A 57060-nucleotide genomic window follows, 5' to 3' on the forward strand; every position below is an offset into this window, starting at 1 on the left:
CGCTCGATCGCGCCATAGGTGCCGCCATCATAGACGCCGAACAATGTCGTGCGGTTCATGATGCGGACATCGGGGAGTGCTGCGAGTTCGGTCAGCGTGCGGGAAATCCATTCGGCTGACGGCATGCCGTCGATGGTGCCGCCATCCGACAGCAGCCGGCCGCCGGCCACAAAATCCTCCTCGCACAGGATGACACGGGCGCCGCTGCGCCCGGCCGCCAATGCCGCCGCAAGCCCGGCCGGGCCGGAGCCGGCGATCAGCACGTCGCAATGCGCCCACGCCTTGTCGTAATGGTCGGGATCGGCGACGCCGGCGGCGCGGCCGAGACCGGCGGCTCGGCGGATCGCCGGCTCGTAGACCGCTTCCCAGAATTTCGCCGGCCACATGAAGGTCTTGTAGTAGAAGCCGGCGACGAAGATCGGCGCAAACAGCTGGTTGACCGCCATCAAATCGTGGCGCAGCGACGGCCAGCGGTTCTGGCTGGCGGCTTCGAGCCCGTCATAAAGCTCGGCCGTGGTCGCCTTGGTGTTGGGCTCGCGCCGCGCCCCCGTGCGCAGTTCGACCAGCGCATTGGGTTCCTCCGAACCAGCGGTCAGGATGCCGCGCGGCCGATGGTATTTGAACGAGCGACCGACCAGCTTGACGCCATTGGCGATCAGCGCCGAGGCCAGCGTGTCGCCCTGGAAGCCGGCAAAGCTCTTGCCGTCGAAGCGGAAGCTCAGCGGCGCGGCGCGATCGATGATACCGCCGCTCTCCAGCCGGTGTGTCTGCGCGGAGCCAACCATCAGGCGCCAACCTTGGCAGCACCAACTCCGGCAGCCGGCTCGACCGAGGAAATCTCATGCGTCAGCGTGTTGCGGTCGACCTTCAGCCAGGCCCGGCAGCCGCCGCCATGATACCAGTATTCGCTCATCGGGCCGGGGACATTGTCGCGCAGATAGACATAGTCGAAGACCTCGCCCTCCGAGGCGTCCGCCGCCGGGCGCACCGGCTTGGCGTCGCCGAGATAGGTGAACTCGCCGAGTTCGCGTTCGCCGCAGAAGGGACAGACTATACGCATGCTGTTCAGCCAGCCTTCAATGCAGGTTCGGTTGGGCGCCCTGGCCCTTTTCGTCGATCATCGCGCCCACCCGGAAGCGGTCGAGGCGGAAGCGTGCCGCCTCCTTGTGCTGCTCGTCGCGCGCCAGGAGATGGGCAAAGACCAGGCCGGAGCCGGGCGTCGCCTTGAAGCCGCCATAGCACCAGCCGGCGTTGAGATAGAGCCCGTCCACCGGCGTCTTGTCGATGATCGGCGAGCCATCCATCGACATGTCCATGATGCCGCCCCACTGGCGCAACAGCCGCACGCGGCCGATCATCGGCATCAGCGCCATGCCGCCCTCGCAAACGTCCTCCATCACAGGCAGATTGCCGCGTTGGGCATAGGAATTGTAGCCGTCTATATCGCCGCCGAACACCAGCCCGCCCTTGTCGGACTGGCTGACGTAGAAATGCCCGGCGCCGAAGGTCATGACATTGGGGATCAGCGGCTTGATCGCCTCCGAGACGAAAGCCTGCAGCACATGACTTTCAATCGGCAGCCGCATGCCGGCCATCGCCGCGACGCGCGAAGAACTGCCGGCGACGGCCATGCCGACCTTGGCGGCACCGATCTTGCCGCGCGATGTCTCGACCCCGGTCACCTTGCCGTTGGCGTCGCGGACAAAGCCGGTCACCTCGCAGTTCTGGATGATGTCGACGCCGAGCGCACTCGCCGCATGCGCATAGCCCCAGACCACAGCATCGTGCCGCGCCGTGCCGCCGCGCCGCTGCAGCAGGCCACCCTGTACGGGAAAACGTGCATTGTCGAAGTTCAGGAACGGCATCATCTTCCTGACGGCGGCGAGGTCGAGCAGCTCGGCGTCGATGCCGTTGATGCGCATCGTGTTGCCGCGCCGCGCATAGGCGTCGCGCTGCGCGTCCGAATGGTAGAGGTTGATGACGCCGCGCTGGCTGACCATGGTGTTGTAGTTGAGGTCCTGCTCCATCCGCTCCCACAGCTTCATCGACAGCTCGTAGAAGCCGGTATTGCCGGGCAGCCCGTAATTGGAGCGGATGATGGTGGTGTTGCGGCCGGCATTGCCGGAGCCGATCCAGCCCTTTTCCAGCACGGCGACATTCCTGATGCCGTATTCGCTGGCGAGGAACCATGCCGTCGCCAGGCCATGGCCGCCGCCGCCGATGATCACCACGTCGTAGTGGCTCTTCGGGCTGGCGTCGCGCCAGGTGCGCTGCCAGTTCTTGTGGCCGGAAAATGCCGCCCGGGCGAGGGAGAAGATCGAGTATTTCATGAACCTGTTTCGCGCCGGGCGTGCAACAATTCCGGATCAGATGTCGAGCGTGTGGTCGCGCTCCCACTGGGTGAAGTGGGAAGCATAGGAATTCCATTCCTGGTGCTTGAGCTTTAGATAAGCCGACGAGAATTCCTCACCCAGCGCCGTCTTGAGCGATTTGTCGTTGTCGAACTCGCGCAACGCATCGAGCAGGTTGAGCGGCAGCTTCGGCGCGCCTTCGACCGTGTGCCCGAACTGATACATGTCGATGTCGTAGCGCCTGCCGGGATCGGCCTTCGAGCGGATGCCGTCGAGGCCGGCAGCAATGATCACGGCCTGCAGCAGATACGGGTTTGCCGCGCCGTCGGGCAGGCGCAGCTCGAAACGGCCGGGGCCGGGCACGCGAACCATATGGGTGCGGTTGTTGCCGGTCCAGGTCACCGAGTTGGGCGCCCAGGTCGCGCCCGATATGGTGCGCGGTGCGTTGATGCGCTTGTAGGAATTCACCGTCGGGTTGGTGATCGCGGCAAGCGCCGAGGCATGCTTCATGATGCCGCCGAGGAAATTCCTGCCCTTAGCCGACAGGCCGAGTTCCATCGCATTGTCGGCAAAGACATTGGTCTTGCCGTCTCTGTCCCACACCGAGATGTGGGCATGGCAGCCATTGCCGGTCAGGCCCTGGAACGGCTTCGGCATGAAGGTTGCGCGCAGGCCGTGCTTTTCGGCAACGGACTTCACCATGAATTTGAAGAAGGAATGCTTGTCGGCGGTCGCCAGCGCATCGTCGAAAGCCCAGTTCATCTCGAACTGGCCGTTGGCGTCCTCATGGTCGTTCTGGTAGGCGCCCCAGCCGAGCGCCAGCATGTGGTCGCAGATCTCGGCGATGACGTCGTAGCGGCGCATCACCGCCTGCTGGTCGTAGCAGGGCTTCGAAGCGGTGTCGTATTCGTCGGAAATCGTCTTGCCGTCCGGCGAGATCAGGAAGAATTCCGCCTCGACGCCGGTCTTGATGTGCATGCCGTCGCCGGCGGCCTCGGCGATCAGCCGCTTCAGCGTGTTGCGCGGCGCCTGCTCGACCGATTTGTCGTCCATGATGCAGTTGGCGGCGACCCAGGCGACTTCGGGCTTCCACGGCAACTGGATCACCGAGGCCGGATCCGGCACCGCCAGCATGTCGGGATGCGCCGGCGTCAGGTCGAGCCAGGTGGCAAAACCGGCAAAGCCGGCACCGTCCCGCTGCATGTCGGCGATCGCCTGGGCCGGCACCAGCTTGGCGCGTTGCCCACCGAACAGGTCGGTGTAGGATATCATGAAATATTTGACGCCCTTCTCCTTGGCGAAGGCGGCGAGATCGTTCCCCATTATAGTTCCTCGCTTAATTGTGCTGTCAGGTGGTTATCAGAAGCCGTTCTTGCCCGGTATCCAGTTGGTGCCGGCCAGCGGCACGCCGGCCATGGCGGCGGCTTCGATCGTCAAGGCCACGAGATCCTCGGGCTCGAGATTGTGCAGGCTGTTCTTGCCGCAGGCCCGGGCAATCGTTTGCGCCTCCAGTGTCATCACCTTAAGATAATTCGCCAGCCGTCGGCCGGCCGCAATCGGATCGACCCGTTTCATTAGTTCGGGATCTTGCGTGGTGATGCCGGCCGGATCGCGTCCCTCATGCCAGTCGTCATAGGCGCCGGCCGTGGTGCCGAGCTCGTTGTATTCCGCTTCCCAGCGCGGATCGTTGTCGCCGAGCGCGACAAGCGCTGCCGTGCCGATCGACACCGCGTCGACACCAAGCGCCAGCGCCTTGGCGACGTCGGCGCCGTTGCGGATGCCGCCGGAAACGATCAGCTGCACCTTGCGGTGCATGCCGAGATCCTGCAGCGCCTGCACCGCCGGCCTGATGCAGGCAAGCGTCGGCTGGCCGACATTTTCGATGAATACTTCCTGGGTTGCCGCGGTTCCGCCCTGCATGCCGTCGACGACGACGACGTCGGCGCCCGCCTTCACCGCAAGGGCGGTGTCGTAATAGGGCCGCGCGCCGCCGACCTTGACGTAAATCGGCTTTTCCCAGTCGGTGATTTCACGTAGCTCCAGGATCTTGATCTCGAGATCGTCAGGCCCGGTCCAGTCCGGGTGGCGCGATGCGGAGCGTTGGTCGATGCCTTTCGGCAGCGTGCGCATTTCGGCGACCCGGTCGGAGATCTTCTGGCCGAGCAGCATGCCGCCGCCGCCTGGTTTCGCACCTTGGCCGACGACCACTTCGATCGCGTCGGCCCGGCGCAGATCGCGCGGGTTCATGCCGTAGCGCGACGGCAGATACTGATAGACTAGTGTTTTCGAATGGCCGCGCTCTTCCTCGGTCATGCCGCCGTCGCCGGTGGTGGTCGAGGTGCCCGACAGCGTCGCGCCGCGGCCGAGCGCTTCCTTGGCCGGCCCGGACAGCGAGCCAAAGCTCATGCCGGCAATGGTGATCGGGATTTTCAGCTCGATCGGCTTTTTCGCATGACGCGAACCGAGCACGACGCTGGTGTCGCAGCGCTCGCGATAGCCTTCGAGCGGATAGCGCGAGATCGAGGCGCCGAGGAACAAAAGGTCGTCGAAATGCGGCAGCTTGCGCTTGGCGCCCGCACCGCGGATGTCATAGATGCCGGTCGCCGCGGCGCGGCGGATCTCGGAAAGCGTGTAGTCGTCGAAGGTCGCGGACTTGCGCGGCGTCGTCGGCGGGTTGCGATAGGTCATTGAGCCTCAATACGCGTCGGCGTTGTCGATATTGAAATTGTAAAGCGTGCGCGCCGCGCCATAACGCTTGAACTCCGCCGCCTTGACGCCGGTCACGCCGGCGCGGTCGAGCAGGCGCTGCAGCAATTCCAGGTGTTCGGGCCGCATCTCCTTGGCGATGCAGTCGGCGCCGAGGCTTTCGACCTTGCCGCGCACGAAGAGCCGCGCCTCGTAGATGGAATCGCCGAGCGCATCGCCGGCATCGCCCAGCACCACCAAATTGCCGGATTGCGCCATGAAGGCCGACATGTGGCCGATATTGCCATGGACGACGATGTCGATGCCTTTCATCGAGATGCCGCAGCGCGACGATGCATTGCCTTCGATGACCAGCAACCCGCCCCGGCCGGTGGCGCCGGCATACTGGCTGGCATCGCCTTTGACGACGATCTGGCCGGACATCATGTTTTCGCCGACGCCGGGCCCGGCCGAGCCATGCACCGTGATGGTGCTGCCGTCGTTCATGCCGCCGCAATAATAGCCGACGCTGCCGCGGACATCGATGGCGACCGGCTGGTCGACGCCGACGGCGACCGAATGGCTGCCTCGCGGGTGAAGTACCTCCCAGGCGGTCTCGTTCGAACCGGTGGTCAGATTGTGCAGCGCCTGGTTGAGTTCGCGCAGCGACATTTCGGCCAAGTCGAAGACCTTCGATGCCTGATTGTGGCCCGGCTCGCGCGCGGCCTTGGAGACGTTGCCCGCATTGAAGGCGTTGATTGCCGGCATAAGCTCAATGCTCCCAGAAATAGACGGTTGCGGGCTCGGGTTCCCAAACCCTCGCATTGTCTATGCCGGGCAGTTTGGTGAGCGCACGATATTCCGAGCCGAAGGCGACATACTGGTCGGTTTCGGCCATCACGGCGGGCTTGCAGGCGATCGGATCGCGCACCACGCCGAAGCCGTTCTTGGTGCCGACGACGAAGGTGAAGAAGCCGTCGAGGTCGCTCAGCGTGCCTTCCAGCGCCTCGCTGAGGTTTTTGCCATGCGCCATCTGCGAGGAGAGATAGGCGGCCGCAACTTCGGTGTCGTTCTCGGTCTCGAATGTCATGCCTTCGCGGATCAGCCCGCGGCGGACATTGTTGTGGTTGGACAGTGAGCCATTGTGCACCAGGCACTGGTCGGCGCCGGTCGAGAACGGATGCGCGCCCATCGTCGTCACCGCCGATTCGGTCGCCATTCGGGTATGGCCGATGCCGTGCGTGCCGGTCATCTCGCGGACGCCGAAACGATCGACGACGGCTTCCGGCAAGCCGACTTCCTTGTAGATTTCGACGACGTCGCCGGCACCCATGATGCGGATGTCGGGGCGCAGCGCCTTGATCGCCTCGCGCGCTTCGTCGATCTTGGCAGGCGTCGTCCTGACCACCGCATGCGTCGACTTCGCAGCCAAGCTCACCGGCGCGCCGATCGCCTTGGCGAGTTCGGCGTCGAGGCCGCGGAAATCGCGCTCCGGTCTGGCCGATTGGATGGTGATCTTGGCTTCAATGCCCGATGGCGCGCCATAGATGGCGATGCCGGCGCTGTCGGGACCGCGATCGCTGAGCGAGATCAGCATCTCCGACAGCATCGCGCCAAGCTGGGGCTCGAGCGACTTGTCCTTCAAAAAAAGTCCGACGATTCCGCACATGTCAGGCTCCCGAGATTTGTTCCCTTGGAGATGTATCGAATGAGTCCCGGGAATTCAATTGGTATGAAAAAAATTTTCCTGTCGTTATATATCGGTTGAGGCGCCGCTGGCCGCACTATCGCTGCGCTCACCGCCATTGTGAACCCATTTGGCGTGGCGGATGCGGGCGATTTTGTAGGCGTCCAGGATCGACAGGGCATAGATCAGGACGCCGCCGGCATGGCGGCCGATGAAGCTGGCATCGGGCGGCGCGATCTTGGCGGTGACCCAGGCCAGGATCACCATGAAGAACAGGAACTGCAGGCCGCGCACCGGTACGCCGAGCACGACATGTCCGCTTGCCGGCAAAACGATCGCGGCGCCGAGAACCAGATAGGGGCTCGGTGGTGCGGGGGAGGTGGTGCTCTGGCTGGTCATGCCGCCTGCCCTTCCCTTTGATTGATGGCATCGCGCAGCGCCGACGCCGATGACAGCAGCCTCTCGATCAGCGCCGGATCGAGCTTGACGTCGCCAAATTCGGCTTGCCGGAACACGCCATAGCGCGCCCGCTCGGCCTCGGCCAGCAGCCAGACGATGCGCACGCCGTTCGGCGTGATCAGCAGTTCCTTGGCGCGCCCCTCGGCGAAGATATCGAGGTGTTCGGCGATGATGGCTTGGGGGAAGCGCATGCCCATGCGGTCGGTCCGCAGCACCGCCTCGGCCGGAAATCCAGCCGCCTTCGGCAGCGTATGGTCGAGATGATCGAAGTTGGAAAAGGTCGTCGGCGAGCCGGGCCGCATCATCATGTCGCAAGTGCCTGGCACCACCACTCTTTCGGTGATCGAAACGCTCAGCCAGCGTGCCGGAAGCTTCCTTGTCGCCAGCGTGTCGACGATGGTCCGAACCTGCACCCGCCGGCCGTTCCACGAGCCGGCAAAAGTAACGACGCCGACGGTGCCGTCCGAGACGTTGGCCACGTCGGGAATGACGGCACGGAGGCCGGCTTCGTCTGCGGCAAGCGCGGTCGAAGCCTTGGTGCGGTTGACGCGCGCAAGCCGGGCGAGGTTCAGGCCGAGAGCCAGGGCAGCCGCCCCGGCGAGCAATACTGAGATCACCTAACGCACCTCGTCACGCAAATGCCCGCCCAGACAGGGCGACTCCTCCTGTCAGTAACCCTGCGGTTTCGGCCACGGCATGGTGAACTGGGCACCACGACGCACGAATCTGTAGCGGTAGAAGTGGAACCACAGCGAGATCAGGAAGTAGAAGGCGACCATGGCGATCAGCTGCGAGCCGAAGCCGAGGAAGATCGCAAAGAAGGTGACCACGCACAGGCAGAACAAAACGAGGGCCGGCAGCGGATGGAAGGGATGGGTGTAGCCGCGGCGGATCGAGCCGAGCGGCCACTTCTTCCTGAACATGATGATGTTGATGCTCATGAAAGTGTATTGCAGCACGCCCGACAGGATGGAGAAGGTGATCGCCTGGTTGAGGTCGGCGATGAAGGCGAAGGCAAGCGCGATCGGCAGCAGGAACAGGATCGAGCGATAGGGCGTGCGGTATTTCGGATGCACCGCCGAGAACCAGGTCGGCAAATAGCGGTCGCGGCCGAGCGAGAACCAGGCGCGCGCGGCGTCGTTGATGCAGCCATTGGCGGAAGCAAGTGCCGCAAGCAGCGTCGCGACGAACAGCAGGTTCTCCAGCAACGGGCTGCCGGTCAGCTTTCCCGCGTCCCAGAGCGGGTACGGGGTGACGCCGAGATATTCCCATGGCATCAGCGAGGCGCAGACATACCAGGTCATGGCGGCGGCGATCAAAAGCGTGATCATGCCGGCCATCGTGCCATAGGGCAGCGAGCGCGCCGGCGAGCGCACTTCCTCGGCGGCCTGCGTGGTGCCCTCGATGCCGAGATAGTACCAGATGCCGAACTGGAAGGCGGCGATGACGCCGATCCAGCCATAGGGCAGCGCATTGCCGGGGGTGACTAGGTCGTTGAGCTTCAGCACGGCGCCTTGCGTCCACGGGCTCACCGAAAAGAACAGGATGACGATGGAGACATAGGCAATGGCGGTGATGACGAAATTGACGTTGAGCGTCATCAGAACGCCGCGATAGTTGAGCCATGCCAGCACGACGATGGTGGCGGCGATGAAGGAGTTGTAGCTCATCCCTTCGACGCCGGCCTTGGCGACGATTGTTTGGCCGAGCAATATCGCGTCGGAGACTTCGAGCATGGTATAGGCAAAGACCAGGAACAGCGCGACGTTGAAGGCCATCAGCGGCCCGACGATGTGCTTGGCCTGCGCATATTGGCCGCCGGCGGCGGCGACCGTTGAGGTGACCTCGGAATCGATCATGGCGACGGAGGTGTAGAGCAGGCCGACGATCCAGCAGACCACCAGTGCGGCGAGCGCGCCGCCCTTGTCGGCGGAGAAGTTCCAGCCGGTGAATTCGCCGACCAGAACGATGCCGACGCCGAGCGCCCAGACATGGGCCGGGCCGAGCACCCTGAGCAGCGACACCCTGTCGCCATGCACTGCCGGTTCAAGCGTGACCGTCATCGTTCAATCCCCCACTCAGATCCGGTGTTTTTCGGACACAGCTTCAAGTTCGCCTTCCCTGGACGAGGTCAGCATCTCTTCGGAATAGGTCGTGTCGATCTTGAACCAGTCGTAGAGCATCCACAGCGCGAGCACGATCGAGATGCCCCAGCATGCGTAAGAGAGTGCCACCCACATGACGATGCTTCCCCGATTTATTTGTCGTCGAATTTTTCGTTGATGACGTCGCGGTATTCACGGTCCGATGCGCGGAACAGAAAGATGAAATAGCCGATCAGCACCGCGGCCATGATGATCAGCGTCGGCCAGTCGATGATGTAGTGGAAGCGGTTCTGGATGATGTCATGCGCGGTTTCCGGCATGTAGCCGAGCTTTTCCCAGATCGAGGCCATGGTCGGGTTCTGTCCAAGCGCTTCCCACGTCTTGGCATCGAGCGCGTCGATGGATTTTGCCGCCCCTGCGAGGCCCAGCTTGAGCGGCAGCCACAGCGCGACGAAAATCGCGACAACGACGACGGCGATATCGAAAACCTGGCCGGCTTTGCTCTGTTCCGGCGGTGTGTAGCGGGCCATGCGTCTCCCCCTCAGGACTTGCGGTTGCGGTAGGCGTCGGCATGCTTGATGTCGAGGCCGTAGATGAACTCCTTGTCTTCCTTGTAGTGGTTGACCATCGCCAGGATCGCGGCCGTGTTGAAGATCAGCACGGCGGCAGCGGCGACCGCGACGACGAACTTGATGCCAGCGTCGGGGATGTATGGCCATGTCATGAAGAGGACGAAGAGGATCGTCGCCCACAGGCAGACGATCAGGAGCACCGATCCACGAAGGTCGGAACGGTACAGTGCTTCAATGCGCTGCTGCATGTCGGACATCGTTTTCCCCTCGATCGCTCTCTTTCAAGAGAGTGAAATTTTTTTCATAAGTTCCGTCCGAATTCCGCAATTGTCAAGACGATTTTACGCAACGTTAACCGTTTGTTTGACCGCCGGATTTTGCCTGACAATGAAATTATTTGCTTACGGGTATTGCAGGCTCCCGGCGTTTGCGATCAATATTCAGGCAACGCTCCCGCCACTGTGCAGGGAGCAGGGGAAAGCAAAAACTTTTTTCGAACGGAGAACCAGCGGATGACGGCATCCTGGAGATTTTCGGCCCTTGCGGACCGCCATCGCGCGCTCGGCTCGAAGCTCGAAGACTGGAGCGGCATGGGCACCGCCTGGACCTACGACAAGGACGCCGACGAGGAGTATATCGCCATCCGCACCAAGGCCGGGCTGATGGACGTATCCGGCCTGAAGAAGGTGCACATCACCGGGCCGCACGCCTCGCACCTGATCGACCTGGCGACGACGCGCGACGTCGAAAAGATCTATCCCGGCAAGTCGGCCTATGCCTGCATGCTGAATGAGGCGGGCAAGTTCACCGACGACTGCATCCTATACCGCACCGGCCCGAATTCCTGGATGGTGGTGCATGGTTCGGGCACCGGCCATGAAGAGCTGCAGCGCGCCGCCAAGGGCTGCGATGTCTCGCTGCGTTTCGACGACAATCTGCACGACCTTTCGCTGCAAGGCCCGACCGCCGTCAATTATCTGGCAAAGCATGTGCCCGGCATTCGCGACCTCAACTATTTCCACCACATGCAGACGCAGCTGTTCGGCTTTCCGGTGATGATCTCGCGCACCGGCTATACCGGCGAGCGCGGCTACGAGATTTTCTGCCGCGGCCAGGACGCCGGCACGATCTGGGACAGGATCCTCGACGAGGGCAAGAGCGCCGGCATCATCCCGTGCCGCTTCACCACGCTCGACATGCTGCGCGTCGAGAGCTACCTCCTGTTCTACCCCTACGACAATTCACAGAAATACCCGTTCGAAAACGAGGGCCCCGGCGACACGCTGTGGGAGCTCGGCCTCGACTTCACCGTCAGCCCGGGCAAGACAGGATTTCGCGGCGCCGAGGAGCATTATCGCCTCAAGGGCAAGGAGCGCTTCAAGATCTTCGGCGTGCTGCTCGAAGGCAAGGAGCCGGCCGACGAGGGCGCGCCGGTCTATCGCGACGGCAGACAAGTCGGCGTGGTGACCTGCGCCATGTATTCGCCGCTGGTCAAAAAATCGATGGGCATCGCCCGGCTCGACGTCGACTGCGCGGTCCAGGGCACCAGGCTCGAGATCCGCAACAAGAGCGGCGCCATCAGCGCAACCGCCGAGCCGCTTCCGTTCGACGATCCGAAGAAGACCAAGCGCACGGCGAAAGGCTGAGGCATACTGGGCGTATGGCAGCGAAAAGCATCATCAGCCGGCCGGTCTATGGGACCCTATCTCCGCAGCCCGGCAAGCATCATCTTTTCGTAGCGGATGCTGAGGGCGCGCTGGCGATTGCCGACCTGGCCGCCAAGGCACAAGCGGATTTTTTCGGCGGCGCCCACATCATCTTCATTCCCTGCCGCGATGGCAAATATGCCGATGCGCTCGAAGCATTGAAGCCGGCGCAGTTCTACGTCGGCCATTCCTTTGCCAGCGCCCTGCCGCGGCTGAAGCAGACGCTGGCCAACGCGCATATGGGCCTCAGGCTCTATCTCGCCGGCACCGAGGGGCTGATCGGCCAGGCCATGCAGGCGGCGCTCGAAGCCGGCATCGACCACACCTCGATCCAGACCGAGCATCGCGGCTCGCTGGCGCGCCGCATGCAGTGCGTCCACTGCAAGGGCATCACCGAGAACGTGACGACGCAGCCGGCAACCTGTTCGCATTGCGGCCTCTTGCTTCTGGTGCGCGATCATTATTCGCGGCGCCTTGCCGCTTTCCAGGGCGTCTGCATCAATGCCGAGGACCGCAGCGAAATTCCTCCGATCGAGGAGGTCTTTCGATGAGCACCGGCACCACCAAGCTCGATGTCGTGGTCAGCGATGTCGTTCCGGTCAACGAGCTGGTGACGCGCTTCCACTTCCGCCGGCGCGACGGCCAGCTATTGCCGACCTTTTCCGGCGGCGCCCATGTCGTTGTCGAGATGCGCGACGGCGAGCGGACAAGGCTCAATCCCTATTCGCTGATGGGCTCGCCGCTCGACACCCGCGAATACACCATCTCGGTGCGCCGCGACGATGCCGGCCGCGGCGGCTCGCTGTTCATGCACAGGCATGTCAGGCCGGGCATGGAAATGGTGGTCAGCTACCCCGTCAATCTGTTCTCGCTCGATCTGCGCGCCAGGAAGCATTTGATGCTGGCCGGCGGTATCGGCATCACCCCGTTCATGGCGCAGACCGCCCAGCTGGCGGCGGAAGGCGGCAATTTCGAATTGCACTACACCTGCCGCACAGCCTCGCTCGGCACCTATGCCGATCTGCTGAGAGAGCGCTACGACCGCCGGATCAGGCTCTATCACGACGACCGCGACGAGCGCATCGAGCTCGACCGGCTGCTGTCGTCGCAGCCGCTCGGCACCCATCTCTATGTCTGTGGGCCGTCCGGCATGATCGGCTGGGTTCGCGACCGTGCCGCTGCCTTGGGCTGGCCGACGGAAACCGTCCATTTCGAGCATTTCGCGGCACCGCAGCCCGGCGCGCCCTTCGACGTGACGCTGGCGCTCAGCGGCAAGACCATCCGCGTCGACGAGCAGCAGAGCCTGCTCGAGGCGATCGAAGCGGCCGGCGTCGATCCGCCCTATCTCTGCCGCGGCGGCGTCTGCGGCCAATGCGAGACCAACGTCATTTCTCATGACGGCAAATTCATCCACAACGACCACTGGCTGAGCGAGGAAGACCACCGTTGCGGCCGCAAGATCATGCCCTGCGTGTCGCGCTTCGAAGGCAGGTCTCTGGTGCTGGAAAGATAGGAGGCGAGCTTGGGCATTACCTTTCGCAAGGAAACGTTCCGCGACGACTTCACCTTTGGGAATAGTCCGGAGTACATCAGGCGGTTCCCGTTTCCGTTCCACGAAGACAGCTACATGTATGCGGTCAACATCGAGCCGCATGTCGTCGGGCCGAAGGGCAGCGTGCTGGAGAACCTGATCGACGTCGACGAGCACTACGTCGCCGAAATGCAGGACCGCGCGCTGGTGCTTACCGAAGACCCGCTGCGATGTCAGTCGCTGCCGCACATGACGCTGGCCGGCTGGGATCTGCTCGAGCTTTTGATGGAACAGCAGGCGCTGGGCTATCCCGAGCATTTCACGCTGACGCGCGACAGCGACCGCTGGCGCTGGATCAACCGGCCGCTCGGCATCGACGACAGTTTCACCTTCGGCGACGTCTCGACGCTGCCTTATGGGCCGATGGAGTACATCACGCGCCAGAGCCAAGGCGATTTCTGCATCCTCGACCAGCGCGACGGCAATCTGTGGATGGATGCCGGCATGGTCACCACCCAGGCCGACTGGTCGCTCGATTTCGACATCGGCATGAACTTCTTCGAATGGCACGCGCCGGTGCCGCTGGCGCATGAGAAGGGCATATTCGTCCGGGCGCTAAAATTCCTCACCAACATCCAGCAGGGCAAACCCGCACGCCGGCTGAACTGGACGATGACGATCAATCCGCGCCTCGACACCAGCCCGGAAAATTACCACAAATGGGGCCCGGACCGGACCACGGTGACGCCCGAAAACGTCGGCGACAAGGTCCATCTGCGCGTCGAGCTGCAGAGCTTCTGGCGGCTGCCGCGCTCGAATGCGATCGTCTTCCCGATCCGCTGCTATCTGATCAAGATGGACGAGCTGGTGACGCAGCCGAAATGGGCACGGCGCCTGCACCGCGTCATCCGCGACCTTCCCGACGAACTCGCCAACTACAAGGGTCTGACGCGCTATCGCCCGACGCTGGTCGAGTGGTTATCGAAGCTGGATGATGGCAGCCCGACGAGCCCGGGCTTTGGGTCTGATTGAAGCGAGTCCCTCTCATCCGGCCCTTCGGGCCACCTTCTCCCCGCTGGGGAGAAGAGGCTGGCGCCGGCGTTTGCGACCTCCTCTCCCCTCGGGAGAGGTCGGATTGCCCCGAATTGCCCTTTGCAATTCGGTTGGCAATCCGGGTGAGGGGTCTGCTTGCGTCCCGCTCTCAGCCCGCGCTGCTCTGCGGATAGCAGATGATCGAGAGATAGCGCATCGGCAGTTGCGTCAGCACTTCCGGGCCATGCGGCGCGTCGGCGTCGAAGAATAGGCTGTCGCCGGGCTTCATCGGGTAGAGATTGCTGCCGTGCCGGTAAACCACCTCGCCTTCGAGCATATAGAGGAACTCCATGCCCTCGTGCTGGAAGGTCGGAAACACGTCGGAATCCTCGGTCAGCGTGATCAGATAGGGTTCGACGACGACACCGCTGGTGTTCGAGCCGATATGGCCGAGCAAATTGTACTGGTGGCCGGCGCGTGTGCCGCGGCGCTCGACATCGAGCCCTTCGCCGGCCTTGACGAAGACGGCGCTGCGCTCCTCCTCGAAGCGGCGGAAGAAGGCGGTGACGGGAACGCCGAGCGCCCGCGACAGCGCCTGCAAGGTGGTCAGTGACGGCGAGGTGATGCCGTTCTCGATCTTCGACAGCATGCCAAGCGAAATGTCGGTGGCGACCGCCAGATCGGCGACGGTGATGCCGAGCTTTTTGCGGAATGCCCGCACCTCGCGACCGATCGCGACTTCCAGCACTTTTTCGCGGATGTCGCGAACGGCGTGCGGGTCCTGGGTCAGCGGCGTCCGGATCGTTCGTCTGTCGGCTGCCACGCCTTTCGGCGACGGCTTCGCCTTGGCGGGGACTGCCCCATTCTTAAGATCGGCCTTCTTCGCCATGTCGCCACCCCGGACTCTGCGGATTTATTTCACTCACGGTGAACATATTCGGTGCCGATACAGAAGTGCAACTGCGACGGCAAGCCACTCCTGTCGAATTGCACGCTGTCCGGATTTCGTCGGAGGCCGGCGTCGCGTGGAAATCCAGCGTGATGAAACGAGGTTTCACCATAAGGCCTGTTGACAGCATCGAAGGGGCAATTACTGTCCTGTCAGTGAAATTTGTTTCGTTAGGGAAATGAGATCGGGAGGCCCGGAATGAAAAGTCGTGTTGCCGTCATCGGAGCCGGACCGTCCGGCATGGCCCAGCTCCGGGCCTTCAAGTCGGCTGCCGACAAGGGCGCCGACATTCCCGAAATCGTCTGCTTCGAAAAGCAGTCCGACTGGGGCGGCCTGTGGAACTACACCTGGCGCACCGGCCTCGACGAGCACGGCGATCCGGTGCATGGCTCGATGTACCGTTACCTCTGGTCGAACGGCCCGAAGGAGTGCCTGGAATTTGCCGACTACACGTTCGAGGAGCATTTCGGCCGGCCGATCGGCTCCTATCCGCCGCGTGCCGTGCTGTGGGACTACATCAAGGGCCGCGTCGAAAAATCCGGCGTGCGCCAATGGGTGCGCTTCAACAGCCCGGTGCGCATGGTCACCTTTTCCGAAACGACGAAGAAGTTCACCGTGACCGCGCATGACCGCACTAACGACGTCACTTATTCTGAAGAGTTCGACAACGTCGTCGTCGCCTCGGGGCATTTTTCCGTGCCCAACGTCCCCTATTTCGAGGGCTTCTCGACCTTCAACGGCCGTATCCTGCACAGCCACGATTTCCGCGACGCCATGGAATTCAAGGGCAAGGACATCTTGATCATCGGCCGCTCCTATTCGGCCGAGGACATCGGCTCGCAATGCTACAAATACGGCGCCAGATCGATCACCTCCAGCTACCGCTCGAAGCCGATGGGTTTCAAATGGCCGGACAATTGGAAGGAAGTGCCGCTGCTGCAGAAGGTCGTTGGCAAGACCGCGCATTTCAAGGACGGCAGCACGAGGGATGTCGACGCCATCATCCTGTGCACCGGCTATCTCCACTCCTTCCCGTTCCTCACCGAGGATCTGAAGCTCAAGACCGCCAATCGCATGTGGCCGGACGGGCTCTACGAAGGTGTCGTCTGGGAGAAGAACCCGAAGCTTTTCTATATCGGCATGCAGGACCAGTTCTACACCTTCAACATGTTCGACGCGCAGGCCTGGTTCGCGCGCGACGTCATCATGGGCCGCATCAAGCTACCTTCGGCCGAAGCGATGGCGGAGCACGGCAAAAAGTGGCGGGCGCGCGAGGAGACGCTGGAAGACGCCGAGCAGATGATCTGGTTCCAGGGCGACTACACCAAGGAGCTGATGGAGCAGACCGACTATCCAGGCTTCGACGTGGAGGCTGTCAATCAGACCTTCATGGAGTGGGAGCACCACAAGGCGCAAGACATTATGGGCTTCCGCGACCATGCCTATCGCTCGCTAATGACCGGCACGATGGCGCCGTTGCACCACACGCCCTGGCTGCAGGCGATGGACGATTCAATGGAGAGCTATCTCGAGGTGAAGGGCGTCGCGGCGGAGTAGGCTTTGGTTCCGAACGAGCAGTTGGCCTGCCTCAGCTGACCTCCCGTGCCGGGTCGGCTGCCAGCGCCAGGGAATCCGCGACGTGCTCAAGGTGCTCCTCGCTCAGGATGCTCGTCGCGACGCGGACGGCGCTCGTGTTTCCGGTCGAAAACTTCGCCCCGGCATGGACCGCGATGCCGTGTGCGGCCAGCGTCACCATCGCGTAAGGTTCCGAAGCAACCGGAATGAGGACGCTGAGACCGTGTCCGGCGTCGATCCCGACATTGCGTTTCGCCAGTTCGCCGGCCAGCCGCTCCCGGCGGCGGCGGTACACTTCCTTTGCCTGCTCCACCAGCGCGGCCGTGGCCGGGTCTTGCAGCAGCCAGGCAGTGGCCGCCTGCAGGATGCGGCTGGTCCATCCCGAGCTGAAGCTGCGATAGGACTGGATCTGTTCGACGATCGTCGCCGATCCGGACAGTACGGCGAGCCGCAGGTCCGGGCCATGGGTCTTGGAATAGGACAGGATATGGATGACGCGATCGGGAAAACGCCGGCCAAGCGAAATGCGCGGCGCCTCGGCAATATCGCCAACGCCGTCATCTTCGACAATCAGCACGTCGGTGCCGGCCAGCAGGTCGCCGATGGCCTCGAGCCGCGCCGATGACATGCAGGCGCCGGTCACCGAATGGACGCGCGGCTGGAACAGGAATGCGACAGGCCGCTGCCGCAGAGCGTTTGCGAGTGCCTCTGGCAAGGGGCCGTCACTGTCGCATTCCACCGGGATGATCGGCACATCGAGATCTTCGAGGATGTCGAGCAGGCGAAGCGCCGTGGGGTTCTCAATGGCCACCGGCGCCCCCGGCGGGACCAGCGCATGCAGCAGTGTGTAAATGGCGTTGTACCCGCCATTGGTGGCCAGGAACGCGCCGGGATCGTACGGCCATGACGGGCGCACCGCGGCTTCCAGCTCGGGTAGGATGCGCACCCGCTCGTAGCTGTTGAGCTTTTCGGCGCGCGCGCCATGCGCCAGTGCGATGTCGAGCGGCGGCAAGAGCCTCACATCGGGTTCCGCGATCGCCAGGTTCAGAACGTCCACGCCGTAATTACCGCCGCTCATGTGCCGCTCGGGCCGGGCGGCAAAGCGGTTGCCCATGATCCAGGTGCCGTTGCGTCCGCGGCCGCCGATGATCTTGTAGCGCCGAAGCTCGCTCCACGCCTGCGAGACCGTCGCCGGACTGACACCGAGCACATAGGCCAGATCGCGAACCGGCGGAAGCTTCGCGCCGACAGGCAGCGCGCCGCTTCTGATCAGCGCGCTGGTTTCGCGCGCGATGCCGCGCATCGTGCGGTCGCCGAGGCGTTCAGCAAACCATTCCGCATCGAAATTCATTGGCATCGGCAATCGTTGGGGGTGAATGTTCAGTAACATAATAACATTTGATCGGCCAAAAATAAACATTTACCAATCGCCGGTCAAACATAGCTTTGAAGATCATGCCAACGCCCGTCTCCATCACGATAGCCACCCGCGACTGGGATTATCTCACTCCCTTGATCCTGGGCGATGTCACCTCCAGCCGCCTGTCGGTGAATGTTGACCGCGTCGCCACGCTGATCCCGGATCTCGGCAGCGATCCGAACTACGATGCGGCGGAGGTCTCATTCAGCCGTTATGTGTCGGCCATGGCGTCGGGCGTCGATACGGTGGTTGGACTACCGTGTTTCATCATGCGCGGATTCCGCCACCGCTGCATCATCACCGTCCAATCAAGCCCGCTGGAACGGCTCTCCGACCTTGCCGGCAAACGCATCGGCGTGACCGGCTGGCGCGATTCCGGCAACACATGGACGCGAGCGGCACTTCGCCGGGAAGGTGTCGGCGTCGAGGACGCCTACTGGTTCGCCGGCAGGCTGACGTCAGAGCACCCGATCACCGACCGGCTCGATGGTTTCGGCAGGCCGGGCCGGATCGAAGCTGCGCCGGGCGACCGCCCGATGATGGAGCTGCTGGCGGAAGGCGCGCTGGACGCCGTTTTCACACCCTTCATGCCGGCCGGCTTTTTCGGCCCGGCTTCCGGCTTCCGGCAAGTGCTGCGCGATTTTCGCGCGGCTGAACGCGCCTATTTCGCCGACGTCGGTTATGTGCCCGGCATGCATCTGGTCGCCGTCAAGTCCGCCGTGGCCAGGGAACACCCCTGGCTGCCGCAGGAACTCGCCAGGCTGATCGATGAAAGCCAGCGCGTCTGGACCGGCAAGCGCCGCAAATATGCCGACACCTCGCCCTGGATCCTCGAGGAGCTGCTCCATGCGGGACGCGACCTGCCTGCTTCATGGAACGCCAGCGGCCTGCCCGCCAATCGACGCATGATCGAGGATTTCGTCACGGAGCTACATACCCAAGGCATTCTGGCGGAACGGATTTCCGCCGAAGCCTTGTTTCCTTTTGAGGCCAGGTCGCGGGCCACCGCAGCCTGACAACGCGCAACCAAGGACAGGAGAATGCCATGAGGACAATCAGCTTCATATTCGCCTCGCTCGTCACCATGCTGGCGCAGGCCAGCTTTGCCCAGGACGCCCAGAAACAATCGGTGAACGAGGACTTGCGAGGCCGGCTACCGGAAGAGATCAGGACCGCAGGAAAGATCACCGCTGTCAACAACGGCTCGTTCCCGCCCTATGAGATCGTCACCGGCACCGAACTATCGGGAGCGACCAAGGATATTTCGGACGCCATCGGCCAGCTGCTCGGCGTTGAGGTCGATCACGCCTCGGTTGCTGGCCTGCCAGCTTTGCTGAGCGGCATCAATGCCGGCCGTTATCAGTTCGCGATGGGACCTGTCGGCGACTATCCCGACCGCCAGAAATCCAACGACTTCATCGATTGGGTGCGCGAATACGTCGTCTTCGCCGTCGAGAAGGGCAATCCGCAAGGCATCACGTCGCTCGACACCGCTTGCGGCAAGCGCATCGCCGTCATGTCGGGCGGGTCGGCTGAAAAGGTCATCAAGCAGCAAGCGCAGAAATGCACCGAGGGCGGCAAGCCGGCTGTCGAGGTGCAGTCCTTCACCGATCAGCCGAGTTCGATTCTGGCCGTCCGGTCGAAGCGCTCCGACGCATTCTTCTCCTCGCAAGCGCCGCTGACCTATTTCGTCGAGCAGGCGAAGGGCCAGCTGGAACTCTCCGGTGTCGGCCAAGCCAACGGCTTCAAGGACATCTATCAAGGCGCCGTCGTCAAGAAGGGCTCGCCGCTGGGCGGCGTGCTGCTCGACGCGTTCAAGATCCTGATGAAGAACGGCACCTATGCCGCGGTCATGAAGAAGTGGGGTTTGGAGAAAAACATGATCGAGATGCCCGGCATCAATCAGGGCCAGTAGAGGCCAGCGCCAATAGAGGAAAGCCCAAGTTGAGGATGCTATGACCGACGCGACCGCTGCTTACGCGGCCGGGGTGCCGCAACGTCCCGACGACGCGCTCCGCGACGTCAAACGAGCCCACCGGCCGTTTCCGCTTGTCCGGCTGGCGCTCTGGGCATTCACCGTCGCGGTAGCGGCCGGCTTCGCCTATATCGTTGCGGTCAATCCGAATTTCGGTTGGCCGGTGGTCGCCCAGTATTTCTTCGATCCCACGGTCATGCAGGGGCTTTCGGTGACGCTCGGCCTGACGGTCGTGGCGATGATCCTCGGCATCGTGCTCGGCCTGCTGCTCGCCATCGCGCGCATGTCGAAGGACAGGCTGGCATCCTTTCTCTCCGGACTGTTCATCTGGTTCTTCCGGGGAACACCGCTGCTGGTGCAGCTCATCTTGTGGTACAACCTTTCGACGCTCTTTCCGCGCATTTCCGTCGGTTTCGCGAGTTGGAACACCAACGACCTGATCACGCCTTTGACGGCCGCTATCCTTGGTCTGGCGCTGAACGAGGCCGCCTATATGGCTGAGATCATCCGCGGCGGACTGCTCTCGGTGGACAAGGGACAGGCCGAAACGGCTGAAGCCTTCGGCATGACTCGCGCCAGGGCTTTACGGCGCATCATCATCCCACAGGCGATGCGGTCGATCGTGCCGCCGACCGGCAATCAGCTGATCAGCATGATCAAGGCGACGTCGCTCGTCAGCGTCATCGCCATGGCCGACCTGCTCTATTCGGTGCAATCGATCTACAACCGCACCTTCGAAATCATTCCGCTGCTGATGGTTGCGGTGCTGTGGTACCTGCTGATCACCTCGGTTCTCAACGTCGCGCAGGGCGCGATCGAGCGCCACTACAGCCGCGGCGACCGCGGCGCCCGCGAGAAGACAGCGACCGCCACCCTGGAGGCCGCCAATGAGCGCGCATGACACGCCCCTGGTTCGGGCTCGCAACGTTCACAAGGCGTTCGGCCCGCTCGAGGTGCTGAAGGGCATCGATCTGGACGTCGCGCCTGGCGAGGTGGTGGTAATTCTCGGGCCGTCCGGCTCCGGCAAATCAACGTTCCTGCGATGCATCAATCATCTGGAGGCGATCGACCGGGGGTCGATCGAGGTGGACGGCGAGCAGATCGGCTACCGGCTGCACAACGGCCACCTCGACAAGCTCTCCGACCGGGCGATCGCCGCGCAGCGGCGCAAGATCGGCATGGTGTTCCAGCAGTTCAACCTCTATCCGCACATGACGACCCTGCAGAACGTCATCGAGGCTCCGGTCGGCGTCCACCGGCAGAGCCGCAAGGAGGCGGTCGGCTACGGCCGCGAACTGCTGACCCGTGTCGGTCTCGCCGACAAGATCGATGCCTATCCGCGCCAGCTTTCAGGCGGCCAGCAACAGCGCGTCGCCATTGCCCGTGCGCTCGCCATCCGCCCGAAATTGATGCTCTTCGACGAGCCGACATCGGCGCTCGATCCAGAGCTGGTCGGCGAGGTGCTCGCCACCATGCGCGATCTCGCCAAGCAGGGCTTGACCATGATCGTGGTCACGCATGAGATCGGCTTTGCCCGCGAGGCGGCGGATCGGGTGGTGTTCATGGACGACGGCAATGTGATCGAGGCCGGGCCTCCGGACGAGGTTCTCGCCAAACCCAAGCACCCGCGCACGCGGGCTTTCTTGAGCCGTTTCATCTAAAGCAAAGCCGGCGCGATTACCTGCTCGGCCGGCAAAGGACCTCCCATGCCAAAGACCTCCAACCAGTTCGCCAACATTTCCGATTTCAACGACAAGGCCGCCGAGCTTGCGGCGGCTCGTCAGCACCTGCACGCATATCCCGAACTTTCCTTCCAGGAGCACGAAACGGCTGCTTTCGTGGCTGAACGGCTCGAAAGCTGGGGCTACGAGGTGACGCGCAATGTCGGCGGGCTCGGGGTCGTCGGCCGCTTGCGCCAAGGTGCCGGCCGCAGCATCGCCATCCGCGCCGACATGGATGCCTTGCCGATCACCGAAGCGACCAATCTCCCCTACGCCAGCCAAGCCAGCGGCAAGATGCACGCCTGCGGCCATGACGGCCACACCACGATGCTGTTGGGCGCCGCCGAATACCTGGCGCGCACACGGCATTTCAACGGTACGGTGAACCTCATCTTCCAGCCGGCCGAGGAAGCCGGCAAGGGAAGCGGGGCGCAGGCGATGATCGCCGACGGCCTGTTCGAGCGCTTTCCCTGCGATGCGATATTCGGGCTGCACAACCATCCGGGCGCGCCGGCAGGTTCGTTCCTGATGCGCGCCGGGCCGCTGATGGCGGCGAGCGATACGGTCACCATCAAGATCACCGGGCGGGGCGGCCACGCCTCGCGTCCGCACCTGACGGTCGACCCGATCGTCGCTGCCGCCAACATCATCATGACCCTGCAGACGGTGGTGTCGCGCAACGTCAACCCGATCGAGACGGCGGTCGTTACCGTCGGCACCATTCACGGCGGCACGGCCTCCAATGTCATCCCGGAACATGCCGAGATCACGCTGAGCGTCCGGTCGTTCTCGGCCGAGATTCGCGACAGGCTCGAGCAGCGCATTTGCAGCATCGTGGCACTTGTGGCGCAAGCGCATGGCGCAACCGCCGAGATCGACTACGAGCGCGGCTACCCGGTGGTGATCAATTCCGAGGGCGAGACGTCCTTCGCGACAGACGTCGCTGTCGAACTCGTTGGTCAGGACAAGGTATCCGTCTGCCCGTTGATCCCCGGCAGTGAGGACTTTTCCTATTTCCTCGAGCACAAACCCGGTTGCTTCCTCCGCCTCGGCAACGGCGAGGATTCAGCCATCCTGCACAGCTCGAAATACGATTTCAACGACGGCAATTTGACCGTCGGCGCAGCGCTCTGGGCTCGATTGACCGAGAGATTCTTGGCCGCTTGATCCATCCCTGCGGCTTGGATTGTCGAACGGCCGGCCGAGCAGAATTGGCCGACCGGCCGTGCGACGATCCTCAACGAACTCTCACCGCATTCCGCCTCTTCGAATAGGATAAGAGTTTCGCTCTCAGACGAACAAAAAGTCACTCGTTGTCAGCGTGTTCGTAAAGTTTGCGAGAGTAACTTGATCGACTCCTGCGGTAATGATGGTGCTGGTTCCACTTTGCGCAATGGTGAGATCATCGAACGATTGCACGCCCTCCACGCCACTAAACACGATAGTGTCGCCTTGGGTCTGGCTGAAATCGTAGATGGTGTTTTGGGTTCCGACCGTCATGGAACCATCGTCCTTGAATATGAATTGGTCTCTGCCGCCCTGAGCGAACTCGCTCAGTTGCCCGTCACCCCACATGTCATTGATGACTGTGCAACCGGGTGCCGCGCTCCCAGCGTACAGGGTATCGTTTCCGCCCTTGGCCGAACCGGACATTTGTAAAGCGTCGCCGCACAGGAAGTTACGGAGCTGGCCGCTTTCGCTGTTCTGGCCCCCGGTAAGAATGTCGTTGCCGCCCTGGGCGGAACCGGACATAGCGCGCGCGTCGCCGTATAACTCGTTTAGAACATCAGGAAAGGCGCTTTTGTCCCCGCCGGTCAGGGTGTCATTGCCGCCCACAGCGCTGCCGAGCGTCGTGACAGCGTCGCCATACCCCAAATTATGGGTGCCTTGCAGCACGGCCACGTCATCGCCCCCAAGCGCATGGTCGGACATACTGCCGCCCGCGTCGCCGTAGAAAGTTATCTCCGAGCCACCCGCGCTCGTGACGTTGTCGTTGCCGCCCGCGGCAAAACCGGAAAGATCGCCGCCCGCATCGCCATAAAGAGTTTTGCTCCCGATCTCCCCACCCGTGTCTGTGTAATGGTCGTCGCCGCCCTGAGCATGGTCAGACATGTTGCCGCCGGCGTCGCCGAAGAAAGTGTTGGTGGAAAAGAAGCTACCCGTGAAGGTATCGTTGCCACCCTTGCTGTAGTCCGACATATCGCCGCCGGCATCGCCGTAGAAAGTGTTGAAGGAGTCGGTCCTGGTCGTGAAACTGTCGTCGCCGCCCTGCGCATTGCCTGACAAGTTGCTGCCGGCGTCACCGAAGAAAATGTTGTTGGCCTCTTTGGAGCCCTGGAAGGTGTCGTTGCCCCCCTTGCTGTGATCCGACATTTCGCCGCCCGCATCACCGTAGAAGGTGTGGTCAGCTCCTTGTACAGTGCTGGTCACGAAAGTGTCGTCACCGCCCTGGGCATAGCCGAACATGTTGCCGCCGGCGTCACCGTAGAAAGTGTTGTCTACCCGTCTACCCACTTCACTGCTGAAGGTATCGTTGCCGCCCTTGCTGTGGTCAGACATGTCGCCGCCGGCGTCGCCGTAAAAAGTGTTGAAGGAGTCGCCCTCGGCCCTAAAACTGTCGTCGCCGCCCTGGGCGTGACCGAACATGTTGCCGCCGGCGTCACCGTAGAAAATGTAGGTGCCTAGCGAGGCGCCCGTGAAAGTGTCGTTGCCGCCCTTGCTGTGGTCCGACATATCGTCGCCAGCATCACCGTAGGCAGTAGTGGTTGTGGAGATTGGCAGCGCCGTGAAGGTGTCGTTGCCGCCCTTAGAAAAATCGAACATGCTGCCGCCAGCGTCGCCGATTAAGATAGCTGTAGCCAGGTCGCTAGTGAGGATGTCATCGGTACCCCATTGACGATCCACCAGATCGCCGGAAGTAAAAGGAACGCGTTTAGACATTGTACCCTCCTGCTGAGCCTACCCCACCCATCACAGCCCTATGCTGTTAGGCAAGAGCGAGCAATAATCACAAAGGGCTATGTCTCTGGGCATAAGGGGGTCGGTAGCTCATCACCGCCGCGCCCTTGGCGACAGCCAGCTGATTGAGTTTTGATTTTGGCTAGCCCAGCCTCGCTCTTGCCTTCGCCGTCCAGGCGTTGAACAGCCGGTCGGCGACGATGCCGATGAAGGCAATGGCCAGGCCGGCGACGATGCCGCGGCCGGAATCGGCCTTGGACAGCGCGATGAACACCTCCTGGCCGAGATCGCGGGTGCCGACCATGGCGCAGATGATGATCATCGCCAGCGCCATCAGGATGGTCTGGTTGACGCCCAGCATGATCTCCGGCAACGCCAGCGGCAGTTGCACGCGAAAGAACGTCTGGCGCTTGGTGCAGCCGGACACTTTCGCCGCCTCGATCAGCGCCGGCGGCACCTGCCTGATGCCGTGATTGGTGTAGCGGATGGCCGGGACCACGGCAAAGGCGACGGTGGCGATCATCGCGGTGACGTCGCCGACCCGAAACAGCATCACCACAGGGATGATGAAGCAGAACGACGGCAGCACCTGCAGCGTGTCGATGACCGGCGTGACGATCTTTTCGAAGCGGTCGCTGCGCGATGCCATCAGCCCGATCGGGATGCCGATCAGGCAAGCGATGAAGGCCGAGATGCCGCAGAGATAGACCGTCGCCATGGTCTTTTCCCACAGGCCGGTGACGGCGCAGAACCCGGTCAATGCCGCGACCAGGGCGGCCAGGCGCAGGCCGCCGAGCTGGTATCCGGCAAGGCCGAGCAGGAACACCGCGCCCAGCCACGGAAAGCCCTCGCAGAAGGCGCGCACCGGGTTCAGTACATTGAGGATAAGCGCCACGCGGAAGGCTTCGATCGTGTCGAAGAAGTTGATGGTGATCCAGTTCACCGCCGCCTTCCACACAGGCGCGGTGGTGAAGGTGATCACCTTCGGCACTGCCGCGAAGGCCGGCACGAACAGGCCAAGCAGCGTCGTGGCCGCAACGATGACGATGGCCAGTGTCAGATTGGGATAGCGACGCCAGAAGCTCGGGCTCACGTCCTGATAGACATGGCCTTTGGCGTGATTGTGGGCGATCGCCTGGCTCAGCCGGTCGAGCGCAATGGCCAGCGCGACGATGGCGAGGCCGGCCTCCATCGCCTCGCCGACCTTGAGCGCGCGTAGCGCCAGCAGCACGTCGTAGCCGAGGCCGCCGGCACCGATCATCGACGCGATGATCACCATGTTGAGCGCCAGCATGATCACCTGGTTGACGCCGACCATCAGCGTCGGCCGCGCCGACGGCAACAGCACGCGCCACAGTTTCTGCCGCGCCGTGCAGCCGGCCATCTCGCTGAAATCGTCGATCTCCGACGGCACCCGCGACAATCCCAGCATCGTCGCCCGCACCATTGGCGGCGTCGCGAAAATTGCCGTCGCGATCATCGCCGAAACCGGGCTGTTGCCGAACAGGAGCAGCATCGGGATGAGATAGGCGAAGGTTGGGATCGTCTGCATCAAATCGAGGGCAGGGGAGATCAATAACCTCTCGGCCCAAGGCTTGCGCCATGCCCAGATGCCGGCGAACAGGCCGGTGACGATGCAGAACGGCACGGCGATCGAGATCAAGCCCAGCGTCAGCATGGCGCTGGTCCACTGCCCGAACAGCGCGATGTAGACAAAGCAGCCGCCGACCAGCGCACCCAGCTTCCAGCCGCCGGCGGCGCGCCCGGCAAGGTAGGCGGCAGCGCAGACGCCGATCCAGGATAAGCGCGGCAAGACGATCATATCCGCGCCATGGCCGATCTTGAAATTCTTGGCCAGAAGATTGAGCGCGAAATCGAGCGGCACGCCAAGCACCGCAGTGATCGAGCGCGTCAGCCAAGAGAAGTTCGATTTCACCCAGGTCATCAGCGCACTGACCCAGTCGGCGACGGGAACGACCGCATCGGCCGGGTAATTGACCGCCCACGGCAGGCTTTCCTGCAGCAGGAACACGACAAGCACGGCGGCAAGCGCGCAGCCCCAGATCGCCAGCCAGGTCTGAACCTGCCGGGGCCTCGCTGCGCTGGCGCTTGCCGTGACCGTCATGCGCCGGCTCCCGGGCGCTCTATGCCGGCAAGAAGATCGATCACCGCTTGCGGCGTGACCTCGCCGATCGGCTTGCCGGTGCCGTTGACCACCGCGAATGGCTTGCCGGCCGAAACGATGCTTGCCGAGAAACTGGCGATCTTGGCATCCGGCGCGACCGTGCCGCCATGCTCAGCGCCGTCGCAGGCGCGCATCAGGCTTTTGGCCGAGATCACCTTGGCGCGGTCGACGTCGCGGGTGAATTCGGCGACATAGTCGGTCGCCGGGTTAACCACCAGCTCTTCCGGCGTGCCGATCTGGATGACCTCGCCGTCCTTCATGATGGCGATACGATCGGCCAGCCGGATGGCCTCGTCGAAATCATGGGTGATGAAAACGATGGTCTTGTGCAGCATGGTCTGCAGCCGCATCAGCTCGTCCTGCATCTCGCGGCGGATCAGCGGATCGAGCGCCGAGAACGGCTCGTCGAGGAACCAGATTTCCGGCTTGGTGGCGAGGCTGCGGGCGATGCCGACACGCTGCTGCTGGCCGCCGGAAAGCTCGCGCGGATAGAAATGCTCGCGGCCGCGCAGGCCGACCAGTTCGATGACTTCGCGGGCCCGCTTCTCGCGCGTCGGCCGGTCCTGCCCCTGGATGCCCAAGGGAAAGGCAATGTTCTCCAGCACGTTCAGATGCGGCAGCAAGGCAAAATTCTGGAACACCATGCCCATGCGATGGCGTCGCAGCTCGATCAGCGCGGCATCCGAAATCTTGAGCAGATCCTTGCCCTCGAATTCGACCTTGCCATGGGTCGGCTCGATCAGCCGCGACATGCAGCGCACCAGCGTCGACTTGCCTGACCCCGAAAGTCCCATGATGATGAAGATCTCGCCTTGGCGGATTTCGAGATCGACGGCGCGCACCGCACCAACCAGCCCGGCCGCAGCGATGTCCGCCATGCTGGCTTTGCCGTCGCGCTGGCGAATGAAATTGGCCGCGTCCGCGCCGAACAGCTTCCAGACGTTGCGGCAGGCAAGCTTTATCGGGCGGGCATCCTTGCCCGCTGCTTTCGCCGCCTGTTCAATCGTATCGCTCATGCAATCGTCCTCTGGAATAAGGGATCGAGACCCGGCCATGAATGGCCGGGTCGTCGCATTTCCAGTCAGACGGTCACTCAGCCCAGGCTTTCCAGTCGGCTTCGTGGGCGGCGATCCAGGCGGCGGCGACGTCTTCCGGCGTCTTGCCTTCGAGATCGATCTCGCCGCTCATCTTGTTGAGCTCGTCGGTATCGACGGTGTAGTTCTTCGCGACCTTGTAGGCGACCGGCCATTTGTCCTTCATGCCGGCCCAGGAATATTTCCAGATCTCGCCATGCGGTTTGCCGCAGTCATATTTCGCATCGGGGTTCACACCCCATTTCGGGTCGTTGTAGCATTCTGTCGTATAATCGGGGAATTCGACCCATTCGCCCTTGTATTTGGCCGGCGCCCAATGCGGCGAATAGATCCACAGCATGATCGGCGCCTTGCGCTGATAGGCCGATTCCAGCTCGGCGAACATCGCCGCATCGGTGCCGGCATGGATGACGGTGAAGGGCAGTTTCAGCGCCTCGACGCGTTCGTCGTCAAAACCTTCCCATGTCACGGGGCCGCCGAGATAGCGCCCCTTCGGCGCGGTTTCGGCGGTGGAGAAGGCCTCGGCACATTTCGGGTCTTTCAGCGCTTCCCAGTTAGGCAGGCCGGGGCATTTCTCCTTCATATACTCGGGAAACCACCATTCTTCCTTGGCCTTGGGCCCGAGCTTGCCGAGGCGTTCGGTCTGCCCGGTTGCATCCGAGGCCTTCATAGCCTCGCCGGCCGTCGTGTCCCAAAACTCCATGCCCACATCGATGTCGCCATTGGTGAGACCGGTGGTCAGGCTGGAGAGATAGTCGGCGGTCGGATATTCGACGGTGTAGCCGAGCTTTTCGAGAATGCCGCCGAGGATCTTGGCGTTCAGATTGACGCTGGTCCAGTCGAACAGCGCGATCTTGATCGGGTCGTTGGATTCCGGCGCCGCCGCCTGGGCCGGAGGGGTCAGCGCGCTTGCCGCGGTAAGTATCAAGGCTCCCATTGAGAAATTCGAAATCATGTTCCGAAGTGACATGCTTGTTCTCCTGTCAAGCTCTAGTGAAGTTATCGTTCGTTCCCTTCTTGCGTCTTTTTTGATTGTGTTGGAAAAGCTGGTCGTTGCGCAAGACCGTCGGCGCCACAATGCTGCCGAAGCGGATGCCGGCGCAAAACGGGGTGGTGCCAAAATTGGTGAAGATGTGGCGCGGGACCGGCCGCGTCATGATTGCCGAAGGATTGCTGCCAAAGCAGTGATCCACGGATCGATCGCCGGTCTTGAGATGCAAACCATCAGAGTCCCATGATCTCAGCTGTCGGCTCGGCAACTCGCCAGAGCCACTTTCATGGGATGAAATTATATATACCAACGTTCATGTCGCGCAACGAATAACGCCGGTGCCAATTTCACGGCCCGTCGTTTTTACATGGACCATAAATCGGTTCGAAAAAAGCCAAGGTTGCCGGTCATCCCGTACACGGGCCACGAGGACAGGACATCGATACAATGCAGCAGACCAAAGCGCCTTACTTCAGCCAATGGGAAACACCGGAGATGACGCTGCCGGTGATTGCCGAGGGACCTTCGGCGCTGGTGCGCGATCCGCTGTGGCGGCATTCGGGCGCCGAGACGATCGAGGAATACGTACGCTGGGCAGCGCACGTGTGCGGCATGGCCTGCCTGAAGATGATCCTTGCTGCACGCGATGAAATCCATCCGACACTCGAACTTGCCCGCGCCTGCGCCGCCTATGGCGGCTATGTCGTCAACGAGATCGACGCCTCGATCAAGGGGTTGATCTATGCGCCTTTCGTCAAGTTCGTGGCTGAACGTTTCGGGCTAAGTGCGGAGACAATGACGAACGTCGATACGGCCGCCATTCCCGAACTTCTTTCGAAGCGGCAGTTTTTCATCGCTTCGGTGCATCACGCAATCCGCTGGCCGGAGCGCGAGCCGCCATCGAAGGGCGGTCATCTGGTGCTGGTGACGGCAGCCTCTCCAGAGACGGCCCGCTTCCACAATCCCTCCGGCCACGACCAGGCGAGCCAGGCCGACGTGACGCTGCCACTTGCCGTCTTCGATCGTTTCTTTGCCAACCGCGGTATTGCCGTCGGCTTCTGACCCTTTCAACACCAGATCGTCTCCGAGGCTTTCATGACCCCTTCCTTGAACAGACTGCGTATTGCCGTGCTCTTTGGCGGACGTTCCGCCGAGCATGACGTTTCGGTGCTTTCAGCAACCAATGTCATGCGTGCGCTGCTGCCCGCCAAATACGATGCCGTCCCAGTCTTCGTCACGCGGGAAGGGCAATGGCTGCTGAGCAGCTTCGAGGATGGTACGCTGGCGAAACCTACGGTCGGCACGGAAGTTTGCCTGGTTCCGGGTGGGCGCGGACGGATGATGGCGATCCCGGCCGATGGCGCGCCCTATGATCTGCCAAAGATCGACATCCTGTTTCCTGTCCTGCACGGCCCCCATGGTGAAGACGGCTCGGTACAGGGAGTGGTCGACGTCGCTCGGGTGCCGCTCGCCGGCTGCGGCATCCTGGGTTCAGCAACCGCACTGGACAAAGATATCGCCAAACGGCTCCTGAAAGCGGCGGGGCTGCCAATCGCGCGCTCAGTGACGATTCATGAAGGTGCGGCGCCCGCCCTCGCCACACTGGAAGGCGAGCTCGGCCTGCCGTTCTTCATCAAACCGGCGCGTCAGGGTTCGTCTGTCGGCATCAGAAAGGTCAATGCCAGCCAGGAATTCGACGGAGCGCTTGCTGAAGCCTTCCGGCACGATTGCAAGCTGTTGGCAGAGGAATTCGTTCGTGGGCGCGAGATCGAACATAGCGTGCTGGAGGACCCGGCGGGCAACCTGTTCGTCTCGCGGCCAGGCGAGATCGTGCCGGCGGAAAGCCACGGCTTCTACAGCTACGATGCCAAATATATCGACGAGAATGGCGCGGCGCTAAAAGTGCCGGCCGAGCTGCCGCCGGAGATTGAGGCAGGCATGCGGGACGTGGCCGCAAGGGCTTTCAGAGCCCTCGGCTGTGACGGGATGGCGCGCGTCGACTTTTTCCTGACACCGGACATGCAATTCTTGGTCAATGAAATCAACACCATCCCCGGCTTCACCGATATCAGCATGTATTCCAAGGCAATGGCGGCAAGCGGCGTCAGCTATTCCGAAATCATCGACCGGCTCGTGGAGCATGGATTGGCACGGGCCGGCCGACCAGCCTGAATGCAGCGAAGGGGCTTTCAGTTTCCAGCCGATGGCACGTTGGCCTGCGTCGTTTCTCACGACATAATCAGGCCGCCATCGACATTGATGGTCTGCCCCGTGATGTACGCGGCATCGTCGCTGGCAAGAAAACTGACCAGGCCAGAGACGTCCTCGCCGCTGCCGGCGCGGCCCATCGGGATGTTCTTCACCCATTCGGCCATCAGTTCGCCGGGCTTGTAATCGCCCATCAGCTTGCCCCACGCGGCGTCGTTGTAAGCCCACATGTCGGTGTCGATGATGCCGGGGCAGATCGCGTTGACGGTGATCTTCTCCTTCGCCACTTCCTTGGCGAGGCTCTGGGTGATGCCGACGACACCGAATTTCGAGGCCGCGTAATGCGGCGTGTAGATAAAGCCTTGCCGTGCCTGACCGGATGCCGTGTTGATCAGCCGGCCGCCATCGCCATGCTTGCGGATGCGCGCGATCGCCTCCTGGCAGCACAGGAACACGCCCTTGGTGTTGACCGCCATCACCTTGTCCCATTCGGCCTCGGTCATCGCCTCGATCCTGGCGATGGTGATGACACCGGCATTCTGCACGGAGATGTCGACGCGGCCGAACTCTTGCTCGGCTAGGTCATAGAGGGCAACGACTTCGTCTTTCCTGGTCACGTCCATGCGCAGCGATGCGACCTTGGCGCCCGCAGCCTTGAGATCGGCGGCGACCTCCTCGACCCGCGCGTCGATGGCGCTGACGACCACGGCAGCACCCTCGGCCGCGAAGCGCCTGGCCATTGCCGCGCCGATACCGCCGCTGGCACCGGTGATGACCGCCGTCTTCCCCTGGAATCGCTTCTGCATTTTCTCTCCTACCAGCAGACGAAGCCGCCATCGACGATCAGGTCGATGCCGGTGACGAAACTCGAGGCGCGGCTGGCCAGGAACACGGTCGGGCCGACCATTTCTTCCGGCGCCGCCATGCGGCCCATCGGCGTGTCGCGCTCAAAGACCCTGACCTGGTCGGCAACCTCCGGCCGCTTGTTCATCGGCGTCAGCGTGTAGCCGGGGCTGACCACATTGACGCGCAGGCCGCGATCGGCCCATTCCATGGCGAGGCTCTTCGACATGTGGATGACGGCGGCCTTCGACGAATTGTAATGCGCCTGGGTCAGGCCGCGGTTGACGATCGAGCCCGACATCGAGGCGATGTTGATGATCGAGCCTTTGCGTCGCGCCAGCATGGCGCGTGCCTCGGCCTGGCAGGACAGGAACACGCCGCTGACATTGACGTCATAGAGCTTCTGCCATTTCTCCAGCGACAGCGTCTCGGCCGGTTCGGCGGCGGCAACGCCGGCATTGTTGACGGCGACGGTCAGCGCGCCGAGTTCTGCCTCCGTGCGCTCGATCGCCGCCGCGAGATCGGCCTCTGAAGTCACCGTGCCGGTCAGCACCAGCGCCTTGCGGCCGAGTGCAGTGATCCGGTGCGCGGTCTCATCCAACCCGCCTTTGGAGGCATGGCCGAAACAGGCGATATCGGCGCCGGCCTCGGCCAGGCCGATGGCGATCGCTTGCCCGATGCCGCTGCCGGCGCCTGTCACCAGTGCGACGTCGCCTTGAAGATCGAATAGTTTCATCGTCGGTCCCTCTGCTCCAACCGCCGTCCTCCTGAAGGGAAGGGGCGCCAACTCTGTTGCTGGCGCCCCGCGCGGTCCGGTGCTTGGGAGGATACCACCTGCTGCGCTTTGTTTCGATCGCCGTCCTAGCTTGTGGCGAGTTCCATCACGGCGACATTGCTCGCTTCGTTGCGATCGAGAATGCCGCGTTGGCGGCCGCGGCTCAGCACCAGCACGCGATGCGACAGGCCGAGCACTTCCTCGAGGTCGGAGCTCACCACCACCACCGCCATGCCGGAGCGCGCGAGATCGGCGATCACGTCGTAGATCGCGGCGCGGGCGCCGACATCGATGCCGCGCGTCGGCTCGTCCAAGATGAACACCTTGGGCGGGCGCGACACCCATTTGGCGATGATCACCTTCTGCTGGTTGCCGCCAGACAGCTTGCTGACCGCCTGGTTCGGCCGGCCCTTGACGCCGAGCCGGCGAATACCGGCCTCGGCGAATTTCTGCACTGCCTTCGGAAACACCCAGCCATTCGGCGCGACATGGTCGAAATTGCCGATCGCCAGATTCTCGCCGATCGTCTGGTCGAGCACCACGCCTTGTGCCTTGCGGTCTTCCGGCACCAGAACGACGCCGGCCTTGATCGCCGCCGCCGGGCCGTTGAGATGCACTGGTTTGCCGGCGACGCGCACCGAGCCGGATGAGATCGGATCGGCACCGGCGATCGCCCGCACCAGCTCCGTGCGGCCGGCGCCGATCAGCCCGGCAATGCCGAGGATTTCGCCAGCCCGCACCGAAAAGTTGACATTTTGGAAGCTGCGTTCCGGCGAGGACAGGTTCTCGATCTCGAGCAGCGTGTCGTTGCCGGGCGCCGACAAAGTCGGGAACATCCGCTCGACGCTGCGGCCGACCATCTGCTCGACCACTGTGCGCACCGGAATGTCGGCGCGCTCATGCCGCGCGACGATGCGGCCGTCGCGCATCACCACCACGCGGTCGGCGATTTGGGCGATCTCGTCCAGCCGGTGGCTGATATAGATGAAGGACATGCCTTCGGCCTTGAGCTTGCGGATCTGCTGGAACAGGAGCTCCGTTTCTTCGCCACCAAGTGCGGCCGTCGGTTCGTCGAAGATCAGCAGCTCGGCATTGAGCGTCAGCGCCTTGGCGATCTCGACCTGCTGCTGGGCGGCGATCCTCAGTGTGCGCACCTTGCGCTCGGGCGAAACATCGAGGCCGAGGCGCTTCAGCTGGGCCGATGCCCGCGCATTCATAGCCGCGCGGTCGATGCGGCCGCCGCGCATCGGCAGGCGGCCGACATAGACGTTTTCGGCGACCGACAGATCGGGCAAGAGCTTCAGCTCCTGGTGGATCATGCCGATGCCGGCGTCGATCGCCGCGGCGGGATTGGCGGGGGAATAAGGGTTCCCCCGCCAGGTGATGGTGCCGGCATCGGGCTTGGTTGACCCGGCGATGATGTTCGAGACGGTCGACTTGCCGGCGCCGTTTTCGCCAAGCAGCGCCACGACCTCGCCCGGCCGCACCTCGAAGCTCGCATCGGCCAGGACCTGCACCGGTCCGTAGCTCTTGCAGAGGCCGCTGACGACTAGCCCCAGATTGGGGCTGTGCGTATGGCGAGGATCCGTGGACATCGTTGCGCTCGTCGACTGCCGGACTGGTCTAAATCAAGGATGCTTGGCGATGAACTGCTCGACATTGTCCTTGGTGGTCAACGTCGCATCCTGCAGCTGTTCGGCCGGAATGGTCTCGCCGGCCACCAGCTTGATCGCCGCATCGACGGCAAGCCGGCCCATGCCTTGCGTCTGCTGCGTCGCCGTTACGTCGAAGACACCGTCCTTCAGCGCCTTGAGCGCCGCCACGTCGCCGTCAAAGCCGGCAACCCAGACCTTATGGCCGGGATTGGCGACCTTGACCGCCTGCGCCGCACCGAGCGCCAGTGCGTCGGCCTGGCCGATGACGATCGATACGTCGGGATGCGACTGCAACAAATCCTGCGTCAGCTTGAAGCCTTCGTCCTGGTGCCAGCCTTCGCTCCACAGTTCGCCGACGACCTTGATGTCGGGATAGGCGGTCAGCGCTTCGCCGCAGCCCTTCGAGCGATCGACCTCGGGCGTCGTACCCTTCTGGCCGTGGATGATGATCAGCTCGCCCTTGCCGCCGGCCTGCTTGGCGATGTAGTCGCAAACCGCCTTGGCAGACGCCACACTGTTGGTGGCGATGAAGGTGTCGCCGGGCGCGCCGTCGGCGTTGCGGTCGACATTGATGACCGGGATGCCGGCAGCCTTGGCCGTCTTGGTCGGCACGGTGGCGGCAGTGGCGCCGGCCGGGATGTAGATCAGCGCGTCGATGTTCTGCGTGATCAGATCCTGCACCTGGCTGACCTGCGTCGCCGAATCGCCCTTGGCGTCGACGGTGACGACCTCGATGCCCTTTTCCTTGCCGTAGGCTTCGACGGACTGCTTGATCTGGTTGAAGAAGTCGGCCTGCAAATTGGCGACGGCGAGGCCGAGCTTCTTGGCTTCCTTGGCCGAGGCCATGTCGGACAGGCCGAGCAGCGGGATGACGGCTGCGGCGGCAAGCAGCAATGAACGTTTGGTCAGCATGTTATTCCTCCGTTGATGTTCAATCTGTCCTGCCCGCGCATCGCGGCGCCCGAACAACTCCCAGTTTCGGATCACCGATCCGTTTTCGCCCGGATGTCCCAGGCGAATTTCATTGCGCCCCAGTTTTCATCGCGCCCAATTCTTCATTGAGCTCTGCGCCGCCAGGTGTCGGTGGCCACCGCCAGCGCGATCACCACGCCGATAACCACTTGCTGGATGAAGGGCGAGACACCGAGCAGGTTCAACCCATTGCGCAGCACGCCGATGATGAGGACGCCGATGGCGGTGCCGCCGATCGAGCCGACGCCGCCCGACAGGCTGGCGCCGCCGATCACCACCGCCGCGATGGTGTCGAGTTCGTAGCCGAGGCCGGAGCTCGGCTGGACGGAATCGAGCCGGGCGGCAAGCACGATGCCGGCGAGACCGGCCAGCACGCCGCAGATCGCGTAGACCCAGTTGGTCAGCGACTTGACCGGTATGCCGGACAGCCGGGCGACTTCGGCGCTGCCGCCGATTGCGTAGAGGCTACGGCCGGTGGCGCGATAATTCAGGAAGATCGCGAAAATGACGGCAAGCACGATCATCAGCCCGACGGTGACCGACAGGAAGCCGAAATGGCGGATGATCGACAGGCTGGTGAACCAGTCGGGAAAGCCGACGATCTGTGAGCCGTCGGTGATCATATTGGCGAGACCGCGCGCTACCGACATCATGGCCAACGTGGCGATGAAGGGCGGCAGCTTGGTGACCGTCACCAGCAGGCCCGAAACCAGCCCGCAAAGACCGGCGACGACGAGGGCTGCGGCGATGCCCGCCGGCAGGCCCAAATTGAGATAGTCCGAGTGGGCGACGAAGCCCATCACCATGGAAGCCAGCGCCAGCACGGAGCCGACGGACAGGTCGATGCCGCCGATCAGGATGACCAGCGTCATGCCGATCGCCATGATGCCGAGCACGGTGACCTGGTCGAGCACGTTGAGGATGTTGCGGACAGTCAGGAAGGTGTCGGTGGTCAGCGAGAGCGCTAGGCAGAGCAGGACCAGCCCGATCAGCGGGCCCATGGTTCCGGCAAAGACAGCCGAAAACCTTGCGCCCGCGGTAACCTGTGCGCCAGAGCCTGCCTTCAACTCGCTTGCGTCGTTGCTCACAGCCACTTCGTCTCCTCCACAGCAATCCGGCGGTGCATCACCGGGCCACGTTGTTCACCCGGCCCCTCCCCGTGAACAATTTATCTTTAACATGCAATTTTGTTCAGCTAAACTGTTCGTCGGAAAATTGTCAAGGCCTGCCGCTTCATTCGACGACGGTTTGCGCTGTCCGCCGGTTTGCCTTACGCAAGGTCTCGGAAATCTTGGGCATTTCGAAGTCGCCGGATTGGAATATCATGAGCAGAGCCGGCGGCTGCGGCAAGGCAAACAGATGACGATCATAGAGAACGAAAGAGCCTCGCGCTTCCCCGACGCCGAACTCAAGGCCCGCGCCGCTTGGCACTATTATGTCGAGGGCCTGACGCAGGAGCGGATTTCCGAAATCCTCGGCGTCGGCCGCATCAAGGTGCATCGCATTCTCTCCGCCGCCCGCGAAGAAGGTGTCGTCCAGTTCCGTATCCGCGACAGCGTCGTCGAATGCGTGATTTTGGAGGAAAGTCTCAAGCAGCGCTTCGGGCTCAGCCAGGCTGTTGTGGTACCGTCGGCCGCCGACCGAAGCAACGCGCCGCTGATGATCGGTCATGCGGCCGCTGCCTATCTGGCCGACCACGTGAATGCTGGCGATGTCATTGCGCTGGGCTGGGGGAGGACGCTGAAATTCGCCATCAATGAATTGCCGCGGCGACCGATCGCCAGGACGACAGTGGTTTCCATGCTTGGCGGCCTCACCCATGCACAGCCGCTCAACCCCACAGAAAGCGCCTGGGATTTCGCCGAAAAGATCGGTGCGGAGTGTTTCCTGCTGCCGGTACCGGTCTATGCCGACAGGCCGGAGCAGCGCGACGCTTTCATGAGCCAGCGTAGCGTTCAGGATGTTGTTTTCCGTGCGCGCCGGGCAAACATCGCCGTGCTCAGCGTCGGTTCGTTTTCCAACGACAGCCCGATCGCCAATTACGGCTTCATCAAGCCCAGCGAACTCGAGGAGCTGCAGGCCGCCGGCGCCGTCGGCGATATTCTGTGTCATTTCATCGACGCCGAGGGCCGCCCGGTCGACCACGAGGTCAACCGCCGCGTCTGCGCCTATCCGCTGCAGGATCTGTCGGACATCCCGGCCATCATCCTGGTTTCGGGAGGGCAGGAAAAGATTGCCATCATGCGGGCGGCACTCGCCAACACCAAGGTATCGGTTCTGATCACCGACGAGGATGCGGCAAAGGGGCTGCTCAACGGCTAGTCGCGTTGAGAGCACTCAACCGCACGTGGATGTCGCGCGTCGCCTGATAAAGGTCACGGTAGATCGCCTTGCGCGCGCGATAGCCGGAGACCAACCCGTCGACCGGATCGACATGCCTGGTGGGAGCGGCAGCCATTGCCTCCGCGGCGGCTTCCGACGACGCAAACCAGCCGACCGCGGCAGCCGCCAGCATGGCGGCGCCGAGTGCGGCGGCCTCGTTGACCGGCGAAACCGAGATCGGCCGCTCGAGCACGCTTGCCATGATCTGCATGAGGAGCGCGCAATTGGTGCCGCCGCCGGCGGCAATCATCGCCGCCGGTCTGCCGCCGGCCTGGGCTTCCATGGCCTCCGTGGCAACGGCCTGCTCGAAGGCGATGCCTTCCAGGACAGCGCGGAAGAGATGCTCCGGCCGGTGGTCCAGCGACAGGCCGACAATGGCGCCGCGCGCAGCACCGTCCCAATAGGGGCTCATGACGCCGGCCCAGTACGGCATTACGAGCAGTCCGTCACTGCCGGCGGCAACATCCAGCGCCGCCTTCTCCAGCGCTGCTGCCGACGGCGAGCCGGTCGTGCGAACGATCCAGTCGACCAGTTGCATGCCCGAGCGCAGCACGGTCTCCAGCATGAAACCGGAGCCGGTCGGCGAGACCAGTGTTCGAAACGCGTCGGAGGTTTTCATCTTGCCGGAGTAACAGCCGCTGACCACGCCGGAACCGAGCGAAAGATAGCTCTTGCCCTCGCCATAGACGCCCATGCCGAGGCCCATCGCCTGGCCGTCCCCGGCCCCGGCGACGACAGGCGTGCCAGCCTTCAGGCCGGTCAGCCGTGCTACGCTTGCGGAAAGGCCGCCGCAGACCGCGCCCGGCGCGACAAGTTCCGGCAATTGCTTTATCTGCAGCCCCGCGGTCGCAACAAGGCGGGGATGCCAGGTGCCTTTCTCGACGTCGAGCAGCCCGAGCGGATCCGCACTTGCCGTGCTGGTCACCAGCCGTCCGGTCAGCCGCTGAACGAAGAAGCCATGCACGTCGACCAACGCCGCTGCCTCGTGCAGCACCTGCGGCTGGTGTTCGGCAAGCCAGGCGATGGCATAGAGCGCCGGCGTCGGGTCCGGCGGCTTGCCGCTCCAGTCGCGGATGGCCTCGCGGCCGAGTTCGGCCGAAAGCCTGATAACCTGCGGGCGGGCGCGTTCGTCGAGCCACAGGATCGCTGGAATGAGCGGCTTGCCGGCGTTGTCCACCAGTGTGAAGGTCTCGCGCTGGTGGGCGATGCAGATCGCCGCCACCCGGTCCGCGCTGATCTTGTCGGCGACCTGCTTCAATGCGCCAAGCAGCGCCGTCCACCAATGTTCGGCGTCCTGTTCGAAATAGCCGGGCTTCGGATTTGAAAGCGGATAGGTCTCGCGCGCCTGGAACAGCTCCTCGCCGTTGCGCGTGAAGGCAATCGCCTTCACGGCCGTCGTCGAGGCATCGATCCCGATTACGACATCATCCATCAGGCGGAGATCCGGCGGGGTCAGGCCGCGTTCGTAACGAACCGTCCGTCCGACTGATCGAGACGACGGCGGATCTGGGTTATCACCATCGAATCGTCGGGTACACAATTTTCATAGGTCAGGAAATCGCCGGTCTTGAGCGGCTTGACCACCTTGGCGCGTTCGGCAAGGCCGAGCGGCAGGGCGCCGCGGGTGCGCGCGTCCTCCCAGGTCATGGCGAAGCCGCGATAGTCGTTCTCGCCGATCATGCCGAGCGACTGGCCAACGCCAAGGTCGCTCTTGGCGACCGCCACCGCCTCGGCCACCGGACGGTCGAGCGGCTCCATGTCGGCGCGCTTGTAGACCACGGCGCGCGCCGCCGACAGCGGCACTTCCAGGCTGGTCAAATGATAGGGCCGGAAGATCGTGAAATAGGGACCCTTGCCGACCTTGAGGTCGATCATGCGCTCCAGCACGCGCGGATGCCGGGTCTCGATGATGCAGAACACGCCGGGCGCCACGCCCTTGCCGATCGAATAATCGACCACGCCCTTGCGATGCAGCACGCCGCCATCCTCGCGCGGGCAGAGCACGCTGGCGAGCTCCTCCAGCGTTGCGGTCGGGCCATGCATGCCCGGCACATCGGGCACCAGGCCGGTGGCATTGGCAATCGCCACCATCTCGATCGCCGTCTTCGAGCCGTCGACGAATTCGACCAGCATGCGCGCATTCATGTTGCGCTCGGCCGCCTCCTTGTCGTAGTCGGCCGGCATGGCGTCGATCTTCAGCGGATTGTTCTTGCCCTTGCCGGCGGCGATGATGTTGAAGCCGAGACTTTTGGCAAAGCCGATGATCTCCAGCGTGCAGGCCGGCTCGTCGCCGGCGGCACCGGTATAGACGACGCCGGCCTTGCGCGCCTCTTCCTTGAGGAAGCGGCCGATGGTGATGTCGGCCTCGACATTGAGCATGACGATATGCTTGCCGTTCTTCATCACTTCGAGCGCAAACAGCGTGCCAATATTGGGATTGCCCGTGGCGTCGATGATAACGTCGATGCGGCCGGCCGCCGCCAGCGCATGCAAATCTTCGGTCACCGCGATCTTGCCGGCCTCGATGGCGCGGTCGATCGCCGCCGCATTGCCGGCCTGGACGATGTCGGAACGGTCGTGGCCGGCAAGAAGTGCAGCATCGATCGCCGCCTGCGGCCTGACCTCGGAAATGGCGCCGATCCGCATGCCGGGCATCAGCGCGACCTGGACGACGATGTCGGTGCCCATCTGTCCGGCGCCGGCAAGCCCGATGGTGATCGGTCCCTGCTGTTCAGCGCGCTGCAGAAGTTCCGCTGCAAATTGCGGATGGGACATGTCGCTTCCTCCAGTTCCTGACGCGCCGCAGCGTCCAAATCGCCGTTTTGAACATTCCTATTTGCAAATGAAAAATATTTCAACCAACATTTGGTACATTCCCGCTCTGGAATAACCGATCGCGATTTGGGCAAGCTGCCGGTGCAGCAGAATAACTGGCCACAGCTAGCAGTTGCGACGGCCCAGATCGAGAAGCCGATCCGAACGGGTGACAAACTGCGTGGTCACGCCAAGCCAATGCAGCCACAGGGCGTGGCCGGCCGCAGCGACGCTGGATACAGCGATGGCTAGAGCATTTTGCAGCCAAGTGGAATCACTTGGCGTCGCAGAAATGCGGCTAAACAGATGGATAGAGCGGGATGCACGGTTCAATTTTGAACGCATCCCGCTCTAAGAGACGGTCGAGAGCCTCAGAAATAGCCGTCCGATGCCGCCGTGGCTTCTTTCGGGATTTCGATGCCGTCGACCAGGATCTTGTCGACAAGCTCATGGTGGAAGCACACCAGCCCCTTGATGCGCTCGGCTTCGTGGACCGGCTCCGGATAGTACCAGACAAGGTTCTCGTGGCGTTTGGCTTTCGTCGTCACGTGATAATAATTGGAGATGCCCTTATAGGGGCAGCGCGAGATATAGCGGCTCGGCGAAAACATATCGAGCCGCGTGTCGGCAATCGGCAGGTAATGGCGCACCGGATGGCCGGTTTCGAACAGGAACACGCCGCGTCGTGAATCCGCAACCTGCTCGCCGTCGAGGATGACCTGCACGCGCCGCGACGACGGCAGGCAATCGACCCGGCGGAATGGGTCGCGGGCGTGGACGAAGATCTCCTCGTCCTCCTCGTATCAATGGCCCATCTTGCTCCAGTAGAACGACATGTAGTCGGCAATCGGCGGGCAGCCCTTAACCGGATCGAGATAACGCCACGCGGCATCCTCGACCAGCGTGATGCCGGTATTGAGCGAGTAATGGGTGGCGACCCCCTTGAAAGGGCTCTCGGTCGTCGTCTTGCTCGGCAGCAAAAACTCCTCGCGCACATCGCTGACCGGGAAATAATACACCGGCAGATGATCGGACTCGTAGAGCACCAGCGCGTTGATGCTGTCGGCAACGGTCATCGATCCGACCTGGACGCGCAGCCGTTTCGGCGATGGCATGGTGAAGGCGACATACCCCGGCTCGAATTCATACTGGAGGATCGTGTCGAGGACAGGAAAATGCGGCCCGCGACCGCGCAGATGGGGCTTGCGAATGGTGGCCTCCCGTTGCTTTCCTTTTTGCGCCCGTGCGTTGGCGCACGGTCAGCTCAATGATACGCGATCGAGCAGCAGCCCGGCGGCGATCGGCGGCAGGCCGCTGACATTCTTGCGCACCGGCACCAGCAGGTCGGGAAAATAGCTGAAAATGACCGGCGTCTCGTCGAGCAGCAATTTCTGGATGTCGGAGGCCGCGGTTCGCTGCGCGCCGATATCAAGCGCCTTTAGATAACTGGTGACCTGGCCGTCATAGATAGAATTCTTGAAATGCGCCGCATTCCACGGCCCGTCGCTGACCAGCGGGCTCTTCAGGAAGACATTCGGCACGCTGCGGTGTGCGTAGTCGGTGATGCCAAGCGGGCTGTCCAGCCAGTCCGATTGGCCGAACACCGCCTTCCCATAGTATTTGTCCTGATCCTCAATGTTGAGCGAGATGCGGATGCCGATCTCCTTGGCGAAATTCTGGAACAATTGCGCATAGCCGGGAATGTCGGAATAGCGCAGCGTCGTCAGCGTGATGTCGAAGCCGCTGGCGAGCCCCGCAGCTTCGAGAAGCTGCTTTGCCTTGGCGATGTCCTGCGCGGGTTGCGGGATCGATTTGTCGGTTGCCGGAAAGGCTGGCGCGAACGGGCTGTCATTGCCGGTCGCCGCCATGCCGTGGCACAGCCCATCCACCAGCTTGGAGCGGTCGATGGACAGCGCCAGCGCCTGGCGTACGCGCTCTCGGTAAACGGGCCGGTGTCGCAGCGCATATGCAGCTGGCGGTGAGCGGTCGAGGCGACGCGCAGCACATTCATGTCAGGGTTGTTCAGCACGACCTGGCTGACATCGAGCGGAATGGCGTCGAGTATGTCGACTTCGCCCGCCTGCAGCGCCAGGATGCGCGGTTGCACGTCGCCGTAGAACTTGAATTCGAGCCGGTCGGGAAGCGCCTTTTCGCCCCAATAGTCGGGATTGCGGACAAAGGTCGCGCCGACCTTCGGCGTGTAGGTCTCGAGCCGGAACGGCCCGGTTCCCTCGAAGGTCTTTTCGTAGTCGTCCTTGTAGCTCGCCGGCAGGATGACGGCGTTGTAATTGTCGATCGAGACCGAATAGGGAAAGCTGCCGTTCGGCGTATCGAGGTGGAAGGCGACGGTGTGATCGTCGACCTTGCGGGTGCCGCCCTTCGACAGCAGCCCCTTGAACACCGACAGCGCGTTGGACGAACCTCTCGGATCGGCGAGCCGGTCGAAGGTCGCAACAACGTCGTCCGCCCCAAACTCCTCGCCATTGTGGAACTTGACGCCCTTGCGCAGTTTGAAGGTCCAGACGCTGCCATCCTCATTAGGCGACCAGCTTTCCGCCAGCACCGGCCGCAAGGTCAGGTCCGGCTCGGTGACGCAGAGGAACTCGGCGGTCTGGAAGACCAGCTGATAGCTGCCGCTGTCGTAATAGGTGACGGGATCGATGGCGCCGCCCGGCGTGGCAACACCTGCGCGGACGGTGCCGCCCGGCGTGCCAGCAGCGCGCGCTTTGGGCGCGCCGAGGCCGGCGGCCGCCACGATGCCGCCTAGCAACGGCAGCGACAGGCCGAGCAGGCTGCCATGGCGAAGGAAATCGCGCCGCCCGATCCTGCCGGCCAGCAATTCGTCGACAGCGGAATTTTCGATGGAGCTCAGCTTCCTGCGGGCGGCGTCGATCGTCTTGAAATGCTTCGGCATGCCTGCATTCCTTCTTTCTCGCAGGCTCGGCCATTTAGGTCATTGTTGACTGGAGCCGGGAAGCGATATTTTTTGATAGGGGTCATCGAAATTTTCGATGCAGCAGCGACGGGCCGGATCATGGACACTGAAAATCTGCGCAGCTTCCTCGAGGTCGCCGAGCATGGCAGCTTCACCGCCGCGGCCAACCGGCTCAACCTCGCCCAGTCCACAGTCAGCGCGCGGATAAGAGGGCTTGAGGAGCAATTGGGTCGCCGGCTCTTCGTTCGCGACCGCGACGGCGTCACGCTGACTCCCGCCGGCCGCCAGTTCCTGCCGCATGCCTCCTCGATCACCCGCACCTGGGAACAATCGAGGCAGGACATCGCCGTTCCCGATGGCTACGAGACGCTGCTCAGGCTTACCGCTCCCGCCTATCTGTGGGACCGGATCACCTCGCCGTGGATTGCCTGGATGCGCGCCAGACGGCCGAATGTCGCGCTGCGGCTCGAAGGCAGTTTTCCGGATCTGGCGATCGACCAGTTGGCGGAAGGCCTGCTCGACATCTGCATCCTCTATCTGCCGCGGCCGCATCCCGGCATCATCTACGAGACGCTGGCCGTCGATCAGGTCGTGCTTGTCCAGCATGCGGCGCAGACCAGGCCATGGACCGAGAACTACATCCTCATGGACTGGGGGCTGGAGTTCCGCATCGAGCACGACCGGGCCTTTGCGGGAGTGAAGCCGGCAATATCGGCCGGGCTGGTTTTCATCGGGCTGCAGCATGTGCTGTCGCAGCAGGCGGCCGCCTATCTGCCGCTCAGCGCCGTCAGCAGCCATATCGAGCGCGGCGAGCTGAGACGGATCGAGGGTGCGCCGGTCTTCCAGCGGCCGATCTATCTCGCCTATCCCAGCAACCCCTCTCTGTCGGATGTTCTGGATGTCGCGCTGTCGGGGCTGCGGGCGCTGGCAAAGGACTGGTCGGGCAAGCAGGGCTTTTCGGAGAACGGCCGCGCTTTCAGCATGGCGGATTGAATGGCGGCGATCAGGCGGGCTCCGTCTCTGCGGTCGTCGCCTTCTGCAGCGTTTTCAGCTCGACGTAAGGGATATGGCAGCGGATCGCGTGGCCGGGGCGCGCTTCGGCCAGGGGCGGCTCCCGCTCTTCGCAGATCGCGCCGATCTTGCGGGGGCAGCGTGTGTGGAAAACACAGCCCGACGGCGGATTGGTGGCGCTGGGGATTTCGCCTTCGAGGCGGATGCGCGAGGTTTCCGTCTGGTCGAGCTTGGGCACCGCCGACAGCAGCGCTTCCGTATAGGGGTGATGCGGGCCGGCAAAGACATCCTCGGACGGCCCCAGCTCCATGATCCGCCCGAGATAGAGCACGGCGATCTGGTCTGAGAGATAGCGGACCACCGCAAGGTCGTGCGAGATGAAGATATAGCTGACATGCTCCTTCGACTGCAGGTCGGCGAGCAGGTTGAGGATTGCCGCCTGCACCGACACGTCGAGCGCCGAGGTCGGTTCGTCGCAGACGACGATGCGCGGTTCGCCGGCGAAGGCGCGGGCGATGGCGACGCGCTGCTTCAGCCCGCCCGACAGCTGGCGCGGTTTGACCGCGAGATAGCGATCGGTAAGCCGGACCGAACGGACAAGCTCGTTCAGGCGCGCCTCCAGCGCCTTGCCGCTGAGCCCGGCGAGCCTTTTCAGCGCCCGGCTGATCAGATGGCGGATCGAATGCGAGCGGTTCAGCGCCGAATCCGGGTTCTGGAAGACGATCTGCATCGCCTTGATCTGCTCGGCGGTGCGATTGCCTAACTGCGGCGCCAGTCTCTTGCCTTCGAGCTCGATCATGCCGCCTTCATCCGGCGGCACGAGGCCGAGCAGGAGCCTGGCGAAGGTCGTCTTGCCGCTGCCGGATTCGCCGACTAGGCCAAGCGTTTCGCCGGGCCTGAGGCTGACCGACACATCCTTGACCGCCCTGAGCGCATGGCCATGGCTGGCATAGGTCTTGTTCAACCGCTCGACGCGCAGAACCGGCGCGGATGTGGCCTTCGGCACCGAAACCACCGCATCGCTGGGTGTCGCCCGCGGCAGCGATTGCGCCTGCTCGTGATAGTGGCAGCGCGACAGCCTGCCACCCAGATCGTAGAGCGGCGGCAATTCCGTGCGGCAACGGTCGGTGGCCAGAGCACAGCGGTCGGCGAACGCGCAGCCTTTGATCGCGGCGCCGAGGCTGGGCAGGAAGCCGGGAATGGTGTCGAGGCGGCCGTGATCCTTGCGCTGGCCACCGCGCGGCAGGCAGCGCAGCAGCGCCACCGTATAGGGATGGCGCGGATCGTTGAACACGCGGTCCGTCGGCCCTTCCTCGACCAGCATCCCGGCATAGAGGACGCCGACCCGGTGGCACATGTTGGAGACGACCGCGAGGTTATGGCTGATGAACAGGATCGAGGCCGACAGCTCCTGCCTAAGCTGCGCGATCAGGTCGAGCACTTCGGCTTCGACCGTCGCATCGAGACTGGTCGTCGGCTCGTCGAGGATCAGCATCGACGGGTCGTTGGCGAGCGCCATGGCAATCGCCACGCGCTGCTGCATGCCACCGGACAGCTGGTGCGGATAGCGCTGCATGACGCTGGCCGGGTCGGAAATGCGCACCCGGTTCAGCATGGCGGTTGCCCGCTCGGTGGCTGCCGGTCCCGAAATGCCGCCGAGCTCGAAAACCTCGGTCAATTGGCGGCCGATACGGATCGACGGGTTCAGCGCCTTACCGGGGTCCTGGTAGACCATCGACACGCTTTCGGCGCGGGCGCGCCGCAGTGCCTCCGCATCGAGCTTCATCACGTCCTTGCCGTCGAGCGAGATCGCCCCGCCGGTGATCGAGCCGTTGCGCGGTAAATAGCGCACGACGGAAAGCGCCACCGTGGATTTGCCGCAGCCGGATTCGCCGACCAGCCCGTAGGCTTCGCCTTGCCTGATCGTGAGGCTGAGATCGCGCAGCACCGCCCGATTGCGGCCGCCGACACGGTAGGCGACTGACAGCTCGTGCAGGTCGAGCGCGTTGACGGGCTCAGTCATTGAGAGCCCCCTGAACACCGTCGGTGACAAGATTGACGCCGATCACCAGCGAGGCGATGGCGAGCGCGTCGAACAACACCGTCCACCAGAAGCCGCCGCCGATCATGCCGTAATTGCTGGAGATGCTGAGCCCCCAGTCGGGCGAGGGCGGCTGGATGCCGAAGCCCATGAAGCTCAGCGTGGCGACGGCGAAGATCGCATAGCCGAGACGGACGGTCGTTTCGACGAGAATCGGCGGAACGACATTCGGCAATATCTCGACGAACATCATGTGCAGCGCGCTTTCGTGCCTGAGCTGCCCGGCGGCGACATAGTCGAGCTCGCGTTCGGCGAGCACGGCCGAGCGCACTGTGCGCGCGATGATCGGTGCAAAGCTGAGGCCGATGACGACGATCACCGTCGTCTTCGACGTGCCGAGCGCGACGATGGCGAGCAGCGCGACGATGACCACCGGGATCGCCATGAAGGCCTCTAGGATGCGGCTGATGACGTCGTCGACGATGCCGCGAAAATAGCCGGTGAACAGGCCCAGCGCCGTCCCCGCCACGGTCGCCAGCAAGGTCGCCAAAGGTGCGACGGTGAGGATGTCGCGCGAGCCGACGATGACGCGCGAAAACACATCACGGCCGATCTGGTCGGTGCCGAACCAGTGCTCGGCGGAAGGCGGTGCCAGTGCATTGATGATGTCGTCGGAGAGTGGGTCGTAGGGCGCAAAATGCTCGCCGAACAGCGCGCAGGCAACCCAGAACAGCACGATGCCGAGACCGGTGAGAAACGTGCCGGAGCGAAGCAGCGAAAAGAGAACCTCGGCCCAGGGGCCGCGCGGGTTGGCATCAGCGGGCGCCAGCGCGCCGGTTTGGCCGTCTGTAGCGCTCATTGCTCTGCCCCCAGCCGGATGCGCGGATTGAGCACGGAATAGAGGAAATCGGCGGCAAGCGTCGCAACCGCATAGACGATGCCGATGGTCAGGATGCCGGCCTCCAGCACCGGAAAATCCTTGCCGCGCGCAGCCGTGAAGATCAGCGAACCGATCCCCTGATAGCGAAACAGCGTTTCGATGACGACAAGGCCGCCGATCAGATAGCCGGTCTGCGTCGCAATCACGGTGATGGTCGGCAATAGCGCATTGCGCAGCACATGCCGCCAGATCACCGTCCGCCACGGCAGACCCTTGAGCACTGCGGTTCGGGTGTAGTCGGAATCAAGGGCCTCGATCATGCCGGAGCGGGCCATCCGAGCGATATAGCCAAACAGTACCAGGAACAGCGGCAGGGAGGGCAGGATCAGGTAATAGAGTTGGGTGAAGAAGCCGGCATCGCGCGGCCATGCAGCGGAAATCGGCAGCCAGCGCAGCCACACCCCGAAAATCAGGATGAGGATGATGCCGGTGACGAATTCAGGCAAGACCGTTACCGACAGGCCGCCGAGGCTGATGATGCGGTCGAGCGGCCGGTTGAGATTAAGCGCCGCAATAACACCGCCGAGGATGCCGATCGGCACGACCAGCACGAAGGCGACCGCCGCCAGCTTCATCGAATGACCAAGCGCTTCGATGACGAACGGCGCCACCGGCGAGCGGAAAATATAGGACGTGCCCATGTCGCCCTGGACGAAGTTCGAGATCCAGCTCCAGTACTGGGTGAGCAGGGGACGGTCGACGCCGAGCGTGTGATTGAGAGCCTCGACGGCGCGCTGGTCGGCAAACGGTCCCAATATGGCGCGCCCAACATTTCCGGGCAGCACCTGGCCGCCTAGAAACACCATGATGCTAAGCAGAAACAGCGTGACGAGCGACAGGAAGACACGCCGGACAAGGAAGGCGAAAATGGCGAATACTCCTTGTGGAGCCAGCTCCCGTCCGGGAGCCGGCTGTTAGAGACCCTGGCTTTCCCTCCCGTTCAGGCTTTCGACGCTCCATTGAGGAAGAGTTGCGACATCGCGGTCGGCTGCACGCCGGCAACGCCCTTCGCGGTAGCCGTCAGATAATCGTAGAAATACCCGAAGATGACCGGGGTTTCCTCGAGCAGCAGCCTTTGGATCTTGCCGGCCGACGCCTTCTGCGCCTCGAGGTCGAGCGCCGCGATATAGCTGGTCGCGAGCTGGTCGTACTCCTTGTTCTTGAAGTGCGCCGCATTCCAGGTGCCGTCGCTCTTCAGCGGTGCCGCGAGATAGACGTTGGGCACGCCACGATGGCCGTAGTCGGTGATGCCCATCACCGAATCCAGCCAGTTCGATTTGCCGAACACCGCATCCCCGTAATAGGCGCTCTGGTCGAGGATGTTGAGCTCGAGCTCGATGCCGATCTCCTTGACCGCGTTCTGGATCAGCTGCGCGTATTCGGGGATTTCCAGATAGCGTTCTGTGGTCAGTGTCACCTTGAAGCCCTTGCCGGCACCAGCCGCTTCCATCAGCTGCTTGGCCTGCGCGACATCCTGTTGGCGCTGCGGCACGCTCGGATCGGTCGACGGGTAGGCGGCGGCGAACGGGCTGTCGTTGCCGGCCACGGCGCGGCCCTTCATCAGACCGGCCACCAGCTTGTTGCGGTCGAGGCTGAGCGCGATGGCGCGGCGCACGCGCGGATCCTTGAACGGGTCCGCGTCGCATTGCAGATGCAGCTGCTGATGCGCCACCGACTTCAGGCTGATGATGTCGATGCTCGGATCGGTGAGCAACGCGACGCCGGCCAGCACCGGCAGCTGGTTGATGATGTCGACCAGGCCGCCCTGCAGCGCCAGGATCTGCGGCTGCATGTCGGCGAAGAAGGTGAATTCGGTGCGCTCCGGCAACGCCTTCGGCCCCCAGTAGTCCTCATTGCGGACGAAGGAAGCGCCGACCTTCGGCGTGTATTTCTCGATCTTGAATGGCCCGGTGCCGTCGAAGCTCTTCTCATACTCGCCGGCATAGCTCGCCGGGATGATGACGGCATTGTAATTGTCGGACGACACCATGTAAGGGAAGTTGCCGTTCGGCGCGTCGAGGTGGAATTCCACCGTGTAGTCGTCGACCTTCTTGGTCGCACCCTTCTGCAGGATGCCGTTGAACACCGAGAGCGCATTGGACGAGTTTGCCGGATCGGCGAGCCGGTCGATGCTGGCCACCACGTCTTCCGCCTTCATCTCGCCGCCGCTGTGGAATTTCACGCCCTTGCGCAGCTTGAAGGTCCACACAGTGCCGGTGTCGTTCGGCTTCCAGCTTTCCGCCAGCGCGGGCTGCAGCACGAGGTCCGGACCGTCGATGCAGAGGAATTCGGCGACCTGCTGCATGATCAGCAATCCACCGGCATCGGCGATGGTGACGGGATCGATCGCCGCGGCAGGCACGCTGCTGGCCACGCGGATGGTGGCGCCCGGCGCGCCTTGCGCACGAGCCAGCGACGGCATGGCGCCCAATCCGGCGGCAGCGCCGATGCGGCCGAGACGCGGCAGCGACAGGCCGAGCAGGCTGCCGTGGCGAATGAAGTCGCGGCGGCTGACCCGGCCGTCGACCAGCCCGTCGATCAAATGGTTTTCGAGCGGCGAGCGATGGCGCCGGATGAGGTCGAGAATGCGATAATTCTTGCTCATGGGTTGACCCTTTTCCCCTGTGTTTTTGTGGTTGACGAAATTCCGTGGATTTTCACCTTGTCCGGGCCGTCATTGAGACCTGTCGTCCGGAACAGTAGCACGCGGTCTTGCCCGGTCCATCCGGTGCTTCTCTTGTATCAATCTCCTGTTGGTTCCTGTCATCAGTTCAACGGCAGGCGGCGATAGGTTCCGGGCTTTGCCGGGTCGTGATATTTGTTGCACGGACCGTTCTCGACGAAGTCGCGATGGCAGGCGGCGAGATTCTCGCGCGATAGCGTGACGCCGAGGCCGTGACCTTCCGGCACGCGCACGACATTGTCCCTCGGCGAAAACGGTCCTTCCTCGACCACATCCATCGGCAGCATGCGAAACAGCGACTGGTTCGGCTCCCTGATCCAGCCAAGTGCTGCGCACAGATGCAGATAGGCGGCGCTGCCGATGCCGCTGTCGCCGCTGTAGCACCAGAAATCGATGCCGGCGTGCTCGCAGGCGCCGACAAAACGCAGCATGCGGCCGATGCCGCCATGGACGGTCGGATTGCCGACGAAGGCGTCCGGCACCTTCATTTCCATGGCGCGCGCAATGTCGATATTGTGGGTCGAGAACGGGATCGAGCAATGACGGCGCAACTCGCGCATCTCCTCGATGGTCGCCACCGGATCTTCCCAGTTGCGCACCCCGAGCTCCTCCAGTGGGCGGACCAACCGCCGGGCCGTCGCCAGCGAATAGGCCTGGTTGGAATCGATGCGGATCATCACATCGTCGCCGAGCCTTTGGCGGATCAGCTCGACCATTGTCAGCGATATCTTTCGGTCCTGCGTCGAGAACTTGCCTTCGAAGAAGGTCGTGCCGTAGGTCTCATGCAGCTCGACGCAATAATCCGCGACCGCTTCCGGCGTCTTCTCGCCCTTCACCTTCGGGCCGTCGCCGCGCAGCGAGAAATAATCGGTGAAAGGGATGTCCTTGCGCACGGCGCCGCCAAGCAGCTGGTAGAGCGGCTGCTTCCATGCCTTGCCGCGCAGATCCCACAACGCCATCTCGATGGCGCCGAACGCCATGATGCGGCTGCGGTCGTTGATGCTTTGCACGCCGGTCCAGTAGGGCAGGCAGACATGTTCGGCGCCGGCGATGTCGAAGGCGTCGCGACCGGTCAGCCGTGCCGCAAGACCGTCATTGATGATCGCCGCAGCGGCCGACGTTGGCGCTTCACCCAGGCCGATCAAGCCGCCCTCGGTCTCGACCTCGACAATGGTCGGCGAGAACCCGTCGAGCTCGCCGAATACCCAGGCGTAGGGCGCTTCGAGCCGCAGGTTGATCGGCGTCGCCTGGATGCGGCGGATCTTCATCTCAGCTGCCGACCTCGAAGAAGGGAGCGCCGAGCAGCTCGGGAACGACATCGATGCCGAGGCCTGGCCCATCCGGAATGCCCATGCGGCTTCCTGAAACCGGCGGCATGTTGGACGCGGTGCGCACCGTCACCCATTCGTGGAAGGCGATGGCGTGCAGCCGGCGCTCTTCCGGCGTCGACAGAGAAAGATGCGCCATGGCCGATGTGTCGATCTCGGCGCCGCCGGTGTCCTCGACGGTGATCATGAAGCCGAGATCGACGGCAAGGTCGCGGATCTGGCGCGTTTTGGTCACCCCTCCGAGCCGCGAGATCTTGAGCGTCAGACCGTCGGCGGTGCCCTTGCGGTGGATGTCGAGCATGTCGTCCAGCGAGGCGACGGATTCGTCGAGCACCATCGGCTTGTCGAGCGAGCGGCGCACCGACATGCATTCGTCGATCGTGGTGCAAGGCTGTTCGAACGTGTAGTCGATGGTGCGCGTCGCATCCACGAACTGGCGTGCCTGGTACGGCGTCCAGCCGGCATTGGCGTCGCAGAAGATGACAGTGCCTTTCGGCACCGCGGCGGCGACGGCTGTGACGCGTTCGATGTCGTCATGGACGTTGCCGCCGACCTTGACCTGCAGCCGGTGAAACCCTTGCCCGACGATGCGCTTGGCAAGTGCGGCCATTGCGTCGACCGTGCCATGGGTGACGACCTTGTAGAGTTCGGCCGTCTCACTCTCACGTCCCCCGAGCAGCGTTACCAGCGGCACGTCGGCGGCGCGCGCCGCGAGATCCGAGCATGCCATGTCGAGCGCCGACTTGATGTAAGGATGGCCCTTGAACGCCGTGTCCATCAGCCTGTTGATGCCGGTCAGCCCGCGTGGGTCATGGCCGATGAGATGCGGCGCGATCTCGATGACGCCGGCGCGCGTGCCGGCGGCGAAGGCCGGCGAGTAAAAATTGCCGAGCGGCGCCATCTCGCCCCAGCCGGTGAGGCCGCTGTCGGCGGTGATGGCGACGATCACTGCGTCGAACGCATCGGCCACGCGCCCCTTCGACATGCGGTAAGGCCCGTCCACGAAGGGCTGCACGACATGGTAGGCCTTGATGGTTTTGATCTGCACGTTTTCTGTCCGTTGTCTGTGTTCCGGATGACCGCCAACTTGTCGGGCTCAGCCGCCTTTAGGCCGGCCGGCGCGATCAGCGCCGGCGCCCTTTGAGCCGCGCTGTTCCAGCCCGCGCGCATAGGCGAGCAGCTCTTCGAAATCGAGGTCGATATGCTCCTTGGCGTGGCGCTGGGCAGCGCGCATGTCGCTGCCCATGAGCAGCCGCACATAGGTCTCGTGGACGTCTTCGGCAGGCACCGGCTCGTTGCGCGCCCGCTGGTGCAGCGCAAAATACATCTGCAGCCGGCTGGTCAGCCGCTGCCAGGTTTCCAGCAGCACCGAATTGTCGGCCCATTCATGGATCAGGCCATGCAGTTGCAGCGCCGTTTCGATCTGCCGCGTCGTGTCCAGTTCGCGCGTCGCCTGCTTCACCGCCGTATGGCGCCGGTCAAGCTCGTCGAAAAAGCGCTGGTCGCGAAGCGGCCAGGTCCGCTCGATGGCAAACTCATCCAGCACCTTGTTGAGCGAATATGCATCGTCGATGTCCTTGGCTGTGACGTCGATGACGAAGGTTCCGGCGTAGGGAATGCTGGTCAGGATGCCTTCCTGCACCAGCTCGCGCATCGCCTCGCGCAGTGGCGCGCGGCTCACCCGCATCTGCTCGGAAATCCTGAGTTCGTTGAGTTTTTGCCCGGGTTCCAACTGGCCGGTCAGGATCGCGCGCCGGAGCAGCGCGACGATCTCGGCCCTGCGTGTCGTATCCGCGATCGGACTGAAATCCAGCTTGCCCATATGGCCACTCCAGAGGAACCGAAAGCTAGACAAGCAGATTGTCGACAATCTAACAAGAGGCGGATTGCGGATTCTCGATTTCCGTTTGGTCGGCAGCCAGCGGCGGCCGGCAAGCCCTCAGGCCGCGCGGCCGTAGAAGCCGACCCGCTCCTTGTCGCTGAACGTCACGCCCGGCTTTTCGTAGTAGGAAAACACCGCGATCATTCGCTCGCGCTCGCCTTCCACGGTGGTGACGCGATGCGCGGTGTTCTTGCCGCGAAAGACGTTCAGCGTGCCCGGCTCTATGCGCAATATCTTCGCTTCGGGATCGCGCCCTTCGAGCAATCTTGCGACGCCGTCGTAATTCGGATTGTCGGCCGACCGGAGATCGGTGCGGTATTCCAGATCGCCGCCACGCGAGGCGGCCTGCAGCAGAAGCGTGGTGGTGAATTCCGAGCGGTCGAAATGCCAGTTCAACGCCTCGCCTGCGCGATACGCCATCACATTGGTGCGCGCCAGCGGGTCCTGCATGACGTGCAGCTTCGGCTTGCCCATCGCCGCTGCCAAAAATCGCAGAAGCGGCTCGTATTCATAGATGGCGAGCACGAGGCTGCCGGGGATCTGGTCGGCGCAGACCGTATGGCTGATGGTCTCGACCTTGCGCAATGCCGGGTGGGCAGGATCGAGTTCCGGGATATCAGGCTTGAAGTAGATGTTGTGCATCCGCTTGTGCAAATGCGACCGCGTGGCCATCACCGGCTGGATTTCCCGCACCGCCCGTTCGGCGATGCCGGGGCGCACGAAACCTTCGAGATTGAACATGCCGTCGGCTTCCAACGCCGCGATCGAGCGCTCCACGAGGCGCTTCCACTCGCTGCTGCCCTCACGATCGAGCGGGTAGCGGTCCAGATCGAGAATGTCTTTCATCGTCTCATGCTCCAGCTTCGAGCACAGAAGACGACAAAAAATCTTTCTCTCAACCGGCGAAATTATTAGGCTTGCGAAAGAAAAACTGATGGAAGGTTGGTTTGGTATGGAACGGCTTCCGCCGCTGAACGCGATCAGGGCGTTCGAGGTCGCGGCCCGCGCCGGCAGTTTTACGCTCGCCGCCGCGGAGCTCGGCGTCTCCTCGGCAGCGGTCAGCCAGCAGATACGCAATCTCGAGACCTGGTTCGGCAAGCAGCTGTTCGTGCGCAGCGGCAATCGCATAGTGCTGACCGATGCCGGCCACGCGATCTATCCGCAGACCGCACGGGCCTTGGGCGACATCGCCGCGATCGGGCGGCGCATGCTGGATGGGAGCCTGAGAACCCGTCTTGTCGTCAGCGTGCCGTTTTCGCTAGCCGAATTGTGGCTGGCGCCGAGGCTGGCTGTGCTGCTTGACGCCTTCCCGCAAATGGCGATCGACGTCAGGGTTGAGGACGATCCCGTCGACCTTGTGCGCCAGAACGTCGACCTTCGCATCAGCTATGGCGATTATCACTATCCCGCACTGCGAATGGTCCGTCTTGTCCATGACGAGGTCCTGCCGGTCTGCGCGCCGGAACTCTGGCAGCGGCACGGCAATGGCGACTCCGGCCTGGCGGAATTGCACGACAGCCTGTTCATCCACACCAATTGGGGACCGAACTATGCCACGCACCCGACCTGGGCGGATTGGTTCGCGGCGTCGGGAGGCAACCGCTCTCCCGACCCTTCGCAGGGCCGGCGCGTTGGACTGTCCAGCCTTGGCGGTTGCCTCGGCGAGGCTGGGCCTCGGGATCGCTCTTGGCCAGAGGGTCATGGCCCGTGCCGATCTCGAAGCAGGCCGCCTGATTGCGCTGTCGCCGGTCTCGGTGCGGCTCGGGCACCCCTATTGCGCCTTCATGCCACCGCTCAAGGCCGAGCGCGCCGATGTCGCCGGTCTGGTCGAACTGCTCAGCAAAACGGCGCCCTCGACATAAGCCGAAGGCGCCGCGGGACCGGGACCTGATGGGGGTTATCAGGTGGCCGGTTTCTGCGGCAGCGGCGAGACCGGCATTCCCGGGCCGATCTTCTGCAGATTGCCGGTGATCACCTGGTCGCCTTCGGCCACACCGCTCAAGATGGCGACCTGATCGCCATTGGTAGGTCCGAGCGAAACGATGCGCTGGTCGACGGTGTTGTCCTTGCCGACGACATAGAGGTATTTGCCGAGCTGGCCTGAGCCGAGTGCCGTCTGCGGCACCATCAGCGCATCGGGCTGTTCTTTGACGTGCAGCCGGACGCGGACATACTGGCCGGGCAGCAGCGTGAACTTGCCGTTGCCGACCGTCGCCCGTGCCGTGATCGTGCCGGTCGAGCGATCGATCGTGTTGTCCATGAAGGTAAGATTGCCCTTCTGGCGCGGTTCCGTTTCACCGGGAAGCAGGACATCGACACTGATCGGCCCCGCGGCCCGGGCTTCCTCGATCTGCATCAGGTCCGTTTCGCTCGGATTGAAGGTGACGTAGATCGGATCGAGCTGCACCAGCGTGTTGAGCACCGTGCCAGCGACGCTGACCAGTGTTCCGACGGAAGCCTGGCTGCGTCCGATGCGTCCTGTGAACGGGGCACGGATTTCGGTATAGCTCAAATTGAGCTCGGCGGTCCGCACGGCGGCCTGGTTCACGGCGAGCGAAGCCTGGGCCCCGCGCAAGGTGCTGGTACGCTGGTCGAACACGTCCTTGGCGAGATAGCCGCTCTTGGCGAGCTCGCTGCCGCGCCCGAGATTGGAGCGCGCATAGTCGAGCGTTGCCGTGTCGCGCTGGACCTGCGCCTTCGCCTGCTCGAGGGCAGCCTGGAAATCCTCAGGGGCGATCTTGTAGAGAAGGTCGCCCTTCGCAACGTCGCCGCCGTCGGCGGCGACCTGCTCCTGCAGATAGCCCGGCACGCGCGCCTGCAGCGTGATGCTGCGGATCGGCTCCACCCGGGCTGCATAGTCGAGATAGATCGGGATCGTCTTCTTGACGACGCTCACCACCGGTACCGGCATGACAAACGCTTCCGGCTTGGGTGTCGCTGCCCCGGCTGTGCCGGCGTTGAGGCTGAGACTGCCCATGTCGAGCAAGTGAACGCTCGCCACCGAAATCGCCCCAAGGGCGACGGCCGTTCCCAGCGCGATTTTCCATTTACGCATGATCAATTCTCCAGTCCTATTCAGCCGCTTCGGCCAATGGCTCGAAGGCGGGTTCGGCGGTTGGTGGTTCAGTCGCTTCGGAGACCGGTTCGCTCTCGCTGCTGCGCTCGCGCAGCTGCTCGATCACCGCATAGAAGACCGGCACGAACACCAGCGACAGGATCGTCGCCGCGACCATGCCGCCAAAGACGGTGGTGCCGATCGACTGCCGGCTCGCGGCACCCGCACCGGTGGCGAACATCAGCGGCAGCACGCCGAGGATGAAGGCGAAGGCGGTCATCAGGATCGGCCGCAGCCGCAGCCGCGCCGCTTCCATCGCGGCGTCGACGATGCTGAGGCCTTCTTCGCGCCGGCGCCGGGCAAACTCGACGATCAGAATCGCGTTCTTGGCCGCCAGTCCGATCAGCATGACGAAGCCTATCTGCGAATAAACGTCGATCTGCATGCCGCGCAGCCACAGCACGACGAATGCACCGAACAGTGCGAGCGGCACCGCGAGCAGCACCATGAACGGCATCGCCCAGCTCTCATATTGCGCGG

At 63.2% G+C, this 57060-nt stretch carries 52 protein-coding genes and 2 pseudogenes (2 of these 54 running past the window's edge); 16 read left to right on the top strand and 38 right to left on the bottom strand.

The window, feature by feature from the left end; genetic code table 11:
- The 13 genes from NKJ08_RS07965 to NKJ08_RS08025 all read right to left on the bottom strand — a co-directional run.
- Window positions 1-785 carry the beginning of a sarcosine oxidase subunit alpha gene (locus NKJ08_RS07965; RefSeq protein WP_352527786.1) on the bottom strand. The gene continues 2200 nt to the left of window position 1, outside the view, so the window shows 785 of its 2985 coding nt (coding positions 1-785); it begins with the start codon at window positions 783-785; the stop codon falls past the left edge of the window.
- On the bottom strand, window positions 785-1060 hold the full coding sequence (locus tag NKJ08_RS07970; RefSeq protein ID WP_352527784.1) for a sarcosine oxidase subunit delta: 276 nt from the start codon (window positions 1058-1060) through the stop codon (window positions 785-787). Before NKJ08_RS07970 ends, NKJ08_RS07965 begins: the two co-directional genes overlap by 1 nt.
- A 16-nt stretch (window positions 1061-1076) precedes the next feature.
- Window positions 1077-2330, bottom strand: a complete 1254-nt coding sequence (locus tag NKJ08_RS07975; protein WP_352527782.1) for a sarcosine oxidase subunit beta family protein — start codon at window positions 2328-2330, stop codon at window positions 1077-1079.
- A gap of 36 nt (window positions 2331-2366) precedes the next feature.
- Complete coding sequence (gene glnT, locus NKJ08_RS07980; protein ID WP_352527780.1) at window positions 2367-3674, bottom strand: type III glutamate--ammonia ligase; 1308 nt, start codon at window positions 3672-3674, stop codon at window positions 2367-2369.
- Window positions 3675-3710: 36 nt separating this feature from the next.
- Complete coding sequence (locus NKJ08_RS07985) at window positions 3711-5039, bottom strand: FMN-binding glutamate synthase family protein (protein WP_258603849.1); 1329 nt, start codon at window positions 5037-5039, stop codon at window positions 3711-3713.
- Between the two features lie 6 nt (window positions 5040-5045).
- A complete protein-coding gene (locus NKJ08_RS07990; protein ID WP_352527799.1) occupies window positions 5046-5708 on the bottom strand; it encodes a GltB/FmdC/FwdC-like GXGXG domain-containing protein in 663 nt (220 codons plus the stop codon).
- 100 nt (window positions 5709-5808) lie between these two features.
- Window positions 5809-6705: a class II glutamine amidotransferase gene (locus NKJ08_RS07995; protein WP_352527778.1), complete on the bottom strand. Its 897-nt coding sequence runs from the start codon at window positions 6703-6705 to the stop codon at window positions 5809-5811.
- Between the two features lie 84 nt (window positions 6706-6789).
- Window positions 6790-7122: a hypothetical protein gene (locus NKJ08_RS08000; protein WP_352527776.1), complete on the bottom strand. Its 333-nt coding sequence runs from the start codon at window positions 7120-7122 to the stop codon at window positions 6790-6792.
- A complete protein-coding gene (locus NKJ08_RS08005) occupies window positions 7119-7799 on the bottom strand; it encodes a hypothetical protein (protein ID WP_352527774.1) in 681 nt (226 codons plus the stop codon). Before NKJ08_RS08005 ends, NKJ08_RS08000 begins: the two co-directional genes overlap by 4 nt.
- Window positions 7800-7850: 51 nt before the next feature.
- Window positions 7851-9245, bottom strand: a complete 1395-nt coding sequence (locus NKJ08_RS08010) for an APC family permease (RefSeq protein ID WP_352781614.1) — start codon at window positions 9243-9245, stop codon at window positions 7851-7853.
- A gap of 15 nt (window positions 9246-9260) precedes the next feature.
- The gene (locus NKJ08_RS08015) at window positions 9261-9422 is read right to left on the bottom strand and encodes a hypothetical protein (RefSeq protein ID WP_023673991.1); all 162 of its coding nucleotides are present in this window, start codon (window positions 9420-9422) and stop codon (window positions 9261-9263) included.
- 17 nt (window positions 9423-9439) lie between these two features.
- Entirely contained in the window at window positions 9440-9817 is a 378-nt protein-coding gene (locus NKJ08_RS08020) for a hypothetical protein (protein WP_352527770.1), read from the bottom strand.
- Between the two features lie 11 nt (window positions 9818-9828).
- A complete protein-coding gene (locus NKJ08_RS08025) occupies window positions 9829-10116 on the bottom strand; it encodes a hypothetical protein (RefSeq protein WP_352527768.1) in 288 nt (95 codons plus the stop codon).
- A 255-nt stretch (window positions 10117-10371) separates the two neighbouring features.
- Between NKJ08_RS08025 and NKJ08_RS08030 the strand changes: the two genes are divergently transcribed.
- The 4 genes from NKJ08_RS08030 to NKJ08_RS08045 are packed head-to-tail and all read left to right on the top strand — an operon-like array spanning window position 10372 to window position 14128.
- The gene (locus tag NKJ08_RS08030) at window positions 10372-11505 is read left to right on the top strand and encodes an aminomethyl transferase family protein (protein ID WP_352781615.1); all 1134 of its coding nucleotides are present in this window, start codon (window positions 10372-10374) and stop codon (window positions 11503-11505) included.
- Between the two features lie 14 nt (window positions 11506-11519).
- Window positions 11520-12116, top strand: a complete 597-nt coding sequence (locus tag NKJ08_RS08035) for a dimethylamine monooxygenase subunit DmmA family protein (RefSeq protein WP_352781616.1) — start codon at window positions 11520-11522, stop codon at window positions 12114-12116.
- On the top strand, window positions 12113-13078 hold the full coding sequence (locus tag NKJ08_RS08040) for a PDR/VanB family oxidoreductase (protein WP_352781617.1): 966 nt from the start codon (window positions 12113-12115) through the stop codon (window positions 13076-13078). Before NKJ08_RS08035 ends, NKJ08_RS08040 begins: the two co-directional genes overlap by 4 nt.
- 9 nt (window positions 13079-13087) lie before the next feature.
- On the top strand, window positions 13088-14128 hold the full coding sequence (locus tag NKJ08_RS08045) for a heme-dependent oxidative N-demethylase family protein (RefSeq protein ID WP_352781618.1): 1041 nt from the start codon (window positions 13088-13090) through the stop codon (window positions 14126-14128).
- A 169-nt stretch (window positions 14129-14297) separates the two neighbouring features.
- Here NKJ08_RS08045 and NKJ08_RS08050 read toward each other — a convergent pair whose 3' ends face one another.
- On the bottom strand, window positions 14298-15017 hold the full coding sequence (locus tag NKJ08_RS08050) for a helix-turn-helix domain-containing protein (protein ID WP_352527758.1): 720 nt from the start codon (window positions 15015-15017) through the stop codon (window positions 14298-14300).
- A gap of 258 nt (window positions 15018-15275) precedes the next feature.
- Between NKJ08_RS08050 and NKJ08_RS08055 the strand changes: the two genes are divergently transcribed.
- Entirely contained in the window at window positions 15276-16634 is a 1359-nt protein-coding gene (locus NKJ08_RS08055) for a trimethylamine monooxygenase (RefSeq protein WP_352527756.1), read from the top strand.
- Window positions 16635-16665: 31 nt separating this feature from the next.
- Here NKJ08_RS08055 and NKJ08_RS08060 read toward each other — a convergent pair whose 3' ends face one another.
- A complete protein-coding gene (locus NKJ08_RS08060) occupies window positions 16666-17955 on the bottom strand; it encodes an aminotransferase-like domain-containing protein (RefSeq protein WP_502906319.1) in 1290 nt (429 codons plus the stop codon).
- 152 nt (window positions 17956-18107) lie between these two features.
- Here NKJ08_RS08060 and NKJ08_RS08065 point away from each other — a divergent pair, with 152 nt between their 5' ends.
- Genes NKJ08_RS08065 through NKJ08_RS08085 form a run of 5 tightly spaced genes read left to right on the top strand, consistent with a single transcriptional unit; the run spans window position 18108 to window position 22935 of the window.
- Window positions 18108-19088 (top strand): substrate-binding domain-containing protein, encoded by a 981-nt coding sequence (locus NKJ08_RS08065; protein ID WP_352527753.1) that lies wholly within the window; start codon window positions 18108-18110, stop codon window positions 19086-19088.
- Between the two features lie 29 nt (window positions 19089-19117).
- The gene (locus NKJ08_RS08070) at window positions 19118-19987 is read left to right on the top strand and encodes an ABC transporter substrate-binding protein (RefSeq protein ID WP_352527751.1); all 870 of its coding nucleotides are present in this window, start codon (window positions 19118-19120) and stop codon (window positions 19985-19987) included.
- A gap of 40 nt (window positions 19988-20027) precedes the next feature.
- Window positions 20028-20948, top strand: coding sequence for an amino acid ABC transporter permease (locus tag NKJ08_RS08075; RefSeq protein WP_352527749.1), 921 nt, complete (start codon window positions 20028-20030; stop codon window positions 20946-20948).
- A complete protein-coding gene (locus NKJ08_RS08080; protein ID WP_352527747.1) occupies window positions 20935-21708 on the top strand; it encodes an amino acid ABC transporter ATP-binding protein in 774 nt (257 codons plus the stop codon). Before NKJ08_RS08075 ends, NKJ08_RS08080 begins: the two co-directional genes overlap by 14 nt.
- Window positions 21709-21753: 45 nt before the next feature.
- The gene (locus NKJ08_RS08085; protein ID WP_352527746.1) at window positions 21754-22935 is read left to right on the top strand and encodes a M20 aminoacylase family protein; all 1182 of its coding nucleotides are present in this window, start codon (window positions 21754-21756) and stop codon (window positions 22933-22935) included.
- Window positions 22936-23058: 123 nt separating this feature from the next.
- On the opposite strand, the gene NKJ08_RS08090 is transcribed toward NKJ08_RS08085, so the two are convergent.
- The 4 genes from NKJ08_RS08090 to NKJ08_RS08105 all read right to left on the bottom strand — a co-directional run bounded on the left by NKJ08_RS08090 (window position 23059) and on the right by NKJ08_RS08105 (window position 28975).
- Window positions 23059-24708 carry a hypothetical protein gene (locus NKJ08_RS08090; protein WP_352527745.1) on the bottom strand — a complete coding sequence of 550 codons (1650 nt, stop codon included), beginning with the start codon at window positions 24706-24708 and terminating at the stop codon, window positions 23059-23061.
- Window positions 24709-24868: 160 nt separating this feature from the next.
- On the bottom strand, window positions 24869-26851 hold the full coding sequence (locus NKJ08_RS08095; RefSeq protein WP_352527743.1) for an ABC transporter permease: 1983 nt from the start codon (window positions 26849-26851) through the stop codon (window positions 24869-24871).
- On the bottom strand, window positions 26848-27927 hold the full coding sequence (locus NKJ08_RS08100) for a quaternary amine ABC transporter ATP-binding protein (RefSeq protein WP_352527741.1): 1080 nt from the start codon (window positions 27925-27927) through the stop codon (window positions 26848-26850). The genes NKJ08_RS08095 and NKJ08_RS08100 overlap by 4 nt, the downstream gene beginning before the upstream one ends.
- 73 nt (window positions 27928-28000) lie before the next feature.
- Entirely contained in the window at window positions 28001-28975 is a 975-nt protein-coding gene (locus NKJ08_RS08105) for an ABC transporter substrate-binding protein (protein ID WP_352527739.1), read from the bottom strand.
- On the opposite strand from NKJ08_RS08105, the gene NKJ08_RS08110 reads away from it, so the two are divergent.
- The 3 genes from NKJ08_RS08110 (at window position 28974) to NKJ08_RS08120 (ending at window position 31168) form a co-directional block, all read left to right on the top strand.
- Window positions 28974-29243, top strand: coding sequence for a hypothetical protein (locus NKJ08_RS08110; protein ID WP_352527737.1), 270 nt, complete (start codon window positions 28974-28976; stop codon window positions 29241-29243). The genes NKJ08_RS08105 and NKJ08_RS08110 overlap by 2 nt on opposite strands.
- 200 nt (window positions 29244-29443) lie before the next feature.
- Window positions 29444-30058 carry a cysteine peptidase family C39 domain-containing protein gene (locus NKJ08_RS08115; RefSeq protein ID WP_352527735.1) on the top strand — a complete coding sequence of 205 codons (615 nt, stop codon included), beginning with the start codon at window positions 29444-29446 and terminating at the stop codon, window positions 30056-30058.
- 33 nt (window positions 30059-30091) lie between these two features.
- Window positions 30092-31168: a D-alanine--D-alanine ligase family protein gene (locus tag NKJ08_RS08120; RefSeq protein WP_352781620.1), complete on the top strand. Its 1077-nt coding sequence runs from the start codon at window positions 30092-30094 to the stop codon at window positions 31166-31168.
- 56 nt (window positions 31169-31224) lie between these two features.
- Here NKJ08_RS08120 and NKJ08_RS08125 read toward each other — a convergent pair whose 3' ends face one another.
- From NKJ08_RS08125 to NKJ08_RS08145, 5 genes are all read right to left on the bottom strand, one after another.
- Window positions 31225-32010, bottom strand: coding sequence for an SDR family oxidoreductase (locus tag NKJ08_RS08125; RefSeq protein WP_352527731.1), 786 nt, complete (start codon window positions 32008-32010; stop codon window positions 31225-31227).
- Window positions 32011-32018: 8 nt separating this feature from the next.
- A complete protein-coding gene (locus NKJ08_RS08130) occupies window positions 32019-32783 on the bottom strand; it encodes an SDR family oxidoreductase (protein WP_352527729.1) in 765 nt (254 codons plus the stop codon).
- Window positions 32784-32908: 125 nt separating this feature from the next.
- Window positions 32909-34417 (bottom strand): sugar ABC transporter ATP-binding protein, encoded by a 1509-nt coding sequence (locus NKJ08_RS08135; RefSeq protein ID WP_352527727.1) that lies wholly within the window; start codon window positions 34415-34417, stop codon window positions 32909-32911.
- Between the two features lie 33 nt (window positions 34418-34450).
- Window positions 34451-35389 carry a sugar ABC transporter substrate-binding protein gene (locus tag NKJ08_RS08140; RefSeq protein ID WP_352527725.1) on the bottom strand — a complete coding sequence of 313 codons (939 nt, stop codon included), beginning with the start codon at window positions 35387-35389 and terminating at the stop codon, window positions 34451-34453.
- Between the two features lie 143 nt (window positions 35390-35532).
- Window positions 35533-36543 (bottom strand): ABC transporter permease, encoded by a 1011-nt coding sequence (locus NKJ08_RS08145; protein ID WP_352527723.1) that lies wholly within the window; start codon window positions 36541-36543, stop codon window positions 35533-35535.
- A gap of 265 nt (window positions 36544-36808) precedes the next feature.
- Here NKJ08_RS08145 and NKJ08_RS08150 point away from each other — a divergent pair, with 265 nt between their 5' ends.
- Entirely contained in the window at window positions 36809-37771 is a 963-nt protein-coding gene (locus NKJ08_RS08150; RefSeq protein WP_352527721.1) for a sugar-binding transcriptional regulator, read from the top strand.
- Here the strand turns inward: NKJ08_RS08150 and NKJ08_RS08155 are convergent.
- The 4 genes and pseudogenes from NKJ08_RS08155 to NKJ08_RS08170 all read right to left on the bottom strand — a co-directional run bounded on the left by NKJ08_RS08155 (window position 37761) and on the right by NKJ08_RS08170 (window position 43559).
- The gene (locus tag NKJ08_RS08155) at window positions 37761-39263 is read right to left on the bottom strand and encodes a xylulokinase (RefSeq protein WP_352527719.1); all 1503 of its coding nucleotides are present in this window, start codon (window positions 39261-39263) and stop codon (window positions 37761-37763) included. The two genes, NKJ08_RS08150 and NKJ08_RS08155, sit on opposite strands and share 11 nt — an antisense overlap.
- A 20-nt stretch (window positions 39264-39283) precedes the next feature.
- Entirely contained in the window at window positions 39284-40606 is a 1323-nt protein-coding gene (locus NKJ08_RS08160) for an NAD(P)H-dependent oxidoreductase (RefSeq protein ID WP_352527717.1), read from the bottom strand.
- A gap of 410 nt (window positions 40607-41016) precedes the next feature.
- Window positions 41017-41760 (bottom strand): annotated as a pseudogene (locus NKJ08_RS08165) (DUF427 domain-containing protein).
- A gap of 144 nt (window positions 41761-41904) precedes the next feature.
- Window positions 41905-43559, bottom strand: a pseudogene (locus NKJ08_RS08170) (ABC transporter substrate-binding protein).
- A gap of 120 nt (window positions 43560-43679) precedes the next feature.
- Between NKJ08_RS08170 and NKJ08_RS08175 the strand changes: the two are divergent.
- Window positions 43680-44573, top strand: a complete 894-nt coding sequence (locus tag NKJ08_RS08175; protein WP_352776510.1) for a LysR family transcriptional regulator — start codon at window positions 43680-43682, stop codon at window positions 44571-44573.
- A gap of 10 nt (window positions 44574-44583) precedes the next feature.
- Here NKJ08_RS08175 and NKJ08_RS08180 read toward each other — a convergent pair whose 3' ends face one another.
- The 8 genes from NKJ08_RS08180 to NKJ08_RS08215 form a co-directional block, all read right to left on the bottom strand.
- A complete protein-coding gene (locus NKJ08_RS08180; RefSeq protein ID WP_352527713.1) occupies window positions 44584-46614 on the bottom strand; it encodes a dipeptide ABC transporter ATP-binding protein in 2031 nt (676 codons plus the stop codon).
- A complete protein-coding gene (locus NKJ08_RS08185; RefSeq protein ID WP_352776511.1) occupies window positions 46607-47491 on the bottom strand; it encodes an ABC transporter permease in 885 nt (294 codons plus the stop codon). The genes NKJ08_RS08180 and NKJ08_RS08185 overlap by 8 nt, the downstream gene beginning before the upstream one ends.
- Window positions 47488-48441: an ABC transporter permease gene (locus tag NKJ08_RS08190; RefSeq protein ID WP_352781632.1), complete on the bottom strand. Its 954-nt coding sequence runs from the start codon at window positions 48439-48441 to the stop codon at window positions 47488-47490. Before NKJ08_RS08190 ends, NKJ08_RS08185 begins: the two co-directional genes overlap by 4 nt.
- A gap of 71 nt (window positions 48442-48512) precedes the next feature.
- A complete protein-coding gene (locus tag NKJ08_RS08195; RefSeq protein WP_352781621.1) occupies window positions 48513-50177 on the bottom strand; it encodes an ABC transporter substrate-binding protein in 1665 nt (554 codons plus the stop codon).
- Window positions 50178-50338: 161 nt separating this feature from the next.
- Window positions 50339-51523 (bottom strand): mandelate racemase/muconate lactonizing enzyme family protein, encoded by a 1185-nt coding sequence (locus NKJ08_RS08200; RefSeq protein ID WP_352527707.1) that lies wholly within the window; start codon window positions 51521-51523, stop codon window positions 50339-50341.
- A 1-nt stretch (window position 51524) separates the two neighbouring features.
- Entirely contained in the window at window positions 51525-52631 is a 1107-nt protein-coding gene (locus NKJ08_RS08205) for a mandelate racemase/muconate lactonizing enzyme family protein (RefSeq protein ID WP_352527705.1), read from the bottom strand.
- A gap of 48 nt (window positions 52632-52679) precedes the next feature.
- Window positions 52680-53405 (bottom strand): GntR family transcriptional regulator, encoded by a 726-nt coding sequence (locus NKJ08_RS08210; RefSeq protein WP_352527703.1) that lies wholly within the window; start codon window positions 53403-53405, stop codon window positions 52680-52682.
- 117 nt (window positions 53406-53522) lie between these two features.
- Window positions 53523-54311, bottom strand: coding sequence for a HalD/BesD family halogenase (locus tag NKJ08_RS08215; RefSeq protein ID WP_352527701.1), 789 nt, complete (start codon window positions 54309-54311; stop codon window positions 53523-53525).
- Between the two features lie 88 nt (window positions 54312-54399).
- On the opposite strand from NKJ08_RS08215, the gene NKJ08_RS08220 reads away from it, so the two are divergent.
- On the top strand, window positions 54400-55356 hold the full coding sequence (locus NKJ08_RS08220) for a LysR family transcriptional regulator (protein ID WP_352527699.1): 957 nt from the start codon (window positions 54400-54402) through the stop codon (window positions 55354-55356).
- 9 nt (window positions 55357-55365) lie between these two features.
- Here the strand turns inward: NKJ08_RS08220 and NKJ08_RS08225 are convergent, their stop codons facing one another.
- Together NKJ08_RS08225 and NKJ08_RS08230 are read right to left on the bottom strand one after the other, a co-directional pair.
- A complete protein-coding gene (locus NKJ08_RS08225; RefSeq protein ID WP_352527698.1) occupies window positions 55366-56520 on the bottom strand; it encodes an efflux RND transporter periplasmic adaptor subunit in 1155 nt (384 codons plus the stop codon).
- A gap of 16 nt (window positions 56521-56536) precedes the next feature.
- Window positions 56537-57060, bottom strand: partial view of an efflux RND transporter permease subunit gene (locus NKJ08_RS08230; RefSeq protein ID WP_352781622.1) — the 3' end only. The gene runs 2656 nt beyond the window's last position; 524 of the gene's 3180 nt are visible here — the last part of the coding sequence; the start codon falls outside the window, past its right edge; it ends in the stop codon at window positions 56537-56539.

The sequence above is a fragment of the Mesorhizobium sp. M0244 genome (assembly GCF_040321795.1).
GTDB lineage: Bacteria > Pseudomonadota > Alphaproteobacteria > Rhizobiales > Rhizobiaceae > Mesorhizobium.

Bases quoted from the DNA above. Each gene is read 5' to 3' on its own strand.
- NKJ08_RS07970 (WP_352527784.1), bottom strand. From the start codon at position 1,060: ATGCGTATAGTCTGTCCCTTCTGCGGCGAACGCGAACTCGGCGAGTTC.
- NKJ08_RS07975 (WP_352527782.1), bottom strand. From the start codon at position 2,330: ATGAAATACTCGATCTTCTCCCTCGCCCGGGCGGCATTTTCCGGCCAC.
- glnT (WP_352527780.1), bottom strand. From the start codon at position 3,674: ATGGGGAACGATCTCGCCGCCTTCGCCAAGGAGAAGGGCGTCAAATAT.
- NKJ08_RS07985 (WP_258603849.1), bottom strand. From the start codon at position 5,039: ATGACCTATCGCAACCCGCCGACGACGCCGCGCAAGTCCGCGACCTTC.
- NKJ08_RS07990 (WP_352527799.1), bottom strand. From the start codon at position 5,708: ATGTCGCTGCGCGAACTCAACCAGGCGCTGCACAATCTGACCACCGGT.
- NKJ08_RS07995 (WP_352527778.1), bottom strand. From the start codon at position 6,705: ATGTGCGGAATCGTCGGACTTTTTTTGAAGGACAAGTCGCTCGAGCCC.
- NKJ08_RS08000 (WP_352527776.1), bottom strand. From the start codon at position 7,122: ATGACCAGCCAGAGCACCACCTCCCCCGCACCACCGAGCCCCTATCTG.
- NKJ08_RS08010 (WP_352781614.1), bottom strand. From the start codon at position 9,245: ATGACGGTCACGCTTGAACCGGCAGTGCATGGCGACAGGGTGTCGCTG.
- NKJ08_RS08015 (WP_023673991.1), bottom strand. From the start codon at position 9,422: ATGTGGGTGGCACTCTCTTACGCATGCTGGGGCATCTCGATCGTGCTC.
- NKJ08_RS08020 (WP_352527770.1), bottom strand. From the start codon at position 9,817: ATGGCCCGCTACACACCGCCGGAACAGAGCAAAGCCGGCCAGGTTTTC.
- NKJ08_RS08025 (WP_352527768.1), bottom strand. From the start codon at position 10,116: ATGTCCGACATGCAGCAGCGCATTGAAGCACTGTACCGTTCCGACCTT.
- NKJ08_RS08030 (WP_352781615.1), top strand. From the start codon at position 10,372: ATGACGGCATCCTGGAGATTTTCGGCCCTTGCGGACCGCCATCGCGCG.
- NKJ08_RS08035 (WP_352781616.1), top strand. From the start codon at position 11,520: ATGGCAGCGAAAAGCATCATCAGCCGGCCGGTCTATGGGACCCTATCT.
- NKJ08_RS08040 (WP_352781617.1), top strand. From the start codon at position 12,113: ATGAGCACCGGCACCACCAAGCTCGATGTCGTGGTCAGCGATGTCGTT.
- NKJ08_RS08050 (WP_352527758.1), bottom strand. From the start codon at position 15,017: ATGGCGAAGAAGGCCGATCTTAAGAATGGGGCAGTCCCCGCCAAGGCG.
- NKJ08_RS08055 (WP_352527756.1), top strand. From the start codon at position 15,276: ATGAAAAGTCGTGTTGCCGTCATCGGAGCCGGACCGTCCGGCATGGCC.
- NKJ08_RS08060 (WP_502906319.1), bottom strand. From the start codon at position 17,955: ATGCGCGGCATCGCGCGCGAAACCAGCGCGCTGATCAGAAGCGGCGCG.
- NKJ08_RS08065 (WP_352527753.1), top strand. From the start codon at position 18,108: ATGCCAACGCCCGTCTCCATCACGATAGCCACCCGCGACTGGGATTAT.
- NKJ08_RS08070 (WP_352527751.1), top strand. From the start codon at position 19,118: ATGAGGACAATCAGCTTCATATTCGCCTCGCTCGTCACCATGCTGGCG.
- NKJ08_RS08075 (WP_352527749.1), top strand. From the start codon at position 20,028: ATGACCGACGCGACCGCTGCTTACGCGGCCGGGGTGCCGCAACGTCCC.
- NKJ08_RS08080 (WP_352527747.1), top strand. From the start codon at position 20,935: ATGAGCGCGCATGACACGCCCCTGGTTCGGGCTCGCAACGTTCACAAG.
- NKJ08_RS08085 (WP_352527746.1), top strand. From the start codon at position 21,754: ATGCCAAAGACCTCCAACCAGTTCGCCAACATTTCCGATTTCAACGAC.
- NKJ08_RS08090 (WP_352527745.1), bottom strand. From the start codon at position 24,708: ATGTCTAAACGCGTTCCTTTTACTTCCGGCGATCTGGTGGATCGTCAA.
- NKJ08_RS08095 (WP_352527743.1), bottom strand. From the start codon at position 26,851: ATGACGGTCACGGCAAGCGCCAGCGCAGCGAGGCCCCGGCAGGTTCAG.
- NKJ08_RS08100 (WP_352527741.1), bottom strand. From the start codon at position 27,927: ATGAGCGATACGATTGAACAGGCGGCGAAAGCAGCGGGCAAGGATGCC.
- NKJ08_RS08110 (WP_352527737.1), top strand. From the start codon at position 28,974: ATGCTTGTTCTCCTGTCAAGCTCTAGTGAAGTTATCGTTCGTTCCCTT.
- NKJ08_RS08105 (WP_352527739.1), bottom strand. From the start codon at position 28,975: ATGTCACTTCGGAACATGATTTCGAATTTCTCAATGGGAGCCTTGATA.
- NKJ08_RS08115 (WP_352527735.1), top strand. From the start codon at position 29,444: ATGCAGCAGACCAAAGCGCCTTACTTCAGCCAATGGGAAACACCGGAG.
- NKJ08_RS08120 (WP_352781620.1), top strand. From the start codon at position 30,092: ATGACCCCTTCCTTGAACAGACTGCGTATTGCCGTGCTCTTTGGCGGA.
- NKJ08_RS08125 (WP_352527731.1), bottom strand. From the start codon at position 32,010: ATGCAGAAGCGATTCCAGGGGAAGACGGCGGTCATCACCGGTGCCAGC.
- NKJ08_RS08130 (WP_352527729.1), bottom strand. From the start codon at position 32,783: ATGAAACTATTCGATCTTCAAGGCGACGTCGCACTGGTGACAGGCGCC.
- NKJ08_RS08135 (WP_352527727.1), bottom strand. From the start codon at position 34,417: ATGTCCACGGATCCTCGCCATACGCACAGCCCCAATCTGGGGCTAGTC.
- NKJ08_RS08140 (WP_352527725.1), bottom strand. From the start codon at position 35,389: ATGCTGACCAAACGTTCATTGCTGCTTGCCGCCGCAGCCGTCATCCCG.
- NKJ08_RS08150 (WP_352527721.1), top strand. From the start codon at position 36,809: ATGACGATCATAGAGAACGAAAGAGCCTCGCGCTTCCCCGACGCCGAA.
- NKJ08_RS08155 (WP_352527719.1), bottom strand. From the start codon at position 39,263: ATGGATGATGTCGTAATCGGGATCGATGCCTCGACGACGGCCGTGAAG.
- NKJ08_RS08160 (WP_352527717.1), bottom strand. From the start codon at position 40,606: ATGTCCCATCCGCAATTTGCAGCGGAACTTCTGCAGCGCGCTGAACAG.
- NKJ08_RS08175 (WP_352776510.1), top strand. From the start codon at position 43,680: ATGGACACTGAAAATCTGCGCAGCTTCCTCGAGGTCGCCGAGCATGGC.
- NKJ08_RS08180 (WP_352527713.1), bottom strand. From the start codon at position 46,614: ATGACTGAGCCCGTCAACGCGCTCGACCTGCACGAGCTGTCAGTCGCC.
- NKJ08_RS08185 (WP_352776511.1), bottom strand. From the start codon at position 47,491: ATGAGCGCTACAGACGGCCAAACCGGCGCGCTGGCGCCCGCTGATGCC.
- NKJ08_RS08195 (WP_352781621.1), bottom strand. From the start codon at position 50,177: ATGAGCAAGAATTATCGCATTCTCGACCTCATCCGGCGCCATCGCTCG.
- NKJ08_RS08200 (WP_352527707.1), bottom strand. From the start codon at position 51,523: ATGAAGATCCGCCGCATCCAGGCGACGCCGATCAACCTGCGGCTCGAA.
- NKJ08_RS08210 (WP_352527703.1), bottom strand. From the start codon at position 53,405: ATGGGCAAGCTGGATTTCAGTCCGATCGCGGATACGACACGCAGGGCC.
- NKJ08_RS08215 (WP_352527701.1), bottom strand. From the start codon at position 54,311: ATGAAAGACATTCTCGATCTGGACCGCTACCCGCTCGATCGTGAGGGC.
- NKJ08_RS08220 (WP_352527699.1), top strand. From the start codon at position 54,400: ATGGAAGGTTGGTTTGGTATGGAACGGCTTCCGCCGCTGAACGCGATC.
- NKJ08_RS08225 (WP_352527698.1), bottom strand. From the start codon at position 56,520: ATGCGTAAATGGAAAATCGCGCTGGGAACGGCCGTCGCCCTTGGGGCG.